Source organism: Psychrobacillus vulpis, assembly GCF_006861825.1.
Lineage (GTDB): Bacteria > Bacillota > Bacilli > Bacillales_A > Planococcaceae > Psychrobacillus > Psychrobacillus vulpis.
Genome location: NZ_VDGI01000005.1, coordinates 78724 through 136394, shown reverse-complemented (window position 1 = coordinate 136394; position 57671 = coordinate 78724). Strand labels below are relative to the sequence as shown.

The following is a 57671-nucleotide window of genomic DNA, read 5'->3' as shown; positions in this document are numbered from 1 at the left end:
TACAGGGCCGAATATTTCTTCTTGCGCTAATGAATGACCATGTTCTAGACCATCTATAATCGTCGGCTGAATATAAAATCCACCTTCATATCCATCTATCGTTATCGCTTCTCCTCCAGAGATGATTTTCCCATCGGATTTGGCTACTTCGATCTTTTTCATGATTTGATCGTATTGTCTTTTATTTAAAATCGGTCCGATGTCGTAATCTTCCGATCCAGGACCAATTGTCAGTTCGTTAAATTTGGTTGTCAGTTTGCTTAAAAATTCTTCTTTATACCCTTCTTCAATAAGTAGCCTCGATCCAGCTGAACACGTTTGCCCCGCGTTTTGGATAATAGCTCTAACTACTCCCTCTAATGCACGTTCTTCATTTGCATCAGCAAATACGATATTAGGAGACTTTCCACCAAGCTCGAGGGTAACAGGAACAACATTTTCCGCTGCCGCTTTCATTACAGAAACCCCTGTTTTTAATGATCCAGTAAAGGTTACGTGTTGAATGTTTGGGTGACTAGCTAAAGGACCTCCGACATCAGGACCAATACCTGTTACATGCTGGAATATTCCTTTCGGCAAATTACTTGCAGCAAACCATTCTGAAAGCGCGTGTGCTGTCAACGGTGTGTCTTCAGCACTTTTAACAATGACGGCATTCCCAGTTGCAATAGCTGCAGCTACGCTTCTAGATATTATTTGGAGTGGATAATTCCAAGGAATAATATGTACTGTTACCCCTAGCGGTTCAAGGACAGTAGCGTTTAATATTCCTTCTTCAATTGGAATAGTATCCCCCATTACTTTATCCGCGGCTCCACCATAAAATTCAAAGTATCTCGCAGCGGCTTCAACGTCTGCCCGAGCTTGTGAAATAGGCTTACCAACATCCTCACATTCTAATTTGCTCCATTGTTCTGCGTTTTCTCTTATGTGATTTGCAAGATTTATAAGTAACTGGCCTCGCTCAAAAGGCTTTACTTTTTTCCATTCATCGCGTTCATACGCGACTTGTGCGGCTGCTACGGCTGCATTTACATGTTCTTTATTTCCTCTTACGATTTCTGCAATTTGTTGTCCGTTTGATGGGTTAAAAACCGGCAGCCACTCATTCGTCTCGTTTCCAACCCACTCTCCATTAATAAGCATTGGAATTTGCTTCAATTCACTCACAGCCTTTCATAATTACAGTCCTCTTCCACCATCTACATGTAATGTAGCGCCAGTCACGATTTTTGCACGATCCGAAAGTAAATAAACGACCGCATATGCGATATCTTCCGGTTGGATTAACTCACCTAACGGGACACTTTGTCTAAATATTTCTTCTTTCATTGCACCAACATCTGCGTCTTTCGCAGCGAATTGACCTAACATACCTGTGTCTGCAGGGCCAGGGTGAATAGTGTTCACTCGTATCGAGTGGCTCGCTAATTCGATAGCCATTGCTCTTGAAAAACTTTCTGCTGCCCCTTTAGATGCGATATACGATTGTAGTCCAGGCCTAGGTCTAACTGCCGAAATCGAAGCAATCGTTACAATGGAACCTTTACGTTTGGGTTTCATGTATTTCACTGCTTCTTTACATGTGATAAATAAACTCGTTGCATTAATATTAATTAGCCTGTTCCACTGTTCCAGCGTTACATCTTCTATAGGAGTTGCAGACTGGGCAATGCCTATTGCATTGACAAGCCCATCAATTTTTCCGAATTCATGATGGACATCCGAGAAAATCTCGGAGATTTTATTTTCATCTAAGACACTAGCTTCTTTTGCAATGAATCTATCATATGTCGGCATTAAATCCATGGAAAGGTCGATACCAATAACAACGGCCCCCTGCTCTACAAGCTGGGAAACTATTACTTGACCCATCCCACCACCAGCACCTGTAACGATAATGACTTTATTGTTTAATTCCATATAGTGGAGTCTCCATTTTCTCATTAATATACTGGTCTTTTATTTTTTCGACAATTACCGCGCCCATCTGTTTGGTAGTGGCATTACCACCAATGTCGGCCGTTTTTACTTTTCCTTCGCTAAGTACCTCTTCAATAGCTTTAATGATTTTCGTTGAAAGATCCTTCCTCCCTAAATGATCCAACATTAAAGCCGCTGACCACACTTGTGCGATTGGATTTGCTATCCCTTTTCCAGCTATATCTGGAGCAGACCCATGAACTGGTTCAAACATGGAAGGAAACTTTTTTTCCGGATTTATATTGGCTGATGGAGAAAGACCAAGCCCTCCAACAATTGCCGAACCAAGATCTGATAAAATATCCCCAAACAGATTAGATGCAACAACTACTTCAAATGTGTGTGGTCGTTGAACAAGATAGGCAACGAGAGCATCAATATATACTGATTCAAGCTGTAACTCTGGAAAATCTATTAATACTGTTTGCTTTACACACTCGTCCCATAACTTCATCGCATGAATAACAGCATTTGACTTTGTTGCACTCGTCACTTTTTTCTTACCATTCTTTACTGCATAATCACTTGCAGCTTTTGTAATTCTTTCAATCCCTTTACGGGTCATAATAGTGTTTTGGATGGCCAGTTCTGAAGATTGGGAATCGAACATTCGGCCCCCACTATTGGAATATTCCCCTTCCGCGTTTTCACGAAAAATGACAAAATCGATATTATCAACGTTACTAAGTGGGGATTTAATACCTTCCAGTGACTTTACTGGTCGAAAATTGACGTATTGTTGAAATTGTTTCCGTATCGGCATAATGAGCTCCCAAATAGTAACATCATCTGGAACGCGGGCATCTCCAATTGCTCCAAACAAAATTGCATCGAATTTCTTTAGAATGTCTAATCCGTCATCAGGCATCATGCTTCCATTTTCTAAATAGTAATCAGAGCCCCATGGTAATTTTTCCATATGAAGTACTAAGTCTTTTTCATAATCTTGCAATACATTCAATACATGTAAAGCCTCTTCCATCACTTCAACACCAATTCCGTCTCCTGCTATGACTGCAATCTTAAATTCTTTTATCATCTACTTTTCCTCACTATTTAAGAAACGTAAAGCTGCTTCCCGGAAAATAGCAGTTGTCACAGCTAGCTCTTCAATGTCGACATATTCGTTAATTTGATGAGGAATTTCTCGATCTCCAGCACCAATTGTAACAATTGGAATACCATGCATATGAAGGAATGTACCATCAGTTGCTCCCGGTACGCCGTTATAAATCGGCTCATCACCTGTAACAGATTGAACAGCATCATAAATTGCTTGGACGACTGGATCATTTTTATGTGTATACGTTGAAGGACGGTTGTCTAAAATTGTTAAGTCTACTTTAAAATCCGGGTCATCTTCTTTCAGTCTATTAATAATATTATAGATTTTATTTAATAGTTCCTCGTGATTTTGATCAGGAACTGTTCGTATATCAAGTGTCATCATGCAATGATCTGGAATGACATTGATTTGAGCATCTCCTTTTACTGGAGCTTGTAAAATAGTAGGCGTAATGGAAGGCCATTTTAAATAAGGGTCTTCCCCTAGCCTCGCTTGCTCTTCCTTCTCTAATTTTTCAAGTTCAACAATAAACCTTGCCATACGCCAGTTCGGATTGATACCACTCCAAGATATGGCACCATGAGCCATCTTCCCGTATACATCCACTTGGATACGCATTGCTCCTCGTTGTGCAATAGAAACGTTATTTTCTTGTGGCTCACAAATAATTGCTCCGTCTACCCCGTCAGCCCAACCTTGTTTAATGAAGTGCTTAATCCCAAGCATTAGACCTTCTTCATCACAAGGAATGCAAAGAATAATTTTCCCGGTGAATTCTTCTTTATCTAATAGGAGAGAATTAACAGCAGTAATCATGCATGCCAAATTCCCTTTTGTATCATTCGTGCCTCTTCCATACATACGCCCATCGACAACTTCTGCACCGAATGGATCGTATGTCCAAGCATCTTTGTTCCCTTCTGTCACAACATCTGTATGACCTTCGAAAAGTAATGTCTTGCCTGGTTTCCCTGAATCAATGATTCCAATGACATTTGGCCTTCCAGGTACTACCTCCTCTATATGTGTTTCAATTCCTTGGTTCTTTAAATATTGAGCAACATATAAAGCCACTTTTGTTTCATTTCCATCTGGATCATTTTTGCGATAGACACTTGGAATACGTACAAGTTCTTTCGTTAAGTTAATAACAACTTCCCGATCTCGTAAATACGTCTCGTTTTCTACTTTTATTTTCATATAATCTCCCCTTTTCACTATTTCATTAATAAAGTTCGAAGTTATTATTTTATTGTTTTGAATATTCTTTCTTTATTATATTTTGCAACCGCTTTCAATTAATTAGACAATATGTGAGTACTTCTTCAGTAAGGTTAGACAAGTTGTCTTGCTTAAGATTTAATAGTTTTTCTTATTTAAAAAACCCTAGAAACTATGAATACTAGTTTCTGGGGTTTCATTACGGAAATTCAAGCTCTGAATCATTGACGAATATCATATATTCAATGTCCATACCTTCATTCCAGAAAGAAGAGCTATTCGAAAGACGTTCCGGATGAGTTATATTATCCGATATATCAAAGGTATTCCAACCAAAATACATATCCTGTTGCGGAAAAAAATTAATAAAAAATATATCTGGTTGTTTCGCCGAGTTTAATTCGTTCATTGAATTTATCACAGCCACCCATTCATCTGGTACTTGTAAGCTGCCAAAGTTTTGTTCTGGAAGCACGATTTTTTCTTCCATTTGTACTGCTGGATTATAATGATGAATATTCCCTGAGATATGATATCCTCTCTTTTTAATTAAGTACAATTTCATATAGTTTAGATAATCAGTAGATGGAAAATTCCATACAAAATGATAAGTAGAAGGATCCTTACTATTTATCTTCCATATTCGTGGGTTACCATTTGTATCGATAGCTTCGATCTTCCACTTGTGGTGTTTCCATACCCAAAAGCTTAATCCATAATTGTTTTCCTCCGAAATAAAAGGAACAAATACATGATGTTCATCCAATTGGACAATATCTTGAATAACGGTCGCACTACATTCTGGAAAGAGACTATTCATCTCCTTTACTAACTGCTCATTGTTTGGAAATGACGTGGGTTTCGAAAAATAAAACCAATAAATGATGACGGTTGCCAGTACCAACACAATACTTCCTATAAAAGTTAGCAACTTTTTCTTCGTCATTTTATTTTCCCTCCTCTAAAAGAGAATGTTCAGAGTGAAAATATAATTGCTTATTTGGAGTTAATACTAAGACTCCCTTTCCATCACTCTCTAAATATACAGTGGTGCTGAGTCCACTTCCCCATTTAGGTGAGGCGTTCATCAGCATATAAGGAAACCGTTCTTTTCTTTTGTTCGACTCCGTACTATACGTCTCGTTATACCATTCGTCACTAAAGAACTCTTTTTGCTTTAAGCTATGTATTTCCTTTAGTAGGTTTTCATCTATGAGAAAGCTTTCCTTTGCAGATGGATGAATATTAATAAGCGAAGCGTTTTCTACACTTGAAATAAGAGTTGATAGTTCATTTTCCGGGTATATCAAATGATTGACTGGTATAGCTATAAAAGTTGACAATAAAATAATAAAATTAGCAAAAAAACCTAACCAAGCAAAAGGTCTATACTTCTTCCAACGATCTTTCTTTTTATTTAAAAAGAAATACAAAAACCATACCCCTAGCGGTAAAACCGAAATCTGTACCATTGTATTAAACACATTCCATTTAAATGAAAAAGAAAAAAGACCTATTAAAATGACTATAATGACTTTCCATATCTTTGGCTTTACTGCATGTTTTCGATACATATGAAAGGCAATAATTCCAATAACAATCCATGCTAAATAGGTAGCTATCGATTCAATAACATTCCAATCCCCCAAGAAAAGTACCCCCTCCGAACTAATTTATGAATAAAAAATAATATACACATAAATTCTACATAACTTCCAATTTTTCCTTTTAAAAGGTGTAGCTTGTTAACAATTGGAATTTTTTATATTCACTGAATAAAAAAAACCTAGAATCTTATGAATTCTAGGGTTTAGTGTTCTATTTTTTTACGACCAATATTTTATCGATATTTCCCTTTGGATCTTCGGAATTTGACTCCAATATAATGATATAATCACCTAAATCATAACGGAAACTGTAAACTATGTATGGGTGATCGGTGAGACCTTCTTTCTCTGGTTCTCCCAATACTTCTTTGAAATCCTCAATAGTGACTTTGTTTGGAATTTTGGAAGTGTATTGGAGAATGCCATCTTCTCCAAAATATGCTTTACAGAAGAAGAAATTTTTATAGTCAGCGCAAAGTCCACCTTCTAAAGAGAATTCTTCTTTTGGTGTGCCTATTGCTTGTTTAGTTTCTTCGTAGCTTGTCCCAAGTGTTATTGGCAACTCTCTTATTGGAGCTTCGCCGATAACATCCCAATACTCTTCTTTAAATAGATTGGTTGAGGTTTTTAAATAAATCTTATGATCAGTTCCCGATAGCCATTTGTTATTTTCAAGTTTTAGTTCTATTATAGAACCTTCGTTATAATAACTTACTAAACTTTGGGCTGGATCAATAACGACTTCTTTATCAGCGTCCACATCTATGCTTGCAGCTTCTATAATTTTGTTATCTACCTTTGAAAAACGATACATTCCTAAGCTTGTGTTGGATTCTTTAGAAGTTTCTTTTGTTATTAGTAATTCGGATTTATCCTCTAAAGCTATCTTATCCAATGCTTCGATACTCTGAATATTTTCTAATACGATATTTTCCCATAATTCCCATATCTTAGATACTTCATCGAATTTACCTATAAGGTAACCGTATTGTTCATCTAGTGTCGAATATGCCATTACTACTTCTGGTATGAAATCACCATCGAAATTAACAGCAACAGGCTCTCCGAATTCAACATTTGATAGATCTTGCTTCTCGTTCCATTTACTTTCTAAAGACAAAGCAAGCCATTCTTCATCAGTTTGCGGCAAAGTTACTGCTTCTTCCACATTATCTTTTTCCTTCTCTTCAACAACCGGCTCTTTTGTCTCTTTCTGACTACAAGCAACAAGTAAAAAGAGAAGCGATAAGATGGTCATACTTTTTTTAATCACATTATCTCTCCTAGATAGATATTTTTGGTATTATTTCCAATGCCCAAATAGTAATACTAGCATTTTAGAAGTTACTATAGTAGATTATATCGGCATGGTTTGATTAGACTAATCACCAATCAAAAAAAGCTAAGTAAGAAGCTGATACGCAGCTTCATAACTTAGCTTTTATTTATATATATAATTTAATCAAAGATGTTTTGAGATGACTTGGTTAAACTTTTCCTGTAAATATGGTAGATCTTGAGTAGTGATGGAAAGTCTGATGTGGCTCTCATCCATTTCAAGTGCTTCTGCTAGGAAGCCTCCAAAGCCTCTTGCTTTTCGGTCTACTTGTATAAGTAATTCTGCGGATTGTTCGGATTGAGATAGGAATACGATTTCCAACTCATCTAGTCTCCCTCTATAAACACCGCTTGTTGGGATAAATTCGAACTCCTGAACAAACGGATACTGATTACGAATTCTTTTGGAAGCTTGTTCACATTCCGCTTTCCGTAATCTGAATCCTAATTGTTCAACTACTTCTAATATTTGATTTGCAAGTTTAGAAGGTCGAACCCCTATATAATCTTTATCTTCCGGATCTGCTGCATTTTTAATATCTAGTCCAGTACTAACCCATACTCTTGTATTTCCAATGGTGATTGGTGTTTCCACTGGAAGATCAATAGAAAACGGAATGATTTTCGTTTCGTTAGCTCCAATTGTAAACGGATCATTGACTTTATACTTTTTCACTGGAGCAATATCTGTATATTTTCTATCGTCTGACTCTCGGATATACGTCGTATACACCGTTAAATAGATGGAGTCTATTTGTTGCTCAAGATTACCACCATAAACTTCTACTTTACCTCTCATAACCTCTCCAGCGATATACTCCGATTTTTCTAACTTTGTGTCTACTTTGGCTCCACCTATACCAAAACTTGCTAGTACTTTATTGAAAAATGACATTAGTTGATCCTCCTTCATAAACTTTATTAATAACTATACGAATACTTTAAATAAAAGGTTTCACGCTTTTTTTCTTAATAGAAACCTAAAGGACTATCAACCTAAAATATCCCGTCTATTATATGTGGCGAACCCTACAATTATTAGAACTATTGCAATGATGGCCAAGATAGAAACTGGCATAAAATCCATCTCCTCCACAGGAAGGTGTGGAATATGCCCATATGGTGAAAGTTTACTCATCCAATCCGGAAATTGAAGTAATCCACCTAAGTAGACAACTACAAATGAATAAACAAAATACAGCCATGTAAATCCGGAGAACTGTGGAAATAAACCTATCAATAGGATAGATAGACCAATCATCGTCCACATCGCTGGTAAGTAAACCATTGCTGCGCTAAACATAGTACTAAAGGAAATAGCATCCTCCATTACAGCCACGCTTGCAGACCACAGCCCAACTACCGCCAATAGTAGCATCCCAAAGCTAACTATAATAGAAATGATAAAATAGCTTCCCATTGTTCGCGATCGTGACACTACACGACTAAGTAAATGTTCCGTATGATTCTTTTTTTCTTCCCCTTTCAACTTAAAAACTACTAATAGGGTTGGAACTGTACAAAACATAGCCATTACCGTCATTAACATCGGCATAAATTGTTCGGTTAACGTAAACCCTTCCACTGGCTTTATAAGCGCCTCCATCAATTCAACATCTTTAAAAAATGATTCCAGATCTCCTAAAACAGATCCATAAGAAGCTCCTAATAAGAGCATTCCAATAGCCCAAGCTATTAATCCCGTCCGCTGAATTCTTAGAGCGAGACCAATCGGTGTTTGCAAAAGGGACGACGCATTTGTTCTTCCTGGCTTAGATGGGATAAATCCAGCATCTAAATCACGGATTGCATTCAAGTACAGTGCAATCGATATTAATAGGATTGCTAAACCTACCAATAAAATAATCGGTGACCAGTAATTATGCACATACACTTCAGCATTTATTAATATTCCTAATGGCGAAAACCAAGAAAGTGTTTCATTGCCAACATCTCCAACTGCTCGTATCAAATATGCAAGAACAAGAAACGCAAAACTTAACCCTATCGTCCCTCGGGAATTCTCAGAAAGCTGAGCAAAAACTGCGGTAATAGCTGCAAAAAAAATTCCTGTTGCACCTAAACCAGCTCCGTATATTAAGGATCCCTCTAAATCCATACTCTCTATACCTAATATATATAATCCAAAACCAGTGACCAATGCTAATAAAACATTCGTTACTCCAACCATTAAAACAGTGGCGCTTAAATTCGATAAACGCCCAACAGGAAAAGAGCGAATCATTTCAATCTGACCATCCTCTTCCTCAGTACGAGTATGCCTTGCTACTAGGAGGATACTCATGATGGCAACGGCTATAGCAGTGAAAAGCAACATTTGATGAGCCATCATTGCCCCATTTGTATAGTTATCTAAACCATTACTATAACCAACCATCGCAGTCATGGCTGGATTCAGCATAGTTTGTGCTATTGCCTGTCTTTCCTCCGGAGTTTGGTATAATTCCGAAAATGAGGAGGCAGTGCTGAATGTAATTAATACTAAAGCGATTATCCAAATAGGAATCCTTAAACGATTTTGACTTAATAGAAAGCGTACAAGAACCCCTGTATGTCGATATAATTTCTTTGACATTAGAATGCCCCTCCTACTCCCTCATAATGGCGCATAAATAAATCTTCTAATGTAGGCGGAGCACTTTCTAATCTCACAATCCCAAATTGACTAACATGTCTTACAATACTATCCAAGTACTCTGAATCTACTTGGAAAGAAAAAGTTCGGTTTTTTACTTCTATCGAATAAACGCCTTTTAATTCACTTAATCCAATTATCGGTAGTTTCGTTTCGACAAGTAAATTTGTTCGAGTTAAATGACGTAAATCCCCTAAAGTACCAGTTTCGATCATTTTACCTTCACGAATAATTCCTACTCTATCACAGAGTTTTTCTACTTCAGATAAAATATGACTCGATAAAAGAATACTTTTCCCATCGTTTTTGGCTGCGATTACACATTCTTGAAACACTCTTTCCATCAACGGATCAAGACCTGATGTCGGCTCATCTAATATATAGAGGTCAGCATCCGAAGCAAACGCAGCTACCAACGCAACCTTTTGTCTATTCCCTTTGGAGTACGTTCTACATTTTTTAGAAGGGTCTAATTTGAATCGTTCAATCATTTCTTCTCGTCGGCTTTTATTTCCATCTCCACGCAATTTTATAAATAGATCGATTACTTCTCCTCCTGTTAAGTTTGGCCATAAGTGCACATCCCCTGGCACATAGGCAATGCGCTTATGAATATCAACCGCGTCCTTCCAAGCATCCAATCCAAAGATTTTAGCTTCTCCTTCGGTCGCCTTCATCATCCCAAGCAGTAGACGAATGGTTGTGGATTTACCTGCTCCGTTTGGGCCGATGAAACCATATACCTCCCCTTCATTTACCTCGAGATTCACTTGATTTAAAGCAGTAAACTTTCCAAACTTTTTCGTTAAGTTATTCGTTTTTATAATCGTCATGTTTCTCTTCCTCCCTTATTTGTAAAACCATGTACGCATCATGTCTAAATAACAAAAAAACTCTTGGATGAAAGGCTCATAGTTTAAAGAACTTAAATTTTGACCTCGGAGACGCTGTTTTAGCTCATTTTCATAACCATCAATGGACCATCGGATTACATTAATTGCTTTTGGAACATCAATCTCCTCTTTAAATAATGTGTAATCTAAATTCCCGTAAATTTTCGCATATCCAGTTTCATGTAATGCTGCTATTCGAGAAGTAAGATTTTCATCAATTGGATCGTTCAATAAAATAGTACCTATAAAGTTCATAGCATCAGGATACTTCGAAAGAAAATCGAATTTGACCAAGACAATTTTTTTCAGTCGTTCAAACAAATCTGGTTCGCCATTATCTATCGCTCCGAAAAACTTTTTCTCTACCATTTCAAGGCAATATTCAAATAAGTACAAATAGAGATCTTGTTTATTGTTGAAGTAATAAAAGAGCATTCCTTTTCCAATTCCAGCATCCTTCACTATTTGATTGGTTGAAGCTTGCTCAAAGCCTTTCTCCTTAAATTCTTTTAAAGCAGCATCTATAATTCTTTTTTGTTTATGAACATCTAGATTTTCAAATGACTTTGTTATACCAAACACCCCTACCTGGCATTCGCTTTCCGCTGGCGAGGGCCTAGTCTTCTCCTTCGCAACGCTTCGTGCGAGGTACTCCTGCGCAAGCTCGTTTAATAGGAAGTAAAGCTATTTCAGCTCCCTCGTCATTATCTTATTTCTCACAACACAAAATTAGACCAGTGTGGTCGATAAAAGAATAACACTTTCCAACCACACTAGTCTATTTATTTTTTTGATTTATCTAAAAAATGTTGAAACCGGTTCTTATAAAGATATTGCTGTTGCAATTGGAAATGAAAAAGCGATTCGTGCAGTAAGTAGTGCAAACGGGAAAAATAAACTAAGCATCGTTATTCCTTGTCATCGAATAATCGGTTCTAACGGAAAACTAACTGGTTATGCGGGTGGTTTATGGAGAAAAGAATGGCTCCTTGAGCATGAAAGAACAGCAGGTCGTTCCCTTTTGAATGATTGAGCGATTTCTGCTGGGGATTGATCGTTAGTTAGCATTGATTGATCGATTTCCACTGAGGATTGATCGATTCCTGCTGAGGATTGAGCGATTGTTGGCAAAGATTGAGCGATGTAGTAGCAACATCCATATTAAAGGCACAGAAACTAGTAAACTGTTTCTGTGCCTCTGTTATTTATTTTATTCTTCTATATTGTCACTTATCAAGCTAGCAAGTATCGTAGCTATCCTTTGATAGAACAGTAGGACATAAAATCGAGCCGTCATCTTGTAATGCCTTCATAAGCACGTGTCGAACTGTTTTTTCTTATCCTTGAAATGATAAAGTGCCATTCCTGCCAAATCATTACTTGCCCATCTTGTCATAATTAAGATGATTTTACCGCCTTCTTCAAGACGTGAGAGCATTGTATTTGTAAACCAATCCCAATGTTTTTTGAGCGTTAAAGCATTGTTCTAAGGAGTTTTTAATTAAATCATCTATAATTAAAACAGTAGCACCAAATCCTGTTGCGGTACCAGTTGGTGAAGTAACTAGATAGTTATTATAACCACTTAACCATCCTGTAATAACTGCATTTCAATAATATCTAGCTTCCTGCATAAATCCATATAGTTTGTGATTATTTCCATCCACTTCACCCCTTTTATTTGGCTCTTTTATCGTTTAATGTTGATTTTTTACTAAAAGGAAAATTCCACAAGATAAGAAAATAAATTATCATCCAATAAATTGTATTAGTAGCTGGTTAAACTTGTCACGTTCTTCATAAAAAGGAGCATGGCCGCTGTATTGAAATGGGACGAGCTGTGAATTTTTTATTAATTTGTTTGTTTCTTGTGCTTTATTAAACGGAACTACTTTATCATGTATGCCGTGAATAATTAGTGTAGGAACTAATATTTTACCAAGATCATTGTACACATTCTCATCTCTCAATGACATCATGACCGCAGCAGTCGAATAGCCCGCTGCTTGTAATCCTAGCTGAAAGAACCAGTCAGATAATGGGGCAGTAATATACTGGAAAAAGAAAATGTCCGTTAGTCCCTGCAACATTTTAGGGCGATCATTAAGTGTATCAGTAATGAACGTATTTGCTACTTCTTTTTGTATACTAGACGGTGATGCAGCGTCTATTAGGACAAGTTTTGAAACGCCATAGCCTTGATATCTAGCCATATATCGAATTGAGATTGCCCCTCCTGTGGAGTGTCCTGCAAGCGTGAAATCTTTTAACTGCAATGTACTTATTACTACATGAACATCATCTGCCAATCTGTCAAAATTGTAGCCACTGATTGGTTTATCGGAATTACCGTACCCCCTCCAGTCAATGGCAATACAACGATATCCCATTGCAGGAAGAACATTAAACTGATATTCAAACTGATTATGATTTAATGGCCAACCGTGTATAAATAGTATTGTTTTCTTACCCTCTGGGTTTATATCCTCTACATATATATTTACTCCATGCTCAACTGTAACAAAGTATCCCATGTTATCCCCTCCAGTTATTTGAGTGTTATCAACTATAAGATACTCTTCAAAGGAAACATAGGTGCATGCCTATAATAAGTTTCAACGGGATGTGATGCCAGGCAAAGAATGTACTTGTACTTAAAACGGCAGGTCATCATCCGTCCTTCAACAGGCACTTCATTACTTGCAAAAGGATCTTCATCGACTCTCGTATAATTAGTTTGATTGAACTGCTGATTATTCTGTTGAGGTTGATTCCCCGTGCTGTTATTCTGAATGGCATGTCCATTCTTCGGTTCTAAGAACAGCTACTTCGAACCCTTTGGTTGTAGCTTCCTTAATCATCACACCATGTCTATCTTGTCCTGTTAATGTGAACATTGGATCTCCGGGTTCTTTAATTCGCCTTCCATTTTGTCTTTTGTCTTCTCTATCAGGAGTTAAAACAGCAACAATATCATAAGCATGTTTTGCTGTTAAACTGCTTTTCCCACCTGTCCTTAAAGTCTTTGAAATATCAAAGGGCCCTGGTATCCAATCAGGCTTTATTAATATCTTGTTACCTTCACCTTTATTAGTGGTTAAAGTAGGACTAAGACTTTCGCTATGATATCCTGCCCATTCATGCCATTCCCTTATTTTTACATTAACTAGAGAAATTACTTTCATGAACGCGTAAAATAATCCCTTGGATTATCTGTTCTTCGTTGTTTAGGGATTTTTCATACATATTTTAGAAAGTTTTTAGGTTTGTGTGTTATGGTTCATTTAGTTTCTTTGCAAACTAGATATACAACATAATTTCTACAGAGCAAATATAGGGGTGATGAACATGTCGATTAAAATGCGATTTCTATTGTCTTACGTTGGAGTAATAATTATTTCAATCATTTTATTGTTAGCAGCTGGTTTTTTGATTATTTTCTCTATAACAGGCGATATAAAATCTATCGAGCATTTTTATAAAAAATCTTATGTTCAAAAACCATTGACTACGTTAGAAGAAAGTACGTTTCTTGATTTAAAGCTAATGGCTAAAAATAATCCAACACTGCTTTTATATGAAGAGCAACTAAAAAATGTGGAACAGGAGGGCATAGAAATTGTCGTTAGAAAGGATAACGAAGTCCACTATGCTTCACCTTCCCTTAATAAGCAAGCATTGTTAAAATCTCTTCCTGGATTTGAAGAAACAAATATAAATATGCGAGATACGATTAAAATTGAAGATTCTTTTTTCACATATGTGAAATTTGACTTTTATTTCCCAGATAAGAGTAAAGGAAGTATTTTTGTATTAAGAAAAGCAAGCTCCTATGCAGAGTTGGCTCGAGCATTATTTCCAATTTTGTTTGGTTTATTGTTATTTCTCTTTATGATGATCATTGGACTTTTAAACTATTTTGTTTCACGAAGTATTATCAATCCCATTTCCATTCTTGAAGATGGTGCCAAGCGAATAAAATCAGGGGATCTAGACTTTGAAATTAAAGCCACTTCAAATGATGAAATTGGACAGTTAAATAGATCGTTTGAAGAAATGAGACTAAAACTAAAAGAATCCGTAAATCTTCAGCTTCAATATGAGGAAAACCGAAAAGAACTTCTGTCCAATATTTCACATGATTTGAAAACACCCATTACCTCAATCATCGGATATGTTGAGGGTATAAAAGATGGTGTAGCGAACACTCCACAGAAAATGGATAAATATTTATCCATTATTCATTTAAAAGCAAAAGATATGGATTCATTAATAGATGAATTATTCTTATTCTCCAAATTAGATTTAAAAAAAGAACCGTTCTCTTTTGAACTAATCGAACTGACTGAATACATGCAGCACTACGTAGAAGAGCTTCATCTAGAATTAATTCAAGAAGGGATTCAGATTGAACTTGAACTCACGCATCAACCCGTGTATGTAACGGCCGATAGAGAGAAATTAAAAAGAGTAATGGCCAACCTAATCAACAATTGTGTGAAGTATTTAAACAAAGATCAGAAGCGTATTTCTATTTCTTTATACGAGGGAAATCATGAAGTAACTGTAAAAGTAACAGATAACGGGCAAGGAATAGAATCTTCTGCTTTACCTCATATTTTTAATCGTTTTTACCGGGCTGAACAATCGAGAAACTCTCGAACAGGCGGAAGTGGCTTAGGACTTGCAATTGCTAAACAAATTATTGAAGAGCATGGGGGAGATATTTGGGCAACAAGTGAAATAGGAGAAGGTACAAATATGTTCTTTTCCTTAAAGAAAGGGAGATAATATGAAAAATATTTTACTTATCGAAGATGAAGTTAGCATTGCAGAATTACAAAGAGATTATTTAGAAATCAATGATTTTACTGTAGATATTCAGCATACTGGGGATGCAGGTCTCCAACAGGCTCTTCAAGGTAATTACGATTTAATTATTCTAGATATTATGCTTCCAGGGTTAAATGGATTTGAAATATGCAAACAAATACGGGCTGTCAAAAATATCCCAATACTGCTTGTTTCCGCAAAAAAGGAAGATATCGATAAAATTCGAGGACTTGGTTTAGGGGCAGATGATTATATTACAAAGCCTTTTAGCCCAGGTGAACTAGTCGCAAGAGTAAAAGCACATTTAGCTCGTTATGAACGCTTAGCAGGAAATCAAACCAAATCAAACACAATCTATATTCACGGAATTTCTATTGATAAGTCATCACGCAAAGTTCACGTAAATGGAGAGGAATTTCCGTTTACTACAAAAGAATTTGATTTGCTAGTTTTTCTTGTTATGCACCCAAACCAAGTGTTGAGCAAAGAACAACTGTATGAAAACATTTGGGGCTTTGATTCAGCTGCAGACGTTTCTACTGTGACCGTTCATATAGGAAAGTTACGCGGAAAAATTGAAAGAGATCCTGCTCATCCGAAATTATTAGAGACTGTTTGGGGAGCCGGATATCGCTTTAATGTGTAATTTGTAAGTTATCTCTACCCGTTACAAGGTAATTGGGTTAGACTTTGCCAGATAGGTTGTCCAATATTCCATTAATAAGAAAATCATTGAAATGGCTCCCTTCCCGCAGGCGTTTCTTCAGTCTCCTCTCTTCGCTTGCGGGGTCTTCAACTAATCGCTAACTTTTATATTGTCGACAAAAGGTATGGAGAGATCTTCATCCTAAAAGAACAGCGGATGGTTCACCTGTTTTAGTGGAGGATTGTAAGTCAATCGGAACATGAGGAAAAGGTTTAAATAGGAAGCATATTGACTCTTACTATCTTGCTCTAATATAATCCATAAAAATTTTCTTTATTATGGCTAATTGAGCACCTGGCGCTAAATCATCATTTAAAAAGGGAATCCTTTCAAATAACGAAAGCTTTCTTGAGAATAACCCGAAAGCATTTATAACAGCGAAAGCATCTTTGATCGATTTATCCGATTGTATGGAACCGTCTTGCATACCTTCTTCCACTATAATTGATGTTGTATCCGCTATTTTTTTTCGAACTTCAATGTAATCCTGATAATTACCAAGCTCCTCAAGTGAGGTTGAAGCATAACTTTCAAACGCTTCTAGCAACTGGCTGCATTCGAGGTTTTCTGGTTCAACATGAGAGATGAAATGATTAAATAGTTTTTCAATCTTTTCAAGACCTGTGCCATTAATAGAAGCAATCGATTGAAAGATAGATAAGTATCTTTCCAATATATTTACAGCCACAGCTACAATCAAATTATCCTTTTTAGGGAAGTAACGGAAAACTGTTGCAATTCCTATATTTTCTTCATCCGCTATATCCTGCATCGTAGTTTTTTCAAAACCTTTTCTACTAAAAACCCTTTCCGCAGCCCCAATAATACTTTTCATTCGTTTATTTTTTCCTTCTTTTCTTTCTTGCTCCCATCTACTTTGAGGATTCACATATACAACTCCCATTCAATCGTAATTACTGTAATGATGCTACCAAATTACCCCTGAACCGTCAATTTGGGCAGCTATAAAGTTATTTTATTGTCATTTATTAAAACTAAAATTATACTGTCACTATGATAATGATAGTTGTACTATCATTACTATAAAAAATACATGGTTGGGAGAGATTTCGATGGCACGATTAGCAAACAAAGTAGCAATAATAACAGGGGAGCTAGTGGACAGGGTGCAGAAGAAGCGAAATTATTTGCTAGTGAAGGAGCAAAAGTAGTAGCAACTGATGTACAGTTTGAATTACTAGAGGATGTTGTGAAAGAGATTAAGGCAAACGGTGGTGACGCTATCGCTATAAAACATAATGTAACATCAGCAGATGACTGGAAAATGGTTGTCGAAACGGCTGTGAAGGAATTTGAAAAAGTTGATATTCTTGTAAATAATGCAGGAATCACTGGTTTAATTACTCAAACGATTGAAGATTTAGATGAGCCCACTTGGGATAAAATCCTTGATATAAATACAAAGGGTCCATACTTAGGTATCAAAGCGGTCCTTCCTGAGATGAAAAAAGTAGGTGGCGGTAGTATTGTTAATATTTCTTCACTTTCAGGTATTAATGGGGTAGGTAATGCCGCTTATAACAGTTCAAAAGGTGGGCTTAGACTTTTAACTAAAAATGTGGCCCTCGATTACGGGAAATATAATATTCGAGTCAACTCGGTGCATCCTGGTACAATCGAGACGCCAATGATTGAGATGTTTACTAGCAATAAAGAAGTAAGAGAAATGACACTAGCTGGCATCCCTTTAAATGTACTTGGTCAATCTTTAGACATCGCATATGGAGTTCTATATTTAGCTTCTGACGAATCCAAATTTGTTACTGGAATTGAATTAATCATCGACGGAGGCTCTATTTTACATTAATTATTTTTTAGTTTAGTTCTAAACTATATTTATATTTAACTTAGGAGGATATTTAGAATGGGTAAATTACAAGATAAAGTAGTTATTATCACTGGTGGTGCTGGTGGTATTGGCAGTGGGATGGCAAAAGCGATGGTAAAAGAAGGAGCAATTGTAACTATCGTAGACGTAAACGAAGAAACTGGTAAAGAAATAGAAAAAGAATTGCAAGCCTTTTCTCCACAATCAATGTTCCTTCAAGCTGATTTAATGGATCGAGAAAATCTTGGTCAAATTGTTAAAACAGTTGTCGATAAGTACGGCAGATTAGATGTATTAGTAAATAATGCCCATGCTGCGAAACAAATAACAATAGAAGAAACAACACAAGCAGATTTAGATCTATCATTTGGTACTGGATTTTATCCGACATTTTATTTAATGCAAGCTGCATTACCATACTTGAAGGAATCCAAAGGAAATATCATTAACTTCGCATCTAGTGCGGGTATGGAGGGACATGAAACACAAGCAGCTTATGCTGCTGCAAAAGAAGCTATTCGTGGGTTATCACGTGTAGCAGCAAACGAATGGGGCAGATTCGGTATTAATGTAAACATAATCAGTCCACTCGCTAACTCTCCAGGTGTACAAGCGTGGGCTAAAGCACAGCCTGAATATTACGAAAGCGTTAAAAGCAAAATTCCAATGGGCCGTTTTGGTGATGTAGAAAATGATATCGGCCGTGTTGCCGTATTCTTAGCTTCTAAGGATTCTCAATATATTACTGGTCAAACAATTATGGTTGACGGCGGCTCACTAATGCTTCACTAATATTGTAGAAAACCTTTTTGATAAGAAGGATTTTTAACACAAAGATATGCTGTAATCAAAAAGCGAGGGGAATTAGATACATCCAATTCCCTTTTCTATTTTTTTGTGATGTTAATGTCTTAATCAGGAACACTACAATCAGGAAAATAGTACAAAAAACAAAAAAATAAAAGCTTACAAAAAGATAATTTGGTTATAAATACTTAGTAGAAATTCGTGGACAAGTATTAGCAAACATGGAATATTAAAATTGAAGAAAAACATAACTCGACATGCATTTAAACAAAAACGGTGGAGTTTATAGTGAAATTATTAGAGAGAGCGGAGCGGGGCGTTTGCACTTCCGTGATTTTATTTGATGTATAGTAACAGAGGACCAGACTTTAAAGGTGATTCAGTCACTTCACTTACCATCAAACTAGAATCTCACTGTATTGAAATTGAAGCAATGCTAGAACCTTTAGAACAGGAGTGATTTTTGTGACAGAAAAAGAATTACTAGAGAGTGGATATCGTAAATACCCTGGAGAAACCATTGATGTATTTTATGACATTAAAAAATGCGTCCATGCAGGAGAATGTGTACGTGGGAATGGCGATGTATTTAAAGTAAATCGTAAGCCCTGGATTATTGCCGATAACGCATCAACAGAAGAAGTTGCACTGGTGGTGGATTCATGTCCATCAGGTGCACTAAAATATATTCGAAAAGAGGAAATGGATATGGAATTTTTAATAGACTCAAATCGTTTTTATTTAGAAGATGCAAATGGCGAGCTAACAGCAGAAATCACTTTTACACGTCCGAATGATGATTTTTTTATTATCGATCATACTGGAGTAAACGACTCACTACGCGGACAAGGTGTTGCACAAGCGTTAGTAAAAGCAGTTGTTGATAAAGCACGTGCTGAAAATATGAAAATTATTCCACTATGTCCATTTGCGAAATTAGAATTCGAGAAAAAAGAAGAATACGCAGACATATGGAGACGCTAAGGGGAGCAGAAGAATAGATTATAAACATTCGAATTTATAAATAGGTCAACTTTAAAAAATGGATATTTAATAGCACCAATGACAACTTGATCAGACAATACTGATCGTATAGTTTCAGATGATGAACTTGCTTATTACGCACGTATTGGTACGGACTTTCACTGAATACTTGCTTCCAAAACAGGCAGAATAACATCGACAATAATTTCTGCACATACCACTGCGTATCGTATACATGTATCAAAAATATAAAGCGAAACTACATGATGATTCCAATCCAAAAAGGTTCCTAGCAACAGAACAAGCAAGGAGGAAATTTGTATGACTAAAATCATTGGTCTTATTTGTGGTAGTTTAAGAAGAGATTCTTATAATCGAATCATCGCTCAATCATTAGTAGAAATGGATAATTCGGTAGAATTCCGTTGGATTGAGATAAAAGATCTTCCTTTATTTAATGAAGATTTAGAAATGGAAGGAAATCCAGAAACGGTAACAACATTTAAATCGTCTATTCAAGAAGTAGACGGTATTATTATCGTAAGTCCGGAGTATAATTCTGGGATTCCTGGTGTGTTGAAAAATGCGTTGGATTGGGCATCAAGACCTGCGAAGTCCTCTGTGTTAAATAGAAAACCAGTTGGTCTTATCGGAGCAACTCCCGGAGGATTAGGTACTGCTTTTTCTCAAATGCAAACCAGACAAATTTTAGAAGCTATGCAAGCACATGTACTACCGTTTCAAAAAGTACTAATTTCGCAAGTACATGAAAAGATTGATTCCAATCAGAATGTACTTATTGACGAGAAAACAAAACGTTATCTTCAGCGCTATTTACAACAATTTATTGATTGGATCGATCACCTTCCTATTTTAGAAAATAAAAGTTGACCAAAGAGGTGTCCCAAAAGGTCGTTGAATAACGACCTTTTCACCCACTTTTAAAGTAGTTGCTTTATATTCATTTATGTTATTAAATTCCTAAAAAACATAGAGTCTCTTCCGTAAAAATAACTAAATCAATTAATTCATCTACTAAATACCACATTATTATTTAACTGTTAATGTTAATATACCAATTTTGTAGCTAAGAAGTGTAGGGAGTGAAGCTTCGTTGAATATAGCAGAGAAGAAAGTGACATGGTTAGAGTTATTTTACGATTTAATATATGTTGCAGCTGTTGCGACAACTACACATGTCCTGCTTCAGGTAGAGGCTAAACACATTCCAATCGAGTATTTATTTAAATATGTGTTAATGTTCATTCCAGTTTGGTGGTCTTGGGTAGGACAAACGTTGTTTATTAATCGTTTCGGACAAGACATATTAAATCAACGTATTTATATGATTGTTCAAATGGTGTTCGTCCTAATCATGACTTCTAGCTTATCATCTAATTTTGATCTATATTATTATGCATTTCTAATCGGATATATTGGCTTGAGATCTTTAACAGCCATACAATATCTAGTCGTCCAAAAGAAGGAAACAGGAGATAGAAAATTAGTAGCTCACTATTTGGGAACCCGATTCTGGATTGGAATACTTATTTCTGCAAGTTCCATCTTTTTCGATTCTTGGTTTCGATATATTTTGTTATACCTCGGTATTTTCGTGGATATCTTAGTGCCTATATTTGGGCGTAAATATTTAATTAAGATGCCGACCAACTTGGCTCATTTGTTAGAGCGCTTTGCGTCATTGACACTCATTCTTTTTGGAGAATTGATCGTCAGCACCCTTTCGGTATTACAACCGCATCGAGGGGACTGGAATTCGATATTATTCTCTGTCACTTCCTTCATTCTAATTCTGTCCATGTGGTGGCAGTATTTTGATAATGTTGAAAAAAAGGTAAATAAATCAATAGGAACCGTTGGACATGCCATTATCTATGGTCATCTCTTTATTCTCATGTCGCTAAGCATGATTGCTGCTTCCATTAAACTGATATTCCTCAATGATATCAGTTATTTCTTTGGCTTAACCTATATTTATGGTTCAGCATTCCTTTATTTCATTGCAACGACACTTACTTTTCATCAATACAGATATGAACAACACAAATATAAAAAGTATCATTTCTTCTTACTTACTGGTCTGTTAGCAATTCTAGTCGCGTTCAGTTTGATTGTGACTGTCCCTAACCTAGTTCTTGTAGGTGAACTTGCCCTATTCTTCATGATCTATGCCAAAGTAACAACGATGTAAAGCTAATCTTTTCTCTACCGGGATACATATAAGTTACACAAAGAATATTAAGCGAGACGAGAGGCGGTTCATTCCAAATGATTCGATTAAGGATGAATCTTCCTCGTTCCAATAAAAAGCATGCACTTAAGTATCAAGAGTTACTGCTGTAATGACATTAATAAATAACCATTTTACACATTTAAGTTTACCGTTATTTATGATACGGTTCTCCATAACACTCCTTGTCTTCATCCTCATACGATAAAGCAGCATCTAAATTTTCTACATACCATTTTATTGATTTTTTAACGTTCAACACTTGAATATAAGTTGTACCGACTCGAATTAATTTCCCCATTCATTTTGTTCTCCTTCACGAAAATTTAATTCTATATTAAATTCTACTTTTCACTTCAATTTCCTTTAAGCATTAATCAATGTTAATTTTTTTGCTACTCTTAATGCTGATAGATAAAGATTTCAAGAGTTTGGAGTACAAGTTGATACCTTGTAAACATGTTACAATTAATGCAAGAAGAATAGTTGGAGTGACGAAAATGAGTAAACGAGAACAACAAAGACAACAACGCCGTCAAAACATTATCGGGATTGCAAAGGATTTATTTTTGGAAAAAGGCGTGCAAAATATACAAATGCAAGATGTCGCGACTGCTGCTGGCATTGGGATTGCAACGCTATTCCGCTATTTCCCTAAAAAAGAGTATTTAATGATTGCAGCGACGAATGCGATTACAGAAGAAATGGCCAAGGAAGTTGGGAAGATTGTCGAGCAGGAGATTACAGCATATGAAAAAATCGAGAAAATTTTAGAATATTATATGGGCATAGCGAAGGATCCACAACTGCGTTTAGCGAAATATTTCGAGTCCTTTGATTTATATGAAAAAATAGCTGAAGAATCACCTGAGCAATATGCTGAATATTTATCTGCACGAAACAAATTAGCCAATTTTTTATTTACAGTAGCGGAGCAGGGCAAGAAGGACACCTCTTTAAGGTCTGATGTTGATTTGGATTTATTTATTATGACAATGGTGCAAAATTTTAGCATATTCACTTATAAATCAAGCCTAACAAAGCATGATACCAATCTTTCTACGTTACTTTCTGCAGACAAGCAGCTGTTATTGATGAAGGATGTATTTTTACGGTATATTCAGCCATAACAAGTAACAAGCTTATGAATTGACATTCCAACGAGAAAGTTGTTTACTAGTAAGTACAAAAGATGATAGTCGACTATCACTTTATACAAACTATCTTAGGGGGTCATTCACATGAGTCGTTTATCAGGTAAAGTTGCAATTATTACAGGTGCAGCACAGGGTATGGGTGCAGCACATGCAAAATTATTCGTTGGTCACGGTGCAAAAGTTGTTTTAACAGATTTAAATGAGGAAAAAGGAAATGCATTAGCAACTGAATTAGGTGAAAATGCCCTTTTCGTTAAACAAAACGTAGCATCTGAAGAAGATTGGGCAACAGTTATTGCGAAAGCGGAAGATGCTTTCGGTCCAGTTAACGTATTAGTAAACAACGCCGGTATTACAATGAACAAAAATATTCTTGATATTACAGTAGAAGAATATCGTCGTATTGTAGACATTAACCAAGTGTCAGCATTCTTAGGTATGAAAACTGTAGCAGCTTCAATGATGAAAGCTGGTGGCGGTTCAATAGTCAACATTTCTTCAATGAACGGCTTAGTTGCTGGTGCTGTGGGTTATACTGATACAAAATTCGCAGTTCGTGGTATGACGAAAGCAGCGGCGATTAACTTAGCGCCAATGGGCATTCGTGTAAACTCTGTACACCCAGGCGTAATCGCTACACCAATGGTTGTTCAAGAAGATACAAAAGCAGCTGTAGAAGAATTCTCTAAACATATTCCATTAAAACGTGTAGCACAACCAGAAGAAGTATCAAACATGGTACTATTCTTAGCTTCTGATGAGTCTAGCTACTCAACAGGTTCAGAATTCGTTATCGATGGCGGTTTAACTGCACAATAAGAGTAGTACATGAAATAATCCATATAAGATTTGTAGAGGTCGAATTTCTATTAACTTAGAAAATCGACCTTTGTTTTTTATTTAATTTAATACCGCACTTACTTATGTTACGGTTCATCCAAATTCATTGGTAATATATATGAACAACTTAAAATTCTATTATTATGTATAATATTACTATGGAAAAATAAGTTATCTACTATGGAGATTGTATTATGACAAAAAATGAATCTACCAATTTCGTGTTGCATGCAAAAAGTGAACAGTTTTACTGGGAAGGGATTGGTCAATTGTCTCTTAAAACATTCTTTAATGGTAAAGCCCATTATAAGACTAACAAAGGCTTTTTTGCTGTTGAAGAGAGTAGATACCTTCTCCTCAATGACGGTGAATACACTATATCAATTGATGAACCTAAAGTTGTAGAATCCTTTTGTCTTTTCTTTAAAGATGGGTTTGCAGAAGAAGTCTTTCATTCCTTAAAAGAAACAAATGATCGTCTTCTAAGCGATCCGTTTAAGGATACAAGTTCTATTGGTTTTTTTGAAAAAACCTATCATAAAAATAATACTCTATCTTCTCAACTGGAAAATTTTATGCAGATATTACCTAGTCTTGAGATTGATTCCGTTGGTTATGAGGAACAATTTCATAAGATAATGTATTCTATTTTGAATGAACACTTTAATACATATAAAGAAATTGAATCATTACATGCAATTCGTAATTCTACACGTGAAGAATTATATAGAAGGGTAAGTATTGCACATGATTATATTAGATCATATTTTAATCAACCTATAAAACTAGATGAAGTTGCTAGAGTTGCTTGTTTATCACCTAACCATTTATTAAGAACTTACAATCAAATATACGGTAGAACACCTCATCAGCATATTTCAGAATTTAGAATACAAAAAGCAAAGCAACTATTATCAAAAGCAGATAAAAATATGACTGATATAACCTTTATACTTGGATTTCAAAACCCTGTGTCCTTTAGTAAAATGTTTAAACAACATGTTGGTATATCTCCTATAGAATATCGAAAAAAGGTGATATTGGATAAGAAAAATTAGAGGAAATTATTTATGCTTATCTTGAATAGATATTTGAAAGGAGAAATGTATTATGGAAACAACAATGGTTCAAAGGGTTGGACAGATTGGTGTACCTGTTAAAGACTTGAATAGAGCATTAGATTTTTATAAAGAGAAATTAGGTCTCTCCCTTTTATTTAACACTGATAGTATGGCTTTCTTTGAATGTAATGGTTTGCGACTAATGTTATCACTACCAGAAAAAGATGAGTTCGCTCATTCAAGTTCAGTTATTTATTTTCAAGTAACTAATATTAAAGATACTTATGAGCGCTTAGTAGGTAAAGAAGTTATCTTTATTGATGAACCACATGTTGTAGCGAAAATGGGACAAACAGAAACATGGATGGTATTTTTTAAAGATACAGAAGATAATACTCATGCATTTATGAGTGAAGTACAAGTTTAAGAAACCAAAAGGAGACCGTCTAAATAACCAACGGTCTCCTTCAATTTAAATTAGCCTTTTTAATAAATCTTTATCCAGAGTTACTTCCACTCTCTGCTTTACCACTATTTGTGATACGGTTCACCGTAATGTATCTAAATGAGGTTTATATAGTATACAAATATTTTCTCATTCCAGAAACTATCGAAGTATTTTCTTGCTTCAGTAATTAAGGAAAATTCAATATTAATAAGCCTAATTTCTCAATTTAACGCTGAGTAATTAGGCTTATTTTTCATTGCTCCATTACAGCGCCAGATTATAGAATAACATTATGATACGCTTCTTCGTGGCACATCTATATGATTTTTTTCTATTTTCGAATCGCTGCTTTTTCTCTGAAATCAATGATTAGATCCAACTTAATAATAAAGTAAACACCTAGAATTCCATTTAATCCATATGTCTCTTTTGTAATTTCTACTTGTACTTTAAAGGAATCTGCATAAAGGCTAGTGAATTTCATTGATTTTATACTTTAAGGCGATATTCAGCAATGCCTATTTATATTTCCCTAGTTTCTTCCCTTAGCCATACTCTCTCTTCTTCATTTAAATAAGGAGCTAGCTTTGTGTATACCTCTTGATGATAACTGTTTAACCATTGCTTTTCACTCTCTGTTAACATGTCTTTATTGATACCGGCTAAATCAATAGGGCAATACGTGATTGCTTCAAACTTCATAAATTGACCAAACTCTGTTTTCTCATCTTCAACTACTAACATCATATTTTCAATTCTAATTCCATATTTACCTTCGAGGTATATTCCCGGTTCATTCGTAATAATCATGCCTTTTTCTAATACAACATTATTATTATCATTCCTTAAGCTTTGTGGTCCTTCATGAACATTCAAGAAAAAACCTACCCCATGTCCAGTTCCGCATTTATAGTCCAAACCATACTGCCAAATTGGTTGTCTTGCTAAAACATCTAAGTTAGAGCCTGTTGCTCCGTATAAATATTTTACTGAGCTTAATGCAATAAATCCTTTTAACACCAAAGTAAAATCTCTTTTTTGTTCATCGGTAAGTTTTCCTAAAACAATCGTTCTTGTAATATCTGTTGTTCCATCATAATACTGTCCGCCTGAATCAATTAAAAAAAGACCTTCATTCTTAAGAGTATATTGGGTTTCTTTATTGGCTTTATAATGCATCATCGCAGCATGTTCTTTATAGCCTGCTATCGTATCAAAGCTAGGTCCAACAAATCCTTCCTGCCCTCTTCTGAAATCCTCTAATCTTTCTTCTGCAGTAATCTCTGTAATTTCTTCTTTATCTACAGAGTTTTTTAGCCATTTTATTAATTTCACCATGGCTAAACCATCTTTTATTTCACACCATTTTAAATTTTTTATCTCAACTTCATTTTTAATAGCTTTTAAATTAGTAGTGATGTTAGGACTTTCAATTCTCTTTGTATTACTGTTAATGGCATTATATAATCTGATATTTGTTTTATTCGTATCTAAAATAACGGCATCTCCGCCTGAAAGATTTTCCAAGAATGTTTGTATTTCATGATTCGCTTTTAACTCGATTCCTTCATCCTCCAGTTCTAATTTAACCAAAGGGGGAACCTTGCAAGAATCAATAAATAAATAACATTTATGTTCTGCTACGATTACATTAGCTATTACAATTGGATTGTTAGGCACATCGTCCCCTCTTATATTCAAAAGCCATGCAATGTCATCAAGGGAAGTTAAAATATAATAATTTGCTCCTTTATTTTTCATTTCTTCTCTTACTTCATTTAATTTTTCTACTCGTGATTTGCCTGCATATTTTACGTCATGAGTAAAAATTGGCCCTTTAGGAATCTCCGGTCTATCTTCCCACAGATCACTTATTAAATCTTGATTCATTTTTAATACTATTCTCTTTGCTTTTAGATCTTTTTCCATCTTTTTAACCATATTTATTGAAAAAACATTTCCATCAAAGCCCACAGTGCTTCCTTCTTTAAGAACATCTGCTAGCCATTCTGTATAAAATGGTACCCCTGGATCCACCATTCTAAATAATCTGATTCCTGAGCTCTCAAGCTGCTTTTCAGCTTGAATATAGTATCTGCCATCTGTCCATAACCCAGCATCCTCTAATGTAATAACTACAGTACCTGCAGACCCTGTAAACCCTGATATCCATTGTCTACCTTTCCAATGTTCTGCTACATATTCACTCTGATGTGCATCAAAACTAGGAATTATATAAGCATCCATCTGATTTTCTTTCATTAGCTGCCTTAACTTTTCGACCCTAACTCTGATATTCATTACTAATACCTCCATTTTCCTTAAGACTAAATTCTTTACTTTCACGGTCATACAGCCATACGGCTAGTACTATACTAATTATTCCGGCTGTAAGCTTTGATATTATAAATGCGCCTAACATTTCTGGGGCTACTCCTGACACAAATCCGAGTTGACCACCAAATACAAATGCTCCACTTACTCCAAAGGCAGTACATACCACTTTTCCTTTAGGATTCATTTCCTTATATGTTCCAAATATCAACAGATTACTAGCTAAACTTCCTAGAATACCTGCTACTGATACTGAATTAATTCCAAACTTCTCCCCTATTTTTTCAAAACTATTTTTAAAAATTCGATTAATAAGTGCTAGCATAGGATATGCTCCACCTAAAACAAATGCGATCTTGACTACTATAACAGTAGATTCAGATAGTGGTGCTAATCCTGAGACAAGCCTTACACCAAATATCACATCTATACCTTGTAAAAGTAATCCAACAATACTCAAACTCATTATAAACTTTCCAAATACATTAAAAACTTTTATAAAAACATGAGGAGCTTTTAATAACCCTACCCCTAAAATAATGGCAAAAACAAATATAGGTACCAGATTCCATACTAATATATTGATATTTATTTTTTGCCATAAGCCTGCTGCAAGACATCCTATTGGTATAGTAATAATTCCAACCAACACACCCTTAGAAAAATATTTTTCATCCTCTTTAGAAAGCATCCCTAACGCGACAGGTATTGAAAAACTAATTGTCGCTCCTAAAGTAGATGCAATGATAATTCCTGAGAATGCCCCCATTTCCTCTGTCAATGCTAGCTTATTAGCCATTTGATAGCCCCCCATATCTACAGCTAAAAATGCTGCAGGAACTATAGAAGGATCTAGATGAAAAACTCTACAGATTGGAATAATCACAGCAGATAAAAAATTTGTAAATATAGGGACTAAAGAAATTATTCCTATCATGCCAAACCCTAAAGCCCCCATGGTCTTTATGCCTTCCTCAAATTTCCCACCCAGTTTCAAATGATTTCCGGTAATATAATCAATAGCTCCGATTACAAAAAAAGAACCGATTAGATATAATATTAATTTATCCATTGTTATTATCACTTTCTATTAACTTTATATAATGTCTTTACTAATCAGCATCTGTAGTATAAAACCCTCTATTGTAGATATAATTAGGCGTATTAACAGCTATAAGCTTGACCTTTTTATTAGTATAATTAGCCCAATTGTGGGCAATATTTGAGTCCATATGAACACTGTCACCAGGATATACTTCATGCCTCTTATCATTTATGTAAATTGTTAATATACCCTCTAAAACATAAATGAACTCTTCTCCCTCATGCTTATAGGATAATATTTCTTCATCTTTCTTTTGAGGAAGAATTTCTATAAGCCTTGGAACAAGTTGTTTATTTTCCAAATTTGTACTCAAACTATACTTAATAAAACCTCCTTCTACTGAATCCATTATTTCTTGTTCATAACTTCTTAAAACCATATCTTTCCTTTTAAGTGGATAATCAAAAAAATGTGTTAAATGTACTTCCAATATATCAGCTAGTTTTTCAAGTGAATCAACTGCTATGGTAGTAAGCCCTCTTTCTAATTGGGAGAGAAATCCAACAGATAGTTCGCTTTTTTCACTTAACTCTTTCAAAGTAATTCCTTTTTCAGTCCTCAATTTCTTTATTTCCATTCCTATATTCATCACTTCACCCCAAATTTCATTTTTATGAATAATATAATACATACCAGATCAATACACAATATATTATGAAATAATTTCATGAATATGAAATTCATTTATTTGACATTATCATATATTCTCTCAATAAAAGTACGTATAATTACACAATCTTGCACAAAAAAAGACGCTTGATCTATTAGATCTATGCGCCTAGATTGTTAAATAATGAAAAAGAGTTATCTTATTGTGTCTTACTCAACTAAAGTACCAATAGCTCGAAGGAAAGTAGAGAAACAGTCTGCCTACAGTTTGACCAACCGACCTCTGTCTTCTGATTAGGTTATGATTTTTTAGGTACAGATCTATATTCAAATGAGGAAAAATTTTCGAGCTTTGAGCAAGTTTTAAAATTTCTCCCTGATTTTGTTATATTAGAAATAGTTGCATTTGGATGATTCCTTTTAAAAAGAACCACCTAAACCGTTGTCACAACAACGTTCTAAGTGGTTCTTTTTTTAACCTCGCTTACTTTTGATACGGTTCTCCGTAATGGTACTAAGTGAGAGTATTCATGCTGTAACTTATGTTTAATAAATAGAAGGGCCCCTTTACCCAATCATAAAATCAGACTATCCCCTACGAATTGTTTCTGTACGGCAGACACTCTTTTCCTTGCCTAATGGTTGCTGAACCATTTGTTGTTGTATAAGGCGGTGTTTCCGGCAAAACGTTCATAACCAAGAGCCGGATTGAATGATCTTTATAAAATATTTCATCAAATGAAGGGGTTATGTGTGGATCCGTATTTTCAAATATCCTTTTTTGTAATTCTTCTATGTCTACATCAAATGGAATCCCTATTAAAACATTGTCTATTCCCTGCATTTTGTCGGCCACGCCGAAAACAACGCTACCACCGCCGCCATTTGCCATACAAACAGCGTATTTAATCATTTTATTGATGTTTTCCTCCACAGCACTAAAATTCCATTGTTTAAAGTCTAGGTCCTGTGCCTCAAAATCATCTGCAATATGATGATCCAATTGCTGAATGATCTCCATGATTTCGCTTTTATTCTTCATAAGAATATCCTCCTTTCCAGCAAAATCGATCTATATACCTTGCAAATACGTTAACCAATGCTGATACAAAAAAGGCAGTCCCTTATTACAAATACACTTGTAGGAACTACCTCTTATTATATTTATATGTTTGTTTCGTCATGGCTGTTTATAAAGCTTTTTGAAATTGCACACTGGCTCCATACTTGCATAAAGCCCCCGTGTTAGAACCTCATTTACTTACGATACGGTTCATCACTAGTAATCCCGAACTACACCCCTGACAATAGAAAAATCATTCTTCAACTAACCTTCTCCTTTAGTTGAATAAAAAAAGAGCTGTATAAACAGCTCAATAATCATTAAGTAATTAACTGTTACTGAAGAAATTTTTGGTCTATCATTCTTGAGTTTCTTCATCACTTTTGTATTCTAAAATATCTCCAGGGTTCGCGATGCGAGGCTAATTTTAACATCTTACATGCTTGCGTTTAAAACCAATTCTTCCTTTATCGACTTCTTTTTGAATATTTTCGTTAGCATTTAGGAAACTGCTTTTTTTCTGGTCCCGTTTAACTTCGACTATTCCTATTACCTTTGCAGTCTCGACTGCCTTTTCATGGAGCGGCAGATAGGAAGTCCCCACCGTGTATACAAAATTATTCATAGCGGATTTGGCTCGTTCTGGCGAATCATGAATCGTATTTTTCACCATATCAAGCATATCGGAAATCTTACTTTCTGAAAATTCAACGTCTTTCCGATTCCCTAAAAGCCAACAGTAGCAACTCCAGCCCGCTGACATTCTCAGCTCTTCACCGCTTGCGATCCATTTATCAGCAACTTCTTGTGCAATATCTGACTCTGATAACGTTACGGCCACTACATAATCGGACAGCATATAAAAATACGCCGCGTCCATCCAACGATCATAATCCGACTCAGTCATGGCTTTTGGATCTGCAATAATGCCTGCAAAGTACATCGCATCGTAGTTCCCTGTTGCATACAGCTCTTCAGCTAAAGGCTGATTTATTTTTATTTTTTTCACGATTGGTTTCATAGCACCTGTTGCTACACCAAAAAGCGGCTCATGTGCACCATTGGACATGTACATTTTTTTCGATCGTTCCTTGCCAAGGTCTTCAAGCTCCTGCATAACCATTTCTAAATTCATCGTTTAGCACTTCCTTCTTTTTGAAGTATTTCCCCTAATATTTTGCCCATTATATACATATACAACACCATTATCCTATAACAAACTACCATTTGTCAGCAAAACTACCGTCTAAATGCAAGAGTGTTATGCAGGAATCCACTTAATACAATTCTATATTTCTTTTTCAGTATTCTCTTTAAATCTATCGGTAATACAACAAATCATATTCCTACTTCCCTCATTTTAACTGTAACTTCATCGACTCTAACTTCAATATCCTTCCCGTCAAACTTCGGAAGCTTCAACTCGCTCACGATTTTTCCGTCACGCATAAACATAATACGATCTGTCCTCGCCGCAACCTTTGCGTCATGAGTTACAAGCATAAGCGCAGTTCCGTCCGCGTTGATTTCGGAAAATATGTCCATAATCTCCTCCGAAGATTTAGAGTTGAGCGCGCCAGTAGGTTCATCACCGAAGATGATTTTCGGGTTGTTCATAAGCGCTCGGCATATTCCCGCACGCTGAAGCTGACCTCCCGAAACCTGTGTAATATCGCGCTTTTCAAGATCTCCAATGCCTACCCTTTCCATTAGCATTCTTGCCTTCTCAGATATTTTTGGTGCGTTTTTTCTGTTGTCGCGCATTGACGGAAGAATAATGTTATCGAGGATATTTAGATTTTTCAGCATAGTAGGCTGCTGAAATATAAATCCCATTTTTGTTCTGCGTATTTCTGAAAGCTCTTTCTCCCCGACCTCCGTTAGATCCATTCCATCAAAAACGACCTTTCCGCCGTTGACGCTGTCCATTCCACTCAAAGCAAACATTAGTGTAGATTTTCCCGATCCCGAAGGCCCCATAACTGCAACGAATTCACCCTCAGTTATTTCAACGGACACTCCGTCGAGAACATTACGTTGTTCATCCTCCACGCCAAAAGATTTTACAATGTTATCACCAATAATAATCTTTTTCATATGCCTACTCCTTTATATTGTCGGAAATTTTTATTTGTCCAGCACCTGATGTGCCCAACATTGTAGCGATAAGCACTGCAACTATCATCATCAGCGGACTAAGCAGATACGCTGAAAGAGGATTGACTGTAAAATTAAAAGTTGACGCTCCAAACGAAGCGATAAGCACGCCAGCAAGGACCTCTCCGAGAGTGTTCGCGAGAAACGTACCCAGAATAATTCCGACAATCAGAACGAAAACCGAACGAGAAACATACTGTGTCTTAATATCCGAGTTTGTAAAACTGAGCGCTTTCATGACGGCAATGGAATATCTGTCCTTTGCAATAAGCATTTTCATGAACAACAGTGTAACCAGTACCGTAATAACCAGTGCAACGGCAATTGCGCCGTAGGAAGCCATTTCAACGGAACTTATTGTCGAGCCGAGGGTCTGAGAAACAAATTCATCAATGTCGGAAGTCTTTGCAAAATCGAATTTGTCCGAATATCCTAAAACTTTGCTGTCGACAAGAGATTTATCCGAAAGTTCAACACAGACGATGGTCCACATGACGCTCGCCGAATTGTCGGTGAATACAGCCTTTGCGGTTTTGCCGCCGTTGGTGACATCCGAATATATTCCGCTTACCGTGAGATCTTTCTTCTTTCCTTCAATCACCAGCGTTATGATCTCGCCGACCTTTTTGCCCAGGTCATCGGCGTTTATAGACGAAAGAGAGATTTCGTTTTCTGCAGCAGGAGCTCTCCCCTCAGAATACTCTATAGGAAATGCCGAATGGTCACCAAGTTCAACTTTTATATTTTCCTCTGACCCGTTACTCGTTTTTACTTTGAAAGTCTTAGTTGTCATAACAGCATATTTCGAAACGGCACTGTCGCTGTCTATTGTCTTCACAATTTCATCGCTTTCGTCAGTTATATTGGTCTGTATGCGCAAATCGTAGTTTCCGATTCCCATATATTGAATGAAGCTTTTTTCAGAAATCGTGTTGTAAAGGTTCTGCGGAACAATAATTATAAATGCTGAAATCACTAGTACCAAAAGCATTGTGGCGTAAAGTCTTTTTCTTGCGAAGACATCCTTGATTCCGAGAAAAATATTCGTACTAAACAGTCTGTTTTTAATTAAGGAAAAACGCTTAGCACCAGCCTTGTTTTCCTGAGAAGTACCAAAGCGTATAGCTTCCGCAGCGGAGATTTTCCGAAAACGTTTCAGCACTCCATATACATAAGCAACAATTGCAAGAAATACAACTAGTATTCCAATGATTCCTAAAACTATTGCAAAAGAAGAATTTTCGCTTTCGCCCATAAAAAGTCGTATATTTTCAATAAGAATGCCTTGAAACATAAGCGAAAGAATAAAACCAAGAATACTACCTGCCGCTGCAATAGCTGCATATTTCGCAAGATAAATCTTCTTTATATCGGAAAGATGAAGCCCTATTGCTTTCATAACACCAATTTCACGGTAGTCATCTTCAATTTTTGCAAGGAGCGTAAAACGTATGCTCATAAATGCGATGGCAACGACAAGTGCGCTTACAAGAAGGATAACCGCAATCATCATCCCGTCTGAAATGGCGTTCATCGTTTTGAAAAGCGTATATGTAACTGTTGGTCCGTTCGCTTCAAGTCCTGCGGAAGCATAAGCTGTTTCAAATTCACCTATCGCCGAGAAATCCTTTAATCTAAACTCAATCAGATACTCGATACTTCCAAGGTCTTTAATTTCCGCGAAATCATTGATGCTTACAAGAAATCGCTTTGACGCGGAGAGCGAAGAATTCATAGTTGAATCACGGAGAAATCCCGCAACGGTAAATTCCTTCCCGCTTATTACCGCCTTGTCACCTACCTTTGTGGTGTTGTCCCTCATATAACTTATTGGAACATAAATTTCACCGTCGGATACGTTGATGATGTTACCGTTAAGATCAAGAAGATAATCGAATTTTTCGTTTTGTATGCTGAAGCCGTTATCCTGAACTCTATTCGCAAGCGAATTATCGCCCAATATAATCTGCGCACTGTCAATGTTAAGAAATTCAACCACCTGATAATCATCGACATTGCTATTTTGCTCCGCAAATGATGCAAGCCTAGCAGTATCAATTTCACCCGAATGCATCTGCATAAAATGCGGAGTTTTAGCATGTTTCATAAGTGTATCTAACGAGCCCGAAAGATTGACGACGAGTATCGCCGCGAGCGAAACAAGCATAGCCGCAGCAGCGACAAATATCATTGTTGTCAACGTTATCGCTTTGCTCTTCAAAATGTCATTGCATATTATTCTGTTATACATAAGTCACCTCCATATAAGTTCTTCTTTCACAATTTAAATCTAACAGATAATTTAAAATTTTTTGTACATCTCAAGACCGAGATTTGATGCATCTTAAGGTTGAAATTAGTTCCCAATAATTGTCCTGTTCAACAAAAAAGAGCATTAATCCTCATCGGATCAATGCTCCTATTAGTTGAAGAATATTATTCATAATTATATTAATCCCTCAATTCTTCCTTTGAAAAGGAAGAATTTCGACTTATAAGAAGTAATTAAACTTTTTTATAAAAATCACATACTTAAACAAAAGAAGCAGCTTCTTTTTGATCAATCTTTTTTCAAAATAGAGTTGCTTCTTTTGTTGTTAAATAAGAATTTAGGTGGCTTTGTATTCAAACTTTATTTTAATTCTACAGGTATATATAAAATTTTCTTTCGTTTCAAATAAAAATGGTTGCACGATGTCTCACTTGTGTATATAATGTGAATATAGTATATATACATTATATAAAAGTGTAGGTTATTATATGTAAATCGGTCTTCAATGACAATTAATAAAAGTGTAACAACCACTACACTTATACTCTTTAGAGGGTTTGAATTTAGTAAATACTCAAAACGATGAAGCATTAGAGGAGAGGTGTTCAAATGACAGAAACAGTAAAAACTCATAATATTAATCTAGCAAAACGCTGGATGATCACTATTGGTATATTTTTAATTGTTCAATTGATCTTTATCGCCGTTGATGGCACTTTCCTGGAGCCAAACATAAACGATAGTGGTAACTTATTTGCCAGGATAGCAAGATGGATTTTGGACTTGAAGCTCTTTACTGAATGGATTACCCCTTATTCCTTTCCATTTTTTAATATGTTCATGACAATTCACGTTATCGCTATACTGATTCAAGCAGTACATGACATTATTTCAAGTATGTTTTCAAAAAAATAAAGAAGAGGGATTAGCATGCAAATAATTATTTCCAACAGTTCAAAGGAGCCGATTTATGAACAAATTACGAATCAAGTTAAATCGTTAATTTTAGCAGGTGAACTACAGGAGGGGACAGCATTACCTTCCATGCGTAATCTCGCAAAGGATTTACAAATTAGTGTAATTACCACGAAACGTGCCTATGAGGAATTGGAGAAGGCGGGCTTTATCTATTCCATTGTCGGAAAAGGTTCTTTTGTCGCAGAGCAAAATTTAGAGGTCATGAGAGAGAAAAAGCTGAAGGTCATTGAGGAGCAGTTGAGTGCAGTCATAACGAATAGCAGAGAAATTGGGCTATCACTTGATGAACTACAGCAATTAATGAAGATTTTATATGAGGAGTGAAAAAATGGAAAATGTGATTGAATTAAAAAATGTCACGAAAAAATTTAAAGATTTTTCCGTTAAAAATATTGATTTACAAGTGCAGCAAGGCTTTGTAACAGGGTTCATTGGAGCAAATGGTGCTGGTAAGTCAACAACGATAAAAATGATGATGAATCTATTAAAGCCAGATTCCGGGGAAATTAAGCTTTTCGGGTTGGATTACAAGAATCATGAGAAGGCGATTAAGGAGCGCATTGGGTTTGTATACGATGGCAATGTATTTTTTGAAGGGATGAACTTAAAAGATATAAAACGCATTGTAGCACCAGCTTACAAACACTGGGATGATACACTATTTTATCAATATGTTGAACAATTCGAATTACCGCTTAATAAAGCGATGAAAACTTTCTCAAAAGGGATGCAAATGAAAGCATCATTGGCGATAGCATTATCACATCATGCAGAGCTGATCATTATGGATGAGCCAACAGCAGGCTTAGACCCTATTTTTAGACGAGAGCTGTTGGCTCTTTTACAGGAATTAATGATTGAAGGTAACCGTACCATTTTCTTCTCTACGCATATTACAACAGATTTAGATCGTATCGCAGATTATATATCTTTTATGCAGAGTGGGGAATTAGTATTTAATCAGTCCATTCACGACGTAGCTGAAAACTATGCGCTCGTTAAAGGAGGATTGGATCTTCTGGATAGAGACACTGAAAAGGCATTTGTTCATGTTCATCGTGCATCGACAGGATTTGAAGCATTAACGGATAATATTAAAGCAGTGCAAAATACTTTCGGAGACTCAGTTGTCATTGAACGAGCCTCTCTGGACGATATCATGTATTACTTTAAAGGGGGCATACACCATGTTTAATTTAATCAGACGTGATGTCATACTACAGAAAAGGCAGTTATTAATCTTTATTCCTTTTATCTTATTCTTTATCATTATGGGCGCACCTCCAGCTTTGATTTTTCTGGTTGCCAGTATTTTTATTCCCTTTAACACTTATGCTTACGATGAAAAAGTAGAGACGAATATATTATTAAATTCCTTACCTTACACACGTATGGAAATTATCGCATCACGCTATCTTGGTGCTATCGTATATATGATTTTATCTATTGGGGTGACAAGTTTAGCATTATTTGCTTTCAATAAACCTTTTACGATTACTGATATTGCGATTGGCAGTGGCTTATTTTTATTATTTGCTGCGTTTACTTTCCCATTATTTCATATATTTAAACCAGGCTATATTACAACAGTTGTTCTCATTAGCTTTATCCTTTTAACATGGATAGCACCGCCTATTGCATCGTTTATAGCTGAACACTTCACAACAATAACTGATTTTATTGTCAATTTATCCATCCCGGCTTTATATACGGGAGCGACACTTGTTATCATTGTAGGCTATGTTATTTCTTGGGGGATTACCACTGTTATTTACCAACGAAAAGCGTTCTAAGCGGGTTCTTAGATTCGCTAATACTTCACTTAGAATGAATCGGTTTTGATCAATCTTTTTTCAAAACGGATTCTTTTAATTTTACTTTAAAATATGGGCTTGCGAGGCATTTTCAATCAAACTTTATTATAAAGCTACAGAATGACCTAATGTTATTCTGTCATTTGATAAAACAATTCTATCCTATAAGGCTCAGTCCGATTTATTGGATCGAGCCTTTTTTGTTCATTAATGGAAACAAGATCATAAAGTAAATCAAAAGGAGAATTGTTTAAAAAATAGTAAATTATGATATCGTGAGGGCAAGTGGTTTTCTGGGGTATATTAATAACTGGTTATTAAACTAGTCGAGTAGAAGAGAACCTCTCTACCTTGCGGTAGATTGTGTTACTCCCCCCTCACAGAACCGTGCTTGCGCTATTTACGCACACGGCTCCTCCAAGTCACCATTCACAAAATGTAGCCTAATCTCTTTCTTTTGGATTTTTTACTAATTCTGCTATCCTTACTAGTTTAGTTTACATTTATTATCTCTACCTCAGTGTGTAGTAAATGTACCCCTAGTAAGGGTAATAACTTGGTAGCAGCCTTTCCTCCATCGGCATTACCCAACTTCATTGGTACTACGCTGCTATCCGACTCCCTACAACGGCATTTGGTTACCTTGCTTATTATCGCTTGTACACCATACTCTTCTATAATAAGAAAAGACCGGTAGGGCCTCCCGAGTTGCCGTATCATATCAATGTGTGACGTGCCAAGGTCTCTGACTCCAGAGAGGTTTTATCCTTCTTGCCTTTAACGATGGATAAAATGTAGCTTTCTGCCGTGCTTAAAGCATCAGCCCTCTCGTTTTACTAACATTATGGAGCTCAATCCCTTCAACCAGTTGGCTTTCGGCCCGCCACCTAACTGTCTACGCTTAAAGGCTAACGTTACCAGTAGCCCTCCAAGACTCGCTACGAGTGAATGGCTAGTTCTTTCTCGGCGGGAATCCCACCCGCTATATGATACGACCTAAGCTCGGCCGCACAAGCACTCCGTTAGTTGAATAAGAAAAAGCTACACCCTCGATAGTTGAACAAAGGGTTATTCTCTTTTTGTAGCCAGTTTAACTGATAAATTCTTTTCTTTATAGATCCCATTATTATCAAATATTAATAACTTCTCTTTGAATATTTCCCGAACCAATTAACTGTCTTCTATTTGTTAATTGGTCCTTTACTTATGTCTTCAAAAAATCAATTAACTTCTTTTATTACTTTTGAATTCAGTGTAAATATTACTGAAATGACCACGATTAAGATTCCACATAAAAGCATTATGTTTGAGATTGTTAGGTTCAAGACAAGAGCCAATGACACAAAAGCGTAGGAGAGAGGAACAAGTCCATTAGACGAGGCATTAATAAGGCTCATCACTCTTCCCATTTTTTCTTCATCACTTTGCTCTTGAATAGTTGAGATGAGTGAAACATTAATAATGGATGAAAGTACACCCATCATTGAAAGCAAGACAATGCCTTGCCAAAGAAATCCGATTTGACCAAGTAGGGACAGGAGAATTCCGAGGAAAGTTATCATTATTAGGATGATCAATCCCCTTTTCTTTCTTAAGTTAAGTATCCCGACAATTATTGCCCCAACGAGCATCCCTCCTTGGTAAGAACTCTGTAAGAAGCTTAAATCTAAAGCCACTCCATGAATCACTTTATCCACTATGAGAGGTATGCCCATAAGTAGAGGACCAAAAAAGAAAAAGTTTATAATCACTAGAATAAAGAGCATATTTTTTAGAAAGGGCATCTTCCAAACATAGGTTAATCCTTCTCTTAATTTCTCTTTTGTCGAACCCTTTTTTTGTGGAATTGTATTTACATCTTCTTTTATTAAAAACGAGAAAAAGAAAGTCATAGTCAAGAAGATAGCGATGATTGAAAACAAAAGGCTAAAAGATCCAACAGTAAGCACCCATCCACCAATCATTGGTCCAGAAAACATAGCAATTTGATTTGAACTCTGTATAAATGAATTTGATCGTGTAAGTACATCCTTTGAAACTAGGGATGGAAGTAGTGATGTGTTAGCTGGAGAAAAGAATGCATCTAGAACACCAAACAATAATGCGAAGCAAATTAGCGGCCATAATTCGAGAATACTCAATTGAAGAAAAAAGATCATAACCACAATCAATATACATCTTACTAGGCTTGAAACAAGCATGATTTGAGACCTTTTATAACGGTCAGCCCACACTCCGCCAATAGTCATAAAGATTACACGTGGAATCATAGTCACCATCATTACAATCCCCAGAGCACTTTCTTTATTTAGAACTGTGATGATATACCATTGCTCAGCAAACAAGTAAGTAGATAACGCTAAAAAAGATGTTGTACTCGATAGCCATAAAAAAACAAATGCCCGATTTTTTAACAAACTTGAAGAAACAACGTCATTCTTCGTTTCTATTAACGCTTGGTTTCTACTCAATAGAATTCCCTCCCTCAAAATCATTACTTGTTTTTAAAAAGAGGCTCTTCGATTTGAAAAGCAGTGGTCATTAAATAGTAATTTTGCTTCTCTATATCAGTATCTTTTTCTTCAAGTTTTTCTAAGAGTTCTCTATACTTACGCGTAAATTCCAGAAATTTTTCTTTACTTACTTTAAATTCTTTTTGAATAGAGAGTTTTGGCCATTCTTCTACATTTGATGAATTTAATTCAAAGGAATTATCAGGAGCTGTTAACACTCTTGTTTTAGCACGATCAATCACTTCTAAGTATGATTGTCTAGTAGCGTCTTTTGATTCCACATAATTTAATAAATGATCCGCCGGAATGAACCCCCTAGCTACAGCTTGGTAAAACTTTAATATATTTCCTCCTCGCTCTTCTTTTCTTACGAGCTGAATGATTTTGTGTTTCTCCAGTTCACGAAGATGATAAAGAATTTTTGCTCTAGATAAGTTAAGCTCTTGAGCAAGCATTTGGCCTGTATGGGGCTGTTCGACCAAAAAAATCAACATTTTAGTACGTAAGGGATCACTAATAACCTTTAACTGTTCATAACTTTCAATAATAAATATGGACTTTTGCTGCACAATGCAACCTCCTTTTTAACCGGTTAATATTTATTAACTATATTTCAAAATTTAAAAAATGTAAATAAAAATAATCCATTTTGAGAACAAAATGGATTATTTTCTTAATTTACAATTTCCATAAAGAGTTTAATTTCGCTCTCTTCAACTAACCTGCCCCTTTAGTTCAACAAGAAAAAAGTAGTCATCATCTTTTGTTGTTAATATCGCCATTGCATCTTCTCATTTGTTAATTCCTTACCATCAATAACTTCTTGAGCTAGTGTTTGACAGTTCATTTTGTACGCCTCTCTTCGTTGAATGAATTGTATTAAATAATGGATATATACGTGTAGCCAATAGACTTGTCAAAATAGCAAGTACAATGTCAACACCTACAGTACTAAACAATCCAGCTGCAAGTACATGTGATAGGTTAGTAGGTACATCTAGCCAAAGATTTAATGCCACGTAAAGATAAGTGACACCAAAAGCATAAATGACCGCAGTGCCGAATAAATTTGCGAAAATAAAATGTTTACGTGTCGGTTTCTCGACACGTTCAATGATTAAGCCAATTGTATAGGCACCCGCAACGAAGCCAATTAAATATCCAAACGTCGGCTGTAATACATACATAAAACCTCCCCCTTGTGTAAAGACAGGTAATCCAGCTAAACCGACGAGAACATAAACCAATTGACTTTGTAAGCCCCGCTTACTTCCTAATAATGAACCTGCTAAATACACAACAATAATTTGCAATGTAAAGGGTACAATGGGTAACGGGATTTTAATAAAGGCGCCAATTGCAGTCATAGAAGCAAAAATCGAAACAAGTGTAAGAGAAAAAGTACGTGAGTTTTTCAATTTATTCGCACCTTTCTTTAAAGTATTGGTCTAAAACTTCCTTCGTTGTTTCAATCATCCATTTGATTTCGTCTTCCGAAATCACAAATGGGGGCATGAAATAAATAATATTACCAAGGGGACGGATTAGGAGCCCTTTTTCTAGTGCACGCTGATAAATTTGATAGCCGATTCGCTCTTCGCCTGGGTATGACTTCTTCGTTTCTTTATTCGCAACTAACTCTACTGCTCCAACGAAGCCAGTTTGACGATATTCACCTACATAAGGTAAATGATCGAATGCTTCATGTGCTAATTCTTTTAATAATTGTTGCTTGGGTATTAACTTGGTCAACACTTGTTCTTCTTCAAAAATTGCCAATACTTCCTGTGCTACACGAAGAGCGAGCGGGTTACCTGAATAACTATGCGAATGTAAGAATGCCTTCATCGTTCCGTAGTCATCATAAAAAGCGTTATACACTTCATTTGTTGTCAGTACAGCAGAGAGGGGCAAGTACCCTCCCGTAATTCCTTTGGATAAACATAAAAAATCCGGTGTAATATCGGCTTGCTCGCAGGCGAACAATGTACCTGTACGACCAAAGCCAACCGCCACCTCATCTGCAATCAGATGCACATCGTACTCAATACATAATTTGCGTAATTTTTTTAGAAAGACTGGTGGATACATTTTCATCCCTGCTGCTGCTTGAATTAACGGCTCAATAATGGCCGCGGAAATTGTATCGGCATGTTGTTTCAATTGTTCTTCTACGTACTGAGTACAAGGTGCATTACAGGTCGAAGGTGACTCGCCAAAAGGACAGCGAAAGCAATCCGGTCCCTCTGTATGTACAACATTTAATAACAGAGGAGCATATACTTCGTTGTATAAATCGACCCCTCCGACCGACAAAGCACCGAGTGTTTCGCCATGGTAGGCATTTGAAAACGCTAAAAAACGTTTTTTCTTCGGCTGATTCGTTTGGGCACGATACTGAAAGCTCATTTTTAGAGCAACTTCAATCGCGGCAGATCCGTTATCAGCAAAAAATACTTTTTCTAAACCTTTTGGTGTCAATGCAACGAGTTTATCTGCAACATGAATTGCAGGCTCATGGGTAAAGTTCGCAAAAATGACGTGCTCCAATTTTTGCGCTTGCTCTGCTAAAGCCTGGCTTATGCGCTGATTCGTATGCCCAAATAAATTGACCCACCATGATGAAACCGCATCTAGATAGCGATTGCCTCGCTTGTCGTACAACCACACCCCCTCCCCACGATCTATTACAATCGGTGGAAAGGATTCATAATCTTTCATTTGTGAGCAAGGATGCCAAATATGTTTAAGATCAAGAGCTTGAAGTTCTTTATATGTCATAGGTCATCAACCTTTCAAAAACCGCTTTATCATCGAAGCTTTCAATCGTACAATTAGCCTCGATGACCACGGATGGCACATCTATAAATCTAAGTATTGTATCGATACTATTTTTTTCTAATGGACTTTGCTCGAATTGATTGAATACAATGCCTAGTAAATCGATATTACGTGCTTGCAGTGCCTTTACAGATAACAAGGTGTGATTGATCGTACCAAGCTTTGTTTTCGCTACGAGTATGACAGGTAGTGCCGATTGCTCAATAACATCAAGTAATGTCAAAGTAGTATTCGAATGAAATGGCACATACAGACCCCCAGCACCCTCACAAATAACCGTATCATAGTCTAGTTTTAACTTTTCTATGGTATTAAGAAGTCTGTCTTCTTTAATCGTTTCTCCTTCAAGTTCAGCGGCATAATGCGGTGATGCGGGTAGCGAGAAAGAGTATGTATTTAGCGCTTCTTTATCTAAAGGTTGTAAGCTATATTCTAAGTAGCTTGTTGTGTCTTGATAATAATATCGACCTTCATCCGCAACCTCACCCGTTTGTACAGGTTTGTATGGTATTACTTTAAGTCCCTGCATTTGGAGATGACGCATGAATAGAGTTGTTATAAATGTTTTTCCAACATCTGTGTCCGTACCAACTACCCAAAAATGTTCCAATAAATCTCCCTCATTTACGTGTTATTTTAAAGTTAAACAAAAAAATGTGTTAACCTATTTTTAAAATAGGTTAACACAAATGAAGTTTTGCGTAAATGATTTATTAATTGAATCTAAGTAAATATCATGGACGCAAAAAAGTTAAGTCATGCTGTTGCTCGTGAAATAGCGCTAATTGGGGCATTATGTTATATTTCTAGCCTTTCCAAATGCCCCTTCTGCTAACGAGCATTTTGTTTCTAAAGACACCTTATTCCACTAACCTGCCCCTTTTAGTTGAACAAAAAAAGAGCTGCATTAGCAACTCAATGATCTTCCGATAAAGCCTACGTTAGTTGAATAACATCTATTTCTTTAAAGGCATGAAAAAAGATGGATTTAATTCTTCACTTTCAATGACGATAGCAGTTAATCCATCACTTGTCTTTGTTTCATGCCATTCATCTTTCTCCCAAAATACAGCATCTCCAGTCTGCACTTTAATAAATTCTTCTTTTTTACCTCTGACATATCCTTCCCCACTCATTATTAAAAGTAGTTGAGGTACTATCGCTTGATGATACCCAACTATACCGTTTTCATCTAAGTGCATACATCCAATATGTGTTACCTTATCAGTTTGAATTACACGAGACATAATAAAATCTGAATTGAATTTTGAAATTTTTTTACCGCTATCTTTGTTGAATTTATACAACTCCATTTTGTACCTCCCAAGTGTTAAAGAATATATACTAATCATTCAAGAGTTATACGATTATCCCCTGCCGTTGTTGAATTAACCTGCCCATTTAACTTGAATAAGTAAAAAGAGCTCTCTAAACAACTCAATGATCTTCAAGTAAAGCCTCTGTTAGTTGAAGAAAAAAACTTATATTCTTCTTGCAATCAATTATTATTGGAAATAAATTCATTTATTACAATTTTATTATAATATATATATATATATATAAATTAAAGGAGTCTTAAAGATGAATAAATTTCAAAAGGGATTCTACATTATAGGTTACTTTTTAGGAACACTTTTCTGCATTGCAGGTTTCTTTCTTGTTGATGCACCGAGTATAGGGTCAAGACTAGGGCGATTACTTTTGACTTTAATTTTATTTAACGGATTAATTTATGTGGGACATCAAGCGCATAAAAAAATCGCTCATCTCACCAAGAATAATAGAATGTAGTAACTTAAATACTCACGGTTAATAAGAACCGGATTGGCATGTAACTAATTCGTTTCTCTTTAAGTAGCCCCAACCTTTACTGTCATAAAAAAGACACGACCCAATAATATCGGATCGTATCTTGCAAAATAGATTTTTTTTGTCAAATTCAATTGGTCAGTTCCCAACTTTTTTGTCATTCAACAATATTGTAGTTTTGAAAAATAAGTTTGATCATTTTTATGTTTCTTATTGAAAATTTAGTATCCACGGTTTCTGCTTTTCAAAATATTTACTTGCTTCTAATTTATATTTATAGTTCCATCTTTACTTACGAGCTCCAATTTATTTGATGCATTACCAATAGTTCCTTCTTTTGATTTCTCAGTATTCATTTTTTCCTTAAAGCCATCTAAATCAACTGTTATATCAGATGAATCACTTCTAGCAGTAAGCAATAATGACGTCGGAGCTTCTTTATAAGAAACAGTAATATCACCTGACTTTGTTTTCACAAATAATGACTTACCTTCTTTTATATCTTTAATGGATACTTCACCATCTGTTGAAGTTACTTTCATCTTTGGGCTTGTTACCCTTGCAATATAGTTTTCACCATTAGTAGAAGCTACAGTTAGTTTCTTAAACGTACTATTTTTTAACGTTAATTCTCCGTCCTTTGATGTAAACTTTCCTGAATCTGCGTACAATCCTTCTATTTTTTCGAAGCCAGAGTCATTTAAAACAACAATGTTTTTTGCCATAATATCATTCATTTTTACGTCACCAAAGCTATTATTTATAGTTATCTTATCTATTTTATTCTTTGGGATAGAAATATAAATAGTACCTTTCTTTCCAAAAGTGAAGCCTCCCATAAGCCCTCCCTCTTGATCTTGCTGATTAACTACAATTTTCTTCCCATCATTTTTAATTGTCACGGGATCCTTCTTCTTTTTTTGTTTACCTTCAACTGAGATTTTTATTTTTTGAGATTTAGTATTTTTGACCTCAATATTCCAAGATTCATTGTTTATTTCTACTTCTTCAATATTACCTACTTCAAAGGAATTTTCTTTTTCAAAGCTCTTTGCCTCCACTTCTTTGACACTAAAAGCAAATCCACCAATCGCAATGAATGCGATAGAAGCTAATATCATTTTTTTCATTTTTATTCCTCCTTTCATTTTTTATTAAGCCACATCAATTTTGTCAATTTTATGATATGAAAGATAGCCAATTACAAGGCCAAGCAAACAGAATACAATTGGTACTCCAATGAATTGAAATAAACTAGTCGAACTTCCTCCATTGGAAACAGTAGCGTTGATTAAAAATCCAATTAATACAGCGGAAGTAATTGTAGTTGCAGTTGATTTTTTTCTCATGCCAAAATACAAAGGAATTAAGCTCACCCCAGCAATCATAAATGCATTAATAAATGTAGTGGGAACTGTAGTAATTATTTCGCTTATACTAACAGGCGCTTCAAAGAATCCCATTATTGGATTTAAGAAAAAAACGGATATATTAATAATAAGAGTGGAAATAATTATGCTAAAAAAACAAAAGCCAAAGACGATCGATAACTTAGATTGAATTATTTTTTTTCGTTGTAAAGGGTAAGTAAACAATACTTGTATAGTGTTACTCTTATATTCATCAATGACTATACGTGATAAAATCACACTCGAAAAAATAATAAATACGATTCTAATTAATATGTTCGTTAAGGACATAAATTCTTCGTAATTTGGAAACATTGGATCATTTCCTTTTTGAGAACCTAAAGACATAAGCGCAACAGCAACGAAAATTCCAACAATACAAATAGCTAATCCTTTAAAATAGCTAGTTAGACGATTCTTTTTCCATTCTAGTTTTATAATTTTAAGCATGTTGATTGCCTCCATTAATCAGCTTTAAGAAGTATTCTTCTAAATTATGCTGCTGTTTTTCAATTCCGTTCACTACCACCCCATTTAGGATTAATTCTTTATTGATTTGAGATGAAGAATTTTCATGTTCAAAAATCCGAATAATATGACGGCCTACGATTTCATATTTTTTAATTCCTAGTTTATTCTTTAGTACATGTGTTGTTTTTTCTAAATTGTCTACTTGGATTTCAAGATATTCTTCATTTTCTTTTCGTATTTCTTCCATTTTCACTTCTTTTAATAATCTTCCATGATTAATAATGCCAATAGTATCTGCTATAGATTCGATTTCTGAAACAATATGACTTGAAATTAAAATAGTGATCCCATACTTTTCTTTAAGAATTAATAGAAGCTCGCGAATGTCTTTAATACCGATCGGATCAAGTCCATTAATAGGTTCATCAAGAATTAGAATCTCTGGTTTTGTTACAATCGCCCTCGCAATTCCTAATCGTTGCTTCATTCCTAAAGAAAATTCATGGATTTTTTTCTTTTCCACTCCTTTAAGACCTACGATTTCTAGAACTTCATTAACCGCTCCTGGATGATGATAGCCAATGTATTCACAATGAAGGTCTAAATTTTCCTTCGCTGTTAGACGCTCATAAAACTCAGGATATTCAATAATGCTACCTATTTTCTTTAAATACTCGTAAGATGTCTCTAAAATACGTTGATCAAATACAATAATTTCACCTAAAGACGGCTTAACTAAATTTAAGATCATCTTCATAATTGTCGTTTTCCCTGCTCCATTCGGACCTAAAAACCCATAAATTTCTCCCTTATTTATATTCATATTGACATTAGAAACTGTTTCAGTTCCCCTGTATGTCTTACTTAATTGATTAATTTGAATAACCGAATTCATTTGTATTTCCTCCAGACTTCTATTTCGAATGCGTTACACTTAGCTTAATAAACGAAAGTAAAATCAAAGTAAACACAATGGAAAATATGCGTAATATTTCTATTAGAGTAAACATATACGAAGAAAAAATTGGTATGATGGGGTTGAAATGAGGGATATAAAATGGAATCTGCAAAAATTTTAGTAGTAGATGATGAAATTGGTATTTTAAAATTATTAGAAATTACACTAAGGAAAGAAAACTTCATTCACATAGATACCGCATCAACTGGTAAAGATACGCTGCAAAGAGTTAAAGAAAACACGTTTGATATTATTTTGCTTGATATTATGCTTCCAGATATAAGCGGCTTCGAACTATGTACAGAAATACGAAAAAATACAAACACACCTATTATTTTTGTTAGTGCGCGCTCAACAGACTTTGACAAATTAACGGGGTTAGGAATAGGTGGAGATGATTACATTACAAAGCCTTTTAATCCTTTAGAGGTCGTCGCTCGAATAAAAGTTATCCTTCGTCGTCTCAAAATGTATGAGAGTTCACAACTACAGGACACTGTATATGATTATGGCTACTTCACTTTGAACCATGAATCTGCAACATTAACAGTTAAAAATCAACTTGTAGAATGCACAGCAAAAGAGCTGGAGCTACTACATTTCTTTTGCAAAAATCCTAATCGTATTTACACAACAGGGCAGCTCTACGAATTTGTATGGGGAAATGATGTTTTTGGAGAAGAAAAAACCGTCACGATTCATATATCCAAGCTACGGAAAAAGCTCGGCGATGATACACGCAAACCAAAAATCATTGTGAATTTACGTGGAATTGGTTATAAATTCATCCCTCCAAATGAGGCGTTTATATGCGAATAAAAACTCGATTTACTTTGCATTTAACATTGGGTCTTGTTCTTTGGATGCTTGCGACTGGATTCAGCATTATCATTTTACTTGAGGGTATCCTTCCACTTTTCGATGTCGCGGTTAATACAAAAAATGAAGGTTTGCTCGTGGCATGGATTTTTTCTATTAGCACCATTATTTGTATTAGCTTGTTTGGATGGTATTTTGGTGGGCCTCTTGGATTCATTATGACTTGGATTCATCAACTCTCACAAGAAAACTACAAACAACCAGTAGGTTTACAAAAAATTTATACCCGAAAAGATAAACTTCGTATGCGCTATCTTTTGTATCAAGAGGTATTTCAACATCTCCAAACATTGGCGGTAAAGTTACAATCTGCTGAGGTAGAAAGGAGAAAGATAGAACATGCTAAACAAGAGTGGATTGCCGGTATTTCACATGATTTAAAAACACCTCTAACCTATATTACAGGCTACTCAACACTCTTATTGAACGATCAGTATGAGTGGTCAAAAGAAGAGGCACATTCTTTCATTAGACAAATTGGAGACAAAGGGAAGCATATGGAAGAATTAATTCAAGATTTAAGTCTTATCATTCAAGTAAATAGCGCTGACGGTATGTTGCCTTTAACTAAGACGAATCAAGATTTAGTAGAATTTACAAAAAGAGTTGTTGCCAACATAAGTAATTATCCACAAGCAAGTAATTATAATCTGCATTTTAAAACAGATACGCCTGAGATTAACGTAGAATTTGACCATAAATTCATGCAACGCATTTTACAAAACATCCTAATGAATTCAATTTTACATAATCCTAATAATACCGATATTTATACACAGCTTTCCGACAATGGGGAAAATGTAGTTATCCACATTGTGGACAATGGCGTTGGCATGTCCAATCATATGAAAGAAAATTTATTTCAACAATATTATCGTGGAACAACAACTAATTCCTCCTCTGAAGGGACTGGACTTGGAATGGCAATTGTCTATAACCTTGTTCGTGCTCATAATGGTACAATCTCTGTTGAGAGCGAACCTTCGAAAGGGACATCATTCCATATTATATTGCCGAAAATAGGACGTTCATAAGACAATAGATCTTAAAAGCCTCTTCTCTTATTGTAGGTTTGGAACAAAGTTTGTTTCCAAAAATCTCGTAACACGGATTTTGACAACAAATAAAAAGAATCCATTTTGAAAAAAGTTTGATCAAAATGGATTCTTCTTTTGAAATTGAGATTTAGTTTTTTTCATTTTTCATTTCCTACATAATTAGAAGACTTTTCTCTAAACCCCCTAATCTAATGGTACTACAAGCCGACACCTCTACAAAAACTAAGTGGGGGGAGCTCAAACGTTCTTCCATTTAGCTTGTTTCTACAACACGATTACACTTCCATTTCATCGCCAGGCTAGTATTCTCATATATCTTTCCGATTCAAACCACCTGTGATATGATGACAGAATATAAAGTGTGATTTTAATCAAGGGGTGTTTAATATGTATCAAGAGACACATAAGATCGATTTAGTTCAAAAGGTTCTAAAAAACTGGAAAGGCTTTTTCATCCCATATGAGATGGCATTATATGAGTTGAAGAGTGATTTCAATATTATTGATCTTGAATGGAAATCGAAACACGGATACTCTCCAATTGAGCATATGAAAACACGCATGAAAACTATTTTTTCATTGGTTGAGAAGATTGAAAATAAAGAAATAGAGCTGACTCAAGAATCTATTAAACAAGAAATACGAGATATTGCTGGAGTACGAATTGTCACTAGCTTTATTGATGATGTATATTTGCTGAAAGAACATATCGAGCAGCGTGAAGATATTCGCATGATTAGAGTAAAAGACTATATTAAAGAACCTAAAAAGAGTGGCTATAAAAGCCTTCATCTTGTTGTAGAAACGCAAGTTATCTTATCTAATGAAGTGATATGGGTTCCCGCGGAAATCCAAATCCGAACATCCGCTATGGATTTTTGGGCATCAACAGAACATAAACTCAACTATAAATATCAAGGTGAATCGATACCGGAAGAAGCTCAAAAACAATTAATTGAGCTATCCAATGCTTCCTCGTTACTGGACAAAGAAATGTCTAAACTAAGACTTCAATTACTATCTAGTGAAACAGATTCAAATGGATAAATAATGAAAACAGAGACAATCTACTTGTTAGGTTTTCTCTGTTCTTTGTTATTTCTATAATAGTTCTTAATTGTTGTTAAGTATTAAATAATGGACAGTTGCTTTTGGTTTTAAGTTTTTCTTTTCATTCAAAATAAAAACCACCCCCCATCATTTAATGGTTGGTGATTTCTTCATCTATTTTTTTATAAACTTTTGCCAACTTGTCTGCTTCGTTTTTCGGCGTGTGAAGTAACATATCTAATGCGCCTATGACTTTCTCTCGAGGATATTCTTTCAACATGTCTTCAATAAATTTGTCAATTCTTTCTTGTTCCATGGCAGCCACCCTCTAATTTAATCTTGCATTGTCATATCTTTTGAAAAATTTGTCCTGTAGTTTATCATTTACACGATTGAAATTGTTTATTAAACTTCTCAAATGAAATGCGCACGCTAGTTCTCTTCTCCTTTCTTCATTATACGAACATTCGTTTCTTTTTACAACAAGAATACTTTTACTCTCAAATGTAAAATAGAACGCCAATATAGATGTTCTTTGATGAATTTATTTTATTTCCATTACACTACGCTAAATTGGTGACGGTGAATTGATAAAAAATGCATCTTAATTATGTTGTTTCTTCTTAAGGATCCTTGTTAGTTTAACAAGACAGTTGAAAACACCATGTTCCTAAGTTGAAATAAAAAACAGCAAATCAATAAAACCCTATCCTCATAAAAAGGATAGGGTTTTGAATTTATATTTCACATCTAGTTAGTACTATTCTTCGCTCATGCCTATGCATCGTTCGCATTCGTATAAGGATGATTCTACTTGTTCATGAATAACACATCCACATTCGCGACAGTGCTTTGTTTTTACTTCCTGAGTTGTTGTTTTCACGCAAATCACCTCCTATAGTTTTTCATAACCAGGCAAAGTTAGAAATTCAACAAAATCTTGTTTGCAAGTTAATGAAAGGAATAGCTCAACTGCTTCATCAAAACGTCCATTTGCATAGTTGTTACTACCAAACATTTCTTTCAATTTATTTAGTTCTTCCTGTAAAACTTCCTGCACTAGCTCTTCGGTAATTTTACGGCCATCTTCAATCTTTCCTTCTGGATGACGAATCCACTGCCAAACTTGCGTGCGGGAAATTTCAGCAGTTGCGGCGTCTTCCATTAAGTGATTAATAGGTGCTGCTCCATTTCCACGTAACCAAGAGGCTATATATTGAACACCTACACTGCAGTTTAATCGGAGGCCTTCCTCTGTAATAGTGCCGCGTGGGACTTCTAATAAATGCTTCGCTTCCACTTGCACATCTTCCCGTTTACGATGAATTTGGTTCGGTGTTGACATATGCTCTTCAAACTCTTCCCATGCTACTCGTACAAGATCTGGGTGTGCGACCCACGTTCCATCATGACCATCCTTTGCTTCTCGGCGTTTGTCTTCACGGACTTTTGAAAATGCTGCTTCATTAGCAATGTCATCACCTTTAATCGGAATTTGGGCCGCCATTCCTCCAATTGCAGGTGCATTTCTTCGATGACATGTTTGAATACATAATTGGGTGTATGCCCTCATAAAAGGGGACGTCATTGTCACTTGACTGCGATCTGGCAAAATAACTTCGGCTTGATTGCGTAGCCGTTTAATATAACTAAAAATATAATCCCATCTACCGCAATTTAGCCCTGCAGAATGATCGCGTAGTTCGTACAAAATCTCATCCATCTCAAATGCAGCCATAACTGTTTCGATTAATACAGTAGCTTTAATCGTTCCGTTTGGTAAACTAAGTTGTTGTTCTGCGAAAAGAAAAATGTCGTTCCAAAGTCTAGCCTCTAAGTGGCTCTCAAGCTTTGGTAAATAGAAATAAGGACCTGTACCGCGAGCTAATAATTCTTTCGCATTATGGAAGAAATATAATCCAAAATCGAATAAGCTACCAGCTATTGCTTCCCCATCAATGAGTACATTCTTTTCAAGCAAGTGCAAGCCTCTTGGACGAATCATCAGTACTGCTACTTCATCATTCAAACTATATACTTTACCGTTTTCCTGTTGAAAGGAAATTGTTCTACGAACTGCGTCGCGCATATTCACTTGACCTTCAATCATATTTTCCCAAGTTGGCGAAGTGGCATCTTCGAAACAAGCCATGAATGTTTTAGCACCTGAGTTCAATGCATTGATGACCATTTTCCGATTCACAGGGCCTGTAATTTCTACTCTTCTATCTTGAAGATCTTTCGGAAGAGGAGCAATCGTCCAATCTTCCTCTCTAATTTCTTTCGTTTCCGAAAGAAAATCTAGATTAGCTCCATTGTCTAATTGTTTTTGACGTACTTGACGATTATCTAATAACTCTTTTCTTCTTTCATTAAATAAATGATGAAGTGAAGCTAAAAACTCTAATCCTTCTTGCGTTAAAATCTCTCGACTTGCATCGGTTTCTAGCCCAACTATTTCTATGTTTCTAGCGGTTAGCTGTTCCATTTTCGATACCCCCTCTTCCTTATTAAGCGAACTGTGCGACTTCCGTAGACCCCTTCATTGCTGTAGTAGAAGATGTTCCACCAGAAATCACTTGTGATACTTCATCAAAATATCCTGTTCCTACTTCACGTTGATGTTTCGTAGCTGTATAACCTTTCGCTTCGTTTGCAAATTCCGCTTGCTGTAGCTTCGAATAAGCAGCCATTCCATTCGTTTTATAATCATGTGCTAACTCAAACATACTGTGATTTAATGAATGGAAGCCCGCAAGTGTAACAAATTGAAACTTGTAACCCATTTTACCTAGCTCCACTTGGTATTTAGCTATTGATTCTTCATCTAAGTTTGCTTGCCAATTGAACGATGGTGAGCAATTATATGCAAGCATCTTGTCAGGATATTCCGCATGTATCGCATCGGCAAATTGCTTTGCTTCTTCTAAGCTTGGATGAGACGTCTCACACCATATTAAGTCTGCATAAGGCGCATATGCCAAGCCTCGAGCAATCGCTTGTTCAATTCCTGGTTTCGTTCGAAAAAATCCTTCTGGAGTTCTTTCTCCCGTTATAAACGCATGATCGCGCGGATCAATATCACTTGTTACCATATCTGCCGCATCCGCATCAGTGCGTGCGATTAATACAGTTGGTACTCCAGAAACGTCTGCTGCCAATCGAGCCGCTATTAAATTACGAATGGCGTTTTGTGTTGGAAGAAGAACTTTTCCACCAAGATGACCGCATTTCTTTTCTGAAGCAAGTTGATCTTCAAGATGGACACCCGCTGCTCCCGCTTCTATCATTCCTTTAATTAGTTCGAACACATTAAGGGGTCCTCCGAAACCTGCCTCCGCATCAGCAATAATAGGTGCAAACCAGTCAAACTGATCTTCTCTACCTTCCGCTTGATCAATTTGATCAGCACGTTGCAATGCTTGGTTAATACGTTTCACAACCGCTGGCACGCTGTTTGCTGGGTAAAGACTTTGATCCGGATACATTTGCCCAGAAAGGTTTGCATCTGCAGCTACTTGCCACCCGCTCAAATAAATTGCTTGAAGTCCAGCTTTTACTTGTTGCACTGCTTGATTACCCGTTAAAGCTCCAAGGGCACTAATAAAATCTGCTTTTTGTAGTGAATTCCATAAACGCTCTGCACCTTTTCGAGCTAGTGTATGTTCTATTTGTAATGATCCTCGAAGTTTAATCACTTCTTCTGGTAAATAAGGACGCTCAATTCCTTTCCATCGGCTTTCTTTATCCCACTCCATTTGTAACTGTTCCAACTGTTGTTGTCTTGTTGACATGTTCAACACACCTCTCATTTGACGAATAAACTGTTTGAAAAAATATGACTTTTATACTGTTCCATAACAGTTTGTTTTCTTGTAATTTAATATATAACAGAAAGATGTCTACTGTATTCGTTTTTGGATAAAAGGGACTTTTTCAAAGATGAAACGAAAATGAGAAGGATGAATTCGGAGGGGAATAAATGGAATTTTCAAAGGAGCAATTAGAGCAATACACAGCTTTATTGGAAGATTGGATTCCAAAAGAAGCTACAATTGCAATTGCAGTATGGGATAAATACATTTATTATGCTGCTGGAGAACGTGATTTACAAATAAGAGTAGGTCAACAAGTAGAAAAAGGAAGTATCGCGGATATTGTATTACAAAATGGAAACAGAACAGAAGGTATTATGGATGACACACTTTTTCATGCTCCCTATTATGGAACTGGATACCCTATTCACATTCAAGGAGAACGAGGTGCACTAATCGTGATAATGCCACTAAAACTACAAAGTCACACCCCTTTTAGGTTTCTTACAGGGAAACAAGAAGAAGAATGGAGACCCATCCCCATCGAGAAAATTTCCTACATGGAAAGTCTACAGAAAAAAACATGGTTTTACGCAAATAAAGAGCCCTATAAAACAAATATTCCTCTTAAAGAATTACAGTTACGTCTACCAGACTCATTTTTACGTATACATCGTTCCTATATTGTAAATGTTTCATTTATCGATCGAATCATACGAGATTTTTCCTCCAATTTATTAATACTTCTTCACGATGGCACTGAACTTCCTGTTAGTCAGACATATACATCAGAAGTACGAAATGCTTTAGGATTTTGATAGAAAGTACTTGAAGTGCCTCGCTACTTTAATACATTTACAGTAAAATAAAACAAGAGATCTGCCATTATTGGCAAATCTCTTAGCTTGTCGAAAATGAATCAAAATGTATTAAGAACATAGTGATTATTGTGCTTTTCCTTTAACAATCGCTCCAGGCGGGCGCTTTCCGCGGGCTCGCGCCAAGCCTCCTCTGCTTTGCCTGCGGGGTCTTGGTCTGTCTCGCTGTCCCGCGGGAGTCGCCGCCTTCCGCTTATTTTTAACTTCAATAAACAGAAAAGTGGACAATTAAAGCCTTTTCACTTGATGAGATGGGATAGTCAATCCGTTATTTTTATCACCCAGAAACATGGATTGATCACAGCATCTTCAGATTTCCACTTTCAACTTTTGAAAAATAGGCAGGGCCCGCCACGGAGACTCCTGTGGGAATAGCTTGAGCTGAAGACCCCGAAGGAACGGCAGTGACGAAGAGGCTGAAGCCAAGCCCACGGAAAGCGAAGTGGCGGGCCCCGCTCCCGCTGATTCTCTTATACATCTCTACTCATTGTAAAACGAATTTGTCTACAGTCTGAGAGATTTGCCATTATCGGCAAATCTCTTTTATATTTCCCCTACTATCTTTTTATTTTTTTGACTACCGATGGTTAGAACAACAATACTGCCTAGCAATAATAATACTCCAATCCATGAAGTCGCACTAAGTGCTTCACCAACGATGAATACCCCTAACAAAGCAGCAGTTGTCGGTTCTGCTAATGACAACGTTAATGCTGACGAAGATGGAATTTTATGAAGGCCTCTTCCATATAACACATATGCCACACTTGTCGTTGCAAGTCCTAAATAGAAAATGATACTCATATTACCTGTATCTTTCAGCCAACTCACATCATATAGAAAAAAGAAAGGTAGCAACATCAATGCACTAACGGAAAATGTCATGGCTATGACTGGGATTGTCTCTTCTTTTTGTAATAGTGATTTACTCGATAACGTAAATAATGCAAATCCAATCCCCGCAATAAGAGAATACATGATGCCAATCGGATTAATGGTAATCTCACCTTTATTAATAAATAAAAATATACACCCAACAATGGCGAATAAAGTCGATATTACCCAAATTTTCGAAGGTCGTAACTTTAAAAATACCCACTCAATTAATCCTGAAAATACGGGCGCACTTCCAATTGCTACAACACTTGCAATGGCTACTCCTGTTAACCGGACAGATGAAAAAAACAATAGTTGGAAAAGTGATATACAAATCGCTGCATATATCGTTTCTTTCCACGGCCAACTTTTAAACTTTATTTTTTTTAATAGAATCATAAAAATTAATAGAGAAAATCCTCCGACCATAGAACGCCCTGCACTAATAACAAAAGGGTGTGCATTCTCTGGTAAAAAGGTTTGTGCAGTTCCAGTCGTACCCCAGAGAATTGCGCCAAGTAATACAAATATGTATGGAATTACTGACAAGCTTATTCACTCCTTCAGGAAATTCTTTCATTACCAAACAATATAACACATATTGAGATACTCTTTACCGTATCTTATACTATTAAAGATAGGAGGCATTTTACATGTATATGACAGTGGAAGAAACTGCAGATTATCTATCCATGCCTATAGATCAAGTAAAACGATATATTGTCGAAAAAAAAATCCGAGCTATCTTCGACGGTGAAGATTATTATGTAAATAGTGCGCAATTTCAAACGCATTTGCAGCAAGTAGAAGATTTAAAAAGGCAAATAGACGAATGGCGAAATACGCCTATTCCTGATGATATTGATGTAAAAGATGAGGATTAATTAAGTGAGAAAAAGCTAGAAAAAGCGAGAGCACTGAAAAACCGTCTATTCTTTAGTTAAATACTTTTGTATTTCTAGAAAATCGTTGATAAAGGCGACACTCCTGCGGGAATTGCGTTAGTCGAAGACCCCGCGCGTAGCGAGGAGGCTGAGGCAACGCCCGCGGAAAGGGAGCCGGTTCAACGATTTTTTTATTTA

The 57671-nt window shown here is 35.9% G+C and carries 59 protein-coding genes and 1 pseudogene (1 of these 60 running past the window's edge); 23 read left to right on the top strand and 37 right to left on the bottom strand.

Annotated features, from left to right (window positions below; all coding sequences use genetic code 11):
* From FG384_RS07300 to FG384_RS07250, 11 genes are all read right to left on the bottom strand, one after another.
* Nucleotides 1–1161 carry the 5' portion of an aldehyde dehydrogenase family protein gene (locus FG384_RS07300; RefSeq protein WP_142641929.1) on the bottom strand. The gene continues 285 nt to the left of window position 1, outside the view, so the window shows 1161 of its 1446 coding nt (coding positions 1–1161); its start codon is at nt 1159–1161; its stop codon lies off the left edge, out of view.
* 21 nt (nt 1162–1182) lie between these two features.
* A complete protein-coding gene (locus FG384_RS07295) occupies nt 1183–1923 on the bottom strand; it encodes an SDR family NAD(P)-dependent oxidoreductase (RefSeq protein WP_142641928.1) in 741 nt (246 codons plus the stop codon).
* Nucleotides 1907–3019 (bottom strand): tartrate dehydrogenase, encoded by a 1113-nt coding sequence (locus FG384_RS07290; RefSeq protein WP_142641970.1) that lies wholly within the window; start codon nt 3017–3019, stop codon nt 1907–1909. The genes FG384_RS07295 and FG384_RS07290 overlap by 17 nt, the downstream gene beginning before the upstream one ends.
* Before the next feature lie 3 nt (nt 3020–3022).
* A complete protein-coding gene (locus FG384_RS07285; RefSeq protein WP_142641927.1) occupies nt 3023–4249 on the bottom strand; it encodes a M20 family metallopeptidase in 1227 nt (408 codons plus the stop codon).
* A gap of 220 nt (nt 4250–4469) precedes the next feature.
* Nucleotides 4470–5216, bottom strand: a complete 747-nt coding sequence (locus FG384_RS07280; RefSeq protein WP_142641926.1) for a hypothetical protein — start codon at nt 5214–5216, stop codon at nt 4470–4472.
* A gap of 1 nt (nt 5217) precedes the next feature.
* Entirely contained in the window at nt 5218–5919 is a 702-nt protein-coding gene (locus FG384_RS07275; RefSeq protein ID WP_142641925.1) for a hypothetical protein, read from the bottom strand.
* A gap of 169 nt (nt 5920–6088) precedes the next feature.
* On the bottom strand, nt 6089–7150 hold the full coding sequence (locus tag FG384_RS07270) for a hypothetical protein (protein ID WP_142641924.1): 1062 nt from the start codon (nt 7148–7150) through the stop codon (nt 6089–6091).
* Between the two features lie 189 nt (nt 7151–7339).
* Nucleotides 7340–8110: a sporulation protein gene (locus tag FG384_RS07265; protein WP_142641923.1), complete on the bottom strand. Its 771-nt coding sequence runs from the start codon at nt 8108–8110 to the stop codon at nt 7340–7342.
* A 96-nt stretch (nt 8111–8206) separates the two neighbouring features.
* The gene (locus FG384_RS07260; RefSeq protein WP_142641922.1) at nt 8207–9811 is read right to left on the bottom strand and encodes an ABC transporter permease; all 1605 of its coding nucleotides are present in this window, start codon (nt 9809–9811) and stop codon (nt 8207–8209) included.
* The gene (locus FG384_RS07255; RefSeq protein ID WP_142641921.1) at nt 9811–10704 is read right to left on the bottom strand and encodes an ABC transporter ATP-binding protein; all 894 of its coding nucleotides are present in this window, start codon (nt 10702–10704) and stop codon (nt 9811–9813) included. Before FG384_RS07255 ends, FG384_RS07260 begins: the two co-directional genes overlap by 1 nt.
* A 15-nt stretch (nt 10705–10719) precedes the next feature.
* Nucleotides 10720–11346: a TetR/AcrR family transcriptional regulator gene (locus tag FG384_RS07250; RefSeq protein ID WP_240793366.1), complete on the bottom strand. Its 627-nt coding sequence runs from the start codon at nt 11344–11346 to the stop codon at nt 10720–10722.
* 172 nt (nt 11347–11518) lie between these two features.
* Here FG384_RS07250 and FG384_RS07245 point away from each other — a divergent pair, with 172 nt between their 5' ends.
* Entirely contained in the window at nt 11519–11797 is a 279-nt protein-coding gene (locus FG384_RS07245) for a methylated-DNA--[protein]-cysteine S-methyltransferase (RefSeq protein WP_420849951.1), read from the top strand.
* Between the two features lie 718 nt (nt 11798–12515).
* Here the strand turns inward: FG384_RS07245 and FG384_RS07235 are convergent.
* A complete protein-coding gene (locus FG384_RS07235) occupies nt 12516–13298 on the bottom strand; it encodes an alpha/beta fold hydrolase (protein ID WP_142641920.1) in 783 nt (260 codons plus the stop codon).
* Between the two features lie 249 nt (nt 13299–13547).
* A complete protein-coding gene (locus tag FG384_RS20155; RefSeq protein WP_476748477.1) occupies nt 13548–13949 on the bottom strand; it encodes a hypothetical protein in 402 nt (133 codons plus the stop codon).
* Nucleotides 13950–14112: 163 nt separating this feature from the next.
* Between FG384_RS20155 and FG384_RS07225 the strand changes: the two genes are divergently transcribed.
* Both FG384_RS07225 and FG384_RS07220 read left to right on the top strand, forming a co-directional pair.
* Nucleotides 14113–15555, top strand: a complete 1443-nt coding sequence (locus FG384_RS07225; RefSeq protein WP_142641919.1) for a sensor histidine kinase — start codon at nt 14113–14115, stop codon at nt 15553–15555.
* 1 nt (nt 15556) lies between these two features.
* Complete coding sequence (locus FG384_RS07220; RefSeq protein ID WP_142641918.1) at nt 15557–16243, top strand: response regulator transcription factor; 687 nt, start codon at nt 15557–15559, stop codon at nt 16241–16243.
* A gap of 298 nt (nt 16244–16541) precedes the next feature.
* On the opposite strand, the gene FG384_RS07215 is transcribed toward FG384_RS07220, so the two are convergent.
* Nucleotides 16542–17192 (bottom strand): TetR/AcrR family transcriptional regulator, encoded by a 651-nt coding sequence (locus FG384_RS07215; protein WP_166462402.1) that lies wholly within the window; start codon nt 17190–17192, stop codon nt 16542–16544.
* A 138-nt stretch (nt 17193–17330) separates the two neighbouring features.
* Here FG384_RS07215 and FG384_RS07210 point away from each other — a divergent pair, with 138 nt between their 5' ends.
* The 6 genes and pseudogenes from FG384_RS07210 to FG384_RS07190 all read left to right on the top strand — a co-directional run bounded on the left by FG384_RS07210 (nt 17331) and on the right by FG384_RS07190 (nt 22155).
* Nucleotides 17331–18131: an SDR family NAD(P)-dependent oxidoreductase gene (locus FG384_RS07210; RefSeq protein WP_338101320.1), complete on the top strand. Its 801-nt coding sequence runs from the start codon at nt 17331–17333 to the stop codon at nt 18129–18131.
* A gap of 57 nt (nt 18132–18188) precedes the next feature.
* Nucleotides 18189–18944 (top strand): SDR family NAD(P)-dependent oxidoreductase, encoded by a 756-nt coding sequence (locus FG384_RS07205; RefSeq protein ID WP_142641916.1) that lies wholly within the window; start codon nt 18189–18191, stop codon nt 18942–18944.
* Between the two features lie 471 nt (nt 18945–19415).
* Nucleotides 19416–19643, top strand: a pseudogene (locus tag FG384_RS20000) ((4Fe-4S)-binding protein); the annotation flags it as partial.
* Nucleotides 19644–19667: 24 nt separating this feature from the next.
* On the top strand, nt 19668–19943 hold the full coding sequence (locus FG384_RS19995) for a GNAT family N-acetyltransferase (RefSeq protein WP_205961759.1): 276 nt from the start codon (nt 19668–19670) through the stop codon (nt 19941–19943).
* A 321-nt stretch (nt 19944–20264) separates the two neighbouring features.
* Nucleotides 20265–20834, top strand: a complete 570-nt coding sequence (locus tag FG384_RS07195; RefSeq protein ID WP_142641915.1) for an NADPH-dependent FMN reductase — start codon at nt 20265–20267, stop codon at nt 20832–20834.
* A gap of 229 nt (nt 20835–21063) precedes the next feature.
* Nucleotides 21064–22155 (top strand): low temperature requirement protein A, encoded by a 1092-nt coding sequence (locus tag FG384_RS07190; protein WP_142641967.1) that lies wholly within the window; start codon nt 21064–21066, stop codon nt 22153–22155.
* A gap of 193 nt (nt 22156–22348) precedes the next feature.
* Here FG384_RS07190 and FG384_RS19770 read toward each other — a convergent pair whose 3' ends face one another.
* Nucleotides 22349–22495 carry a hypothetical protein gene (locus tag FG384_RS19770; RefSeq protein ID WP_166462401.1) on the bottom strand — a complete coding sequence of 49 codons (147 nt, stop codon included), beginning with the start codon at nt 22493–22495 and terminating at the stop codon, nt 22349–22351.
* A 199-nt stretch (nt 22496–22694) separates the two neighbouring features.
* Here FG384_RS19770 and FG384_RS07185 point away from each other — a divergent pair, with 199 nt between their 5' ends.
* The 4 genes from FG384_RS07185 (at nt 22695) to FG384_RS07170 (ending at nt 25679) form a co-directional block, all read left to right on the top strand.
* A complete protein-coding gene (locus FG384_RS07185) occupies nt 22695–23324 on the top strand; it encodes a TetR/AcrR family transcriptional regulator (RefSeq protein ID WP_166462400.1) in 630 nt (209 codons plus the stop codon).
* Nucleotides 23325–23435: 111 nt separating this feature from the next.
* Nucleotides 23436–24170: a glucose 1-dehydrogenase gene (locus tag FG384_RS07180; RefSeq protein ID WP_142641913.1), complete on the top strand. Its 735-nt coding sequence runs from the start codon at nt 23436–23438 to the stop codon at nt 24168–24170.
* A gap of 215 nt (nt 24171–24385) precedes the next feature.
* Complete coding sequence (locus FG384_RS07175; RefSeq protein WP_142641912.1) at nt 24386–25249, top strand: helix-turn-helix domain-containing protein; 864 nt, start codon at nt 24386–24388, stop codon at nt 25247–25249.
* Nucleotides 25250–25301: 52 nt separating this feature from the next.
* Nucleotides 25302–25679, top strand: coding sequence for a VOC family protein (locus tag FG384_RS07170; protein ID WP_142641911.1), 378 nt, complete (start codon nt 25302–25304; stop codon nt 25677–25679).
* 352 nt (nt 25680–26031) lie between these two features.
* Here the strand turns inward: FG384_RS07170 and FG384_RS19765 are convergent, their stop codons facing one another.
* From FG384_RS19765 to FG384_RS07135, 8 genes are all read right to left on the bottom strand, one after another.
* Nucleotides 26032–26184: a hypothetical protein gene (locus FG384_RS19765; RefSeq protein ID WP_166462399.1), complete on the bottom strand. Its 153-nt coding sequence runs from the start codon at nt 26182–26184 to the stop codon at nt 26032–26034.
* Nucleotides 26185–26222: 38 nt separating this feature from the next.
* A complete protein-coding gene (locus tag FG384_RS07165; RefSeq protein ID WP_142641910.1) occupies nt 26223–28001 on the bottom strand; it encodes an aminopeptidase P family protein in 1779 nt (592 codons plus the stop codon).
* A complete protein-coding gene (eutH, locus tag FG384_RS07160) occupies nt 27985–29106 on the bottom strand; it encodes an ethanolamine utilization protein EutH (RefSeq protein WP_142641909.1) in 1122 nt (373 codons plus the stop codon). Before eutH ends, FG384_RS07165 begins: the two co-directional genes overlap by 17 nt.
* A 40-nt stretch (nt 29107–29146) precedes the next feature.
* Nucleotides 29147–29728, bottom strand: a complete 582-nt coding sequence (locus FG384_RS07155) for a helix-turn-helix domain-containing protein (protein ID WP_142641908.1) — start codon at nt 29726–29728, stop codon at nt 29147–29149.
* Between the two features lie 615 nt (nt 29729–30343).
* Entirely contained in the window at nt 30344–30790 is a 447-nt protein-coding gene (locus FG384_RS07150) for an ATP-binding protein (protein ID WP_142641907.1), read from the bottom strand.
* 448 nt (nt 30791–31238) lie between these two features.
* Nucleotides 31239–31946, bottom strand: a complete 708-nt coding sequence (locus FG384_RS07145; RefSeq protein ID WP_142641906.1) for a DNA alkylation repair protein — start codon at nt 31944–31946, stop codon at nt 31239–31241.
* Nucleotides 31947–32149: 203 nt separating this feature from the next.
* Entirely contained in the window at nt 32150–32908 is a 759-nt protein-coding gene (locus tag FG384_RS07140; protein WP_142641905.1) for an ABC transporter ATP-binding protein, read from the bottom strand.
* 4 nt (nt 32909–32912) lie between these two features.
* A complete protein-coding gene (locus FG384_RS07135) occupies nt 32913–35219 on the bottom strand; it encodes an ABC transporter permease (protein WP_142641904.1) in 2307 nt (768 codons plus the stop codon).
* 630 nt (nt 35220–35849) lie between these two features.
* On the opposite strand from FG384_RS07135, the gene FG384_RS07130 reads away from it, so the two are divergent.
* Genes FG384_RS07130 through FG384_RS07115 form a run of 4 tightly spaced genes read left to right on the top strand, consistent with a single transcriptional unit; the run spans nt 35850 to nt 38011 of the window.
* On the top strand, nt 35850–36155 hold the full coding sequence (locus FG384_RS07130; protein WP_142641903.1) for a YfzA family protein: 306 nt from the start codon (nt 35850–35852) through the stop codon (nt 36153–36155).
* A 15-nt stretch (nt 36156–36170) separates the two neighbouring features.
* Nucleotides 36171–36542 (top strand): GntR family transcriptional regulator, encoded by a 372-nt coding sequence (locus tag FG384_RS07125; RefSeq protein ID WP_142641902.1) that lies wholly within the window; start codon nt 36171–36173, stop codon nt 36540–36542.
* Between the two features lie 4 nt (nt 36543–36546).
* Nucleotides 36547–37413: an ABC transporter ATP-binding protein gene (locus FG384_RS07120; protein ID WP_142641901.1), complete on the top strand. Its 867-nt coding sequence runs from the start codon at nt 36547–36549 to the stop codon at nt 37411–37413.
* Nucleotides 37406–38011 carry an ABC-2 transporter permease gene (locus tag FG384_RS07115; RefSeq protein ID WP_142641900.1) on the top strand — a complete coding sequence of 202 codons (606 nt, stop codon included), beginning with the start codon at nt 37406–37408 and terminating at the stop codon, nt 38009–38011. The genes FG384_RS07120 and FG384_RS07115 overlap by 8 nt, the downstream gene beginning before the upstream one ends.
* Nucleotides 38012–39252: 1241 nt before the next feature.
* Here FG384_RS07115 and FG384_RS07110 read toward each other — a convergent pair.
* From FG384_RS07110 to FG384_RS07085, 6 genes are all read right to left on the bottom strand, one after another.
* Nucleotides 39253–40503 carry an MFS transporter gene (locus FG384_RS07110; RefSeq protein WP_240793364.1) on the bottom strand — a complete coding sequence of 417 codons (1251 nt, stop codon included), beginning with the start codon at nt 40501–40503 and terminating at the stop codon, nt 39253–39255.
* A 23-nt stretch (nt 40504–40526) separates the two neighbouring features.
* Nucleotides 40527–41114 (bottom strand): ArsR/SmtB family transcription factor, encoded by a 588-nt coding sequence (locus tag FG384_RS07105; protein WP_057990180.1) that lies wholly within the window; start codon nt 41112–41114, stop codon nt 40527–40529.
* A gap of 243 nt (nt 41115–41357) precedes the next feature.
* Nucleotides 41358–41912 (bottom strand): biotin transporter BioY, encoded by a 555-nt coding sequence (locus tag FG384_RS07100; RefSeq protein ID WP_142641966.1) that lies wholly within the window; start codon nt 41910–41912, stop codon nt 41358–41360.
* Nucleotides 41913–41964: 52 nt separating this feature from the next.
* A complete protein-coding gene (bioA, locus tag FG384_RS07095; protein ID WP_142641898.1) occupies nt 41965–43326 on the bottom strand; it encodes an adenosylmethionine--8-amino-7-oxononanoate transaminase in 1362 nt (453 codons plus the stop codon).
* Nucleotides 43316–43996 (bottom strand): dethiobiotin synthase, encoded by a 681-nt coding sequence (gene bioD, locus FG384_RS07090; RefSeq protein WP_142641897.1) that lies wholly within the window; start codon nt 43994–43996, stop codon nt 43316–43318. Before bioD ends, bioA begins: the two co-directional genes overlap by 11 nt.
* Nucleotides 43997–44342: 346 nt before the next feature.
* Entirely contained in the window at nt 44343–44699 is a 357-nt protein-coding gene (locus tag FG384_RS07085) for a cupin domain-containing protein (protein WP_142641896.1), read from the bottom strand.
* 268 nt (nt 44700–44967) lie between these two features.
* Here FG384_RS07085 and FG384_RS07080 point away from each other — a divergent pair, with 268 nt between their 5' ends.
* Nucleotides 44968–45177, top strand: a complete 210-nt coding sequence (locus FG384_RS07080) for a hypothetical protein (RefSeq protein ID WP_142641895.1) — start codon at nt 44968–44970, stop codon at nt 45175–45177.
* A 281-nt stretch (nt 45178–45458) separates the two neighbouring features.
* On the opposite strand, the gene FG384_RS07075 is transcribed toward FG384_RS07080, so the two are convergent.
* Genes FG384_RS07075 through FG384_RS07065 form a run of 3 tightly spaced genes read right to left on the bottom strand, consistent with a single transcriptional unit; the run spans nt 45459 to nt 47970 of the window.
* On the bottom strand, nt 45459–46325 hold the full coding sequence (locus FG384_RS07075; RefSeq protein WP_142641894.1) for a DUF4097 domain-containing protein: 867 nt from the start codon (nt 46323–46325) through the stop codon (nt 45459–45461).
* 24 nt (nt 46326–46349) lie between these two features.
* Complete coding sequence (locus FG384_RS07070; protein ID WP_142641893.1) at nt 46350–47054, bottom strand: ABC transporter permease; 705 nt, start codon at nt 47052–47054, stop codon at nt 46350–46352.
* On the bottom strand, nt 47047–47970 hold the full coding sequence (locus FG384_RS07065) for an ATP-binding cassette domain-containing protein (RefSeq protein ID WP_142641892.1): 924 nt from the start codon (nt 47968–47970) through the stop codon (nt 47047–47049). The genes FG384_RS07070 and FG384_RS07065 overlap by 8 nt, the downstream gene beginning before the upstream one ends.
* Nucleotides 47971–48132: 162 nt before the next feature.
* On the opposite strand from FG384_RS07065, the gene FG384_RS07060 reads away from it, so the two are divergent.
* From FG384_RS07060 to FG384_RS07050, 3 genes are all read left to right on the top strand, one after another.
* Complete coding sequence (locus FG384_RS07060; protein ID WP_142641891.1) at nt 48133–48852, top strand: response regulator transcription factor; 720 nt, start codon at nt 48133–48135, stop codon at nt 48850–48852.
* The gene (locus tag FG384_RS07055) at nt 48843–49946 is read left to right on the top strand and encodes a sensor histidine kinase (RefSeq protein WP_142641890.1); all 1104 of its coding nucleotides are present in this window, start codon (nt 48843–48845) and stop codon (nt 49944–49946) included. The genes FG384_RS07060 and FG384_RS07055 overlap by 10 nt, the downstream gene beginning before the upstream one ends.
* Before the next feature lie 411 nt (nt 49947–50357).
* Entirely contained in the window at nt 50358–51017 is a 660-nt protein-coding gene (locus FG384_RS07050) for a GTP pyrophosphokinase (RefSeq protein ID WP_142641889.1), read from the top strand.
* 154 nt (nt 51018–51171) lie between these two features.
* Here FG384_RS07050 and FG384_RS19760 read toward each other — a convergent pair whose 3' ends face one another.
* The 4 genes from FG384_RS19760 to aceA all read right to left on the bottom strand — a co-directional run bounded on the left by FG384_RS19760 (nt 51172) and on the right by aceA (nt 54814).
* Nucleotides 51172–51336, bottom strand: coding sequence for a hypothetical protein (locus FG384_RS19760; protein WP_166462398.1), 165 nt, complete (start codon nt 51334–51336; stop codon nt 51172–51174).
* Nucleotides 51337–51780: 444 nt separating this feature from the next.
* Nucleotides 51781–51903, bottom strand: coding sequence for a YhfH family protein (locus FG384_RS19990; RefSeq protein ID WP_240793363.1), 123 nt, complete (start codon nt 51901–51903; stop codon nt 51781–51783).
* A 12-nt stretch (nt 51904–51915) separates the two neighbouring features.
* A complete protein-coding gene (aceB, locus tag FG384_RS07045; protein WP_142641888.1) occupies nt 51916–53508 on the bottom strand; it encodes a malate synthase A in 1593 nt (530 codons plus the stop codon).
* 22 nt (nt 53509–53530) lie between these two features.
* Nucleotides 53531–54814 carry an isocitrate lyase gene (gene aceA / locus FG384_RS07040; protein WP_142641887.1) on the bottom strand — a complete coding sequence of 428 codons (1284 nt, stop codon included), beginning with the start codon at nt 54812–54814 and terminating at the stop codon, nt 53531–53533.
* Between the two features lie 188 nt (nt 54815–55002).
* Here aceA and FG384_RS07035 point away from each other — a divergent pair, with 188 nt between their 5' ends.
* Entirely contained in the window at nt 55003–55653 is a 651-nt protein-coding gene (locus FG384_RS07035; RefSeq protein ID WP_142641886.1) for a LytR/AlgR family response regulator transcription factor, read from the top strand.
* A 603-nt stretch (nt 55654–56256) separates the two neighbouring features.
* Here FG384_RS07035 and FG384_RS07030 read toward each other — a convergent pair.
* Nucleotides 56257–57138 (bottom strand): DMT family transporter, encoded by an 882-nt coding sequence (locus FG384_RS07030; protein WP_142641885.1) that lies wholly within the window; start codon nt 57136–57138, stop codon nt 56257–56259.
* Between the two features lie 104 nt (nt 57139–57242).
* Here FG384_RS07030 and FG384_RS07025 point away from each other — a divergent pair, with 104 nt between their 5' ends.
* Entirely contained in the window at nt 57243–57473 is a 231-nt protein-coding gene (locus FG384_RS07025) for an excisionase family DNA-binding protein (RefSeq protein WP_142641884.1), read from the top strand.
* The last annotated feature ends 198 nt before the right edge of the window (nt 57474–57671 follow it).

What these genes read in the sequence shown, in the direction of transcription:
- FG384_RS07165 (WP_142641910.1), bottom strand. Translation starts at nt 28,001, where the DNA reads ATGAATATCAGAGTTAGGGTCGAAAAGTTAAGGCAGCTAATGAAAGAA.
- FG384_RS07225 (WP_142641919.1), top strand. Translation starts at nt 14,113, where the DNA reads ATGTCGATTAAAATGCGATTTCTATTGTCTTACGTTGGAGTAATAATT.
- aceA (WP_142641887.1), bottom strand. Translation starts at nt 54,814, where the DNA reads ATGTCAACAAGACAACAACAGTTGGAACAGTTACAAATGGAGTGGGAT.
- FG384_RS07195 (WP_142641915.1), top strand. Translation starts at nt 20,265, where the DNA reads ATGACTAAAATCATTGGTCTTATTTGTGGTAGTTTAAGAAGAGATTCT.
- FG384_RS07120 (WP_142641901.1), top strand. Translation starts at nt 36,547, where the DNA reads ATGGAAAATGTGATTGAATTAAAAAATGTCACGAAAAAATTTAAAGAT.
- FG384_RS07050 (WP_142641889.1), top strand. Translation starts at nt 50,358, where the DNA reads ATGTATCAAGAGACACATAAGATCGATTTAGTTCAAAAGGTTCTAAAA.
- FG384_RS07055 (WP_142641890.1), top strand. Translation starts at nt 48,843, where the DNA reads ATGCGAATAAAAACTCGATTTACTTTGCATTTAACATTGGGTCTTGTT.
- FG384_RS07285 (WP_142641927.1), bottom strand. Translation starts at nt 4,249, where the DNA reads ATGAAAATAAAAGTAGAAAACGAGACGTATTTACGAGATCGGGAAGTT.
- FG384_RS07205 (WP_142641916.1), top strand. Translation starts at nt 18,189, where the DNA reads ATGGGTAAATTACAAGATAAAGTAGTTATTATCACTGGTGGTGCTGGT.
- FG384_RS07085 (WP_142641896.1), bottom strand. Translation starts at nt 44,699, where the DNA reads ATGGAGTTGTATAAATTCAACAAAGATAGCGGTAAAAAAATTTCAAAA.
- FG384_RS07035 (WP_142641886.1), top strand. Translation starts at nt 55,003, where the DNA reads ATGGAATTTTCAAAGGAGCAATTAGAGCAATACACAGCTTTATTGGAA.
- FG384_RS07125 (WP_142641902.1), top strand. Translation starts at nt 36,171, where the DNA reads ATGCAAATAATTATTTCCAACAGTTCAAAGGAGCCGATTTATGAACAA.
- FG384_RS07150 (WP_142641907.1), bottom strand. Translation starts at nt 30,790, where the DNA reads ATGAAGAATAAAAGCGAAATCATGGAGATCATTCAGCAATTGGATCAT.
- FG384_RS07140 (WP_142641905.1), bottom strand. Translation starts at nt 32,908, where the DNA reads ATGAAAAAGATTATTATTGGTGATAACATTGTAAAATCTTTTGGCGTG.
- FG384_RS19760 (WP_166462398.1), bottom strand. Translation starts at nt 51,336, where the DNA reads ATGGAACAAGAAAGAATTGACAAATTTATTGAAGACATGTTGAAAGAA.
- FG384_RS19765 (WP_166462399.1), bottom strand. Translation starts at nt 26,184, where the DNA reads ATGAAATTCACTAGCCTTTATGCAGATTCCTTTAAAGTACAAGTAGAA.
- FG384_RS07060 (WP_142641891.1), top strand. Translation starts at nt 48,133, where the DNA reads ATGGAATCTGCAAAAATTTTAGTAGTAGATGATGAAATTGGTATTTTA.
- bioA (WP_142641898.1), bottom strand. Translation starts at nt 43,326, where the DNA reads ATGACATATAAAGAACTTCAAGCTCTTGATCTTAAACATATTTGGCAT.
- FG384_RS07185 (WP_166462400.1), top strand. Translation starts at nt 22,695, where the DNA reads ATGAGTAAACGAGAACAACAAAGACAACAACGCCGTCAAAACATTATC.
- FG384_RS19995 (WP_205961759.1), top strand. Translation starts at nt 19,668, where the DNA reads ATGGAATTTTTAATAGACTCAAATCGTTTTTATTTAGAAGATGCAAAT.
- FG384_RS07220 (WP_142641918.1), top strand. Translation starts at nt 15,557, where the DNA reads ATGAAAAATATTTTACTTATCGAAGATGAAGTTAGCATTGCAGAATTA.
- FG384_RS07135 (WP_142641904.1), bottom strand. Translation starts at nt 35,219, where the DNA reads ATGTATAACAGAATAATATGCAATGACATTTTGAAGAGCAAAGCGATA.
- FG384_RS07145 (WP_142641906.1), bottom strand. Translation starts at nt 31,946, where the DNA reads ATGAATTTAGAAATGGTTATGCAGGAGCTTGAAGACCTTGGCAAGGAA.
- FG384_RS20155 (WP_476748477.1), bottom strand. Translation starts at nt 13,949, where the DNA reads ATGAAAGTAATTTCTCTAGTTAATGTAAAAATAAGGGAATGGCATGAA.
- FG384_RS07115 (WP_142641900.1), top strand. Translation starts at nt 37,406, where the DNA reads ATGTTTAATTTAATCAGACGTGATGTCATACTACAGAAAAGGCAGTTA.
- FG384_RS07180 (WP_142641913.1), top strand. Translation starts at nt 23,436, where the DNA reads ATGAGTCGTTTATCAGGTAAAGTTGCAATTATTACAGGTGCAGCACAG.
- FG384_RS07295 (WP_142641928.1), bottom strand. Translation starts at nt 1,923, where the DNA reads ATGGAATTAAACAATAAAGTCATTATCGTTACAGGTGCTGGTGGTGGG.
- FG384_RS07100 (WP_142641966.1), bottom strand. Translation starts at nt 41,912, where the DNA reads ATGACTGCAATTGGCGCCTTTATTAAAATCCCGTTACCCATTGTACCC.
- FG384_RS07175 (WP_142641912.1), top strand. Translation starts at nt 24,386, where the DNA reads ATGACAAAAAATGAATCTACCAATTTCGTGTTGCATGCAAAAAGTGAA.
- FG384_RS07265 (WP_142641923.1), bottom strand. Translation starts at nt 8,110, where the DNA reads ATGTCATTTTTCAATAAAGTACTAGCAAGTTTTGGTATAGGTGGAGCC.
- FG384_RS07260 (WP_142641922.1), bottom strand. Translation starts at nt 9,811, where the DNA reads ATGTCAAAGAAATTATATCGACATACAGGGGTTCTTGTACGCTTTCTA.
- FG384_RS07070 (WP_142641893.1), bottom strand. Translation starts at nt 47,054, where the DNA reads ATGCTTAAAATTATAAAACTAGAATGGAAAAAGAATCGTCTAACTAGC.
- FG384_RS07255 (WP_142641921.1), bottom strand. Translation starts at nt 10,704, where the DNA reads ATGACGATTATAAAAACGAATAACTTAACGAAAAAGTTTGGAAAGTTT.
- FG384_RS07025 (WP_142641884.1), top strand. Translation starts at nt 57,243, where the DNA reads ATGTATATGACAGTGGAAGAAACTGCAGATTATCTATCCATGCCTATA.
- FG384_RS19770 (WP_166462401.1), bottom strand. Translation starts at nt 22,495, where the DNA reads ATGGGGAAATTAATTCGAGTCGGTACAACTTATATTCAAGTGTTGAAC.
- FG384_RS07130 (WP_142641903.1), top strand. Translation starts at nt 35,850, where the DNA reads ATGACAGAAACAGTAAAAACTCATAATATTAATCTAGCAAAACGCTGG.
- eutH (WP_142641909.1), bottom strand. Translation starts at nt 29,106, where the DNA reads ATGGATAAATTAATATTATATCTAATCGGTTCTTTTTTTGTAATCGGA.
- FG384_RS07235 (WP_142641920.1), bottom strand. Translation starts at nt 13,298, where the DNA reads ATGGGATACTTTGTTACAGTTGAGCATGGAGTAAATATATATGTAGAG.
- FG384_RS07080 (WP_142641895.1), top strand. Translation starts at nt 44,968, where the DNA reads ATGAATAAATTTCAAAAGGGATTCTACATTATAGGTTACTTTTTAGGA.
- FG384_RS07065 (WP_142641892.1), bottom strand. Translation starts at nt 47,970, where the DNA reads ATGAATTCGGTTATTCAAATTAATCAATTAAGTAAGACATACAGGGGA.
- aceB (WP_142641888.1), bottom strand. Translation starts at nt 53,508, where the DNA reads ATGGAACAGCTAACCGCTAGAAACATAGAAATAGTTGGGCTAGAAACC.
- FG384_RS07280 (WP_142641926.1), bottom strand. Translation starts at nt 5,216, where the DNA reads ATGACGAAGAAAAAGTTGCTAACTTTTATAGGAAGTATTGTGTTGGTA.
- FG384_RS07075 (WP_142641894.1), bottom strand. Translation starts at nt 46,325, where the DNA reads ATGAAAAAAATGATATTAGCTTCTATCGCATTCATTGCGATTGGTGGA.
- FG384_RS07155 (WP_142641908.1), bottom strand. Translation starts at nt 29,728, where the DNA reads ATGAATATAGGAATGGAAATAAAGAAATTGAGGACTGAAAAAGGAATT.
- FG384_RS07170 (WP_142641911.1), top strand. Translation starts at nt 25,302, where the DNA reads ATGGAAACAACAATGGTTCAAAGGGTTGGACAGATTGGTGTACCTGTT.